Genomic DNA, 42,961 nt, shown 5'->3' on the forward strand with positions numbered 1-42,961 from the left:
TGGGTTGCAACTGACCCCGATGTGAGCCTGTACCAGCCTCTTCGCGGGCAAGCCCGCGAAGAGGCTGCTAGCGTCAGCCCATTCTGTAAGCCTTGAGCGCGCTCAGTCGCTCACCTTTGAGCGCCTCACCCAGGGCTTGGCCGGTGAGCCCGGCCCGTACCAACGGCTGCACATCCACGTTGCGCGCCGCTGCCGCAGCCCCGCGCAGGTACTCAGCCTGTGGATAACCGGGTTGGTCATGCCCCAGCGCTGCCGCCTCGCATGCGGCGATAAAGTCCTCAAAGCGCTGCGGCCGCCGATACACATCGAATTTCTGCAGCATCTCCAGTAGCTCAACAGGTGTCAGTGACAGTGCACTGTCAGCCTTCTCGGCAAACTCACCCACCAGCACCGCCAGCTCCTGGCATTCGCGCGGCGCCTTGAAGCGCTGGTTGAGCGCCTTGATCGCCGCAGGTTCCAGCTCGCGCAACAAGCACGCCCAGCGTACTGCCAGCGGCTGCTGTTGCTGGGCGGCCTGTTGTAGCGTCGCCAGTGATTCGAGGCTGTGCTCCAGTTCGGGCATGAGTTCGTGCAAGGCGCCGCAGCGCTCCAGCACCTCGAAAAAGACCTGGGGCTCGCTTTCCAGCAGTGCCCGCTCGATCTCCTTCCAACTGCGTTCGGCGGTCAGTGCCTGCAACTCGCCCGATTCACTGATCTGGCGCATGAGGGCGAGGGTGTCGTCAGCCACGTGGAAACCCAGCGGGGCGTAGCGTGCGGCGAAGCGGGCGACGCGCAGTACACGCAAGGGATCTTCGGCGAACGCCGGTGAAACGTGGCGCAGAATGCGGCTTTCCAGGTCGGCCTTGCCCTGATAGGGATCGTACAGCTGGCCGTGCTCGTCCTCGGCCATGGCATTGATGGTCAGGTCGCGGCGGATAAGGTCTTGTTCGAGGGTGACATCAGGGCTGGCATGGAACGTGAAACCGCCGTACCCGCGCCCGCTTTTGCGTTCGGTACGGGCGAGGGCGTATTCCTCGCCCGTACGCGGGTGGAGAAAAACCGGAAAATCAGCGCCCACCGGGCGAAAGCCCTTGGCCTGCATCTGCTCGACGGTGGCGCCGACCACCAGCCAGTCGATATCGCTGACCGCGCGGCCGAGCAGGCGGTCGCGCACGGCGCCGCCAACCTTGTAGATCTGCATGTTGAACCTCCATTACTGCCGACAGGATACCTTGTCGGCAGTAATGGAGAAGGCTTGCCCTAGAGGTGATGCACTACGGCCAAGTCCATGCGCCCGTAGTCGCTGGCCTCGCCATGCTCGCTGCGCGGTGGCATGTGATGGGTCTTGACCACCTGATCGCCTTGTACGGTTTCCAGGTGGATGTCGAAGCCCCACAGACGGTGCAGGTGCTTGAGCACCTCCTCGGTCGAGTCGCCCAGCGGCTTGCGGTTGTGCTGTTGGTGGCGAAGGGTAAGGGAGCGGTCGCCGCGCCGGTCGATGCTCCAGATCTGTACGTTGGGTTCACGGTTGCCCAGGTTGTACTGGGCGGCCAGTTGTTCGCGAATGGTACGGTAGCCATCTTCGTCGTGGATCGCGGGCACCAGCAGGTCGTCGCGCTGATCGTCGTCTAGGATGCTGAACAGCTTCAGGTCGCGCATCACCTTGGGCGACAGGTACTGCAGGATGAAACTCTCGTCCTTGAAGCTACTCATGGCGAACTTGATGGTAGAAAGCCAATCGCTGCCAGCAATCTCGGGGAACCAGTGGCGATCCTCATCGGTTGGGTTTTCGCACATGCGGCGGATGTCGGTATACATGGCGAACCCCAGCGCATAGGGGTTGATGCCGCTGTAGTAAGGGCTGTCGAAGCCCGGCTGGAACACCACGCTGGTGTGCGACTGGAGAAACTCCATCATGAAGCCGTCGGTGATCAGGCCTTCGTCATACAGGTCGTTCATCAGGGTGTAGTGCCAGAAGGTGGCCCAGCCTTCGTTCATGACCTGGGTCTGGCGCTGTGGATAGAAGTACTGCGCAATCTTGCGCACGATACGCACCACCTCGCGCTGCCAGGGTTCCAGCAGCGGAGCGTGCTTTTCGATGAAGTACAGGATGTTTTCCTGGGGTTCGGCCGGGAAGCGCGCGTCGTCTTTCTCGCCGGCCTTTTCCGCACCCTTGGGGATGGTGCGCCACAGGTCGTTGATCTGCCGTTGCAGGTGTTCCTCGCGTTCTTTCTGGCGCCGGCGTTCCTCCTCGGCGGAAATCGGGTAAGGACGCTTGTAGCGGTCCACGCCGTAGTTCATCAGGGCGTGGCAGGAGTCGATCAGATCCTCGACGGCGTCGATGCCGTGGCGTTCCTCGCACTGGGCGATGTACTGCTTGGCGAACACCAGGTAGTCGATGATCGAGCTGGCGTCGGTCCAGGTGCGGAACAGGTAGTTGCCCTTGAAAAAGCTGTTGTGGCCATAGCAGGCGTGGGCAATCACCAGTGCCTGCATGCACATGGTATTTTCTTCCATCAGGTAGGCGATGCACGGATCGGAGTTGATCACGATCTCGTAGGCCAGGCCCATCTGGCCGCGGCTGTAGGATTTCTCGGTGCTGAGGAACTGCTTGCCGTAGGACCAGTGGTGATAGCCCAGCGGCATGCCCACCGAGGCATATGCGTCCATCATTTGCTCGGCGGTGATCACCTCGATCTGGTTGGGATAGGTATCCAGCGCGTAGCGCGCAGCCAGCCGGCTGATTTCGCGGTCGTAGGTCTGGATCAGCTCGAACGTCCATTCCGAGCCCACGGAAATAGGTTGGCGTCTCTGTGCTCTGGCGGTCATGTGGCTAACCTGCGCTGGAAGAGTTCACGGAAGACCGGATAGATGTCACCGGCCGATACCAACTGCTGCTGGGCGAAGGTGTCGGGGAACGCTTCGCCGATGCGTTCGTACTCGTACCACAGCGCCTGGTGTTCGCGCGGGGTGATCTCGACGTAAGTGTAGTACTGCACGTGCGGCATGATCTGCTTGGAGAGGATGTCGCGGCAGATGGGCGAGTCGTCGTTCCAGTTGTCGCCGTCGGAAGCCTGGGCGGCGTAGATGTTCCAGTCGCTGGCCGGGTAGCGCTCGGCCATGATCTCCTGCATCAGCTTGAGCGCGCTGGAGACGATGGTGCCGCCGGTTTCGCGGGAGTAGAAGAACTCCTCCTCGTCCACTTCGCGGGCGCTGGTGTGGTGGCGAATGAACACCACCTCGATGCGGTCGTAGTTCCGCTTGAGGAACAGGTACAGCAGGATGAAAAAGCGCTTGGCGATGTCCTTGGTGGCCTGGGTCATCGAGCCAGACACGTCCATCAGGCAGAACATCACCGCCTTGGAACTGGGGTTGGGCTGCTTGACCAGCAGGTTGTACTTGAGGTCGAAGGTGTCGAGGAACGGCAGGCGATTGATGCGCGCCTTGAGACGTTCGATCTCGGCTTCGGTGTCCTGGATATCGGTGAAGTTGTCCGGCTCTTCGACGCGCAGGCGCTCCAGTTCCTTTTGCGCTTCGCGCAGCAGGGCGCGGCTGCTGCCGGTCAGGGCAATGCGCCGGGCATGGGCTGAGCGCAGCGTGCGCACGATGTTGATGCGCGAGGGGTTGCCCTCGTTGGCGATGCCGGCACGAACGGTCTTGAAGGTGTCGGCGCCGGTCAGGTGGCGCTTGACCAGGTTGGGCAGCTCCAGGTCCTCGAACATGAACTCGAGGAATTCTTCCTGGGTGATCTGGAACACGAAGTCGTCCATGCCTTCGCCGGAGTTGCCGGCTTTGCCGCGTCCGCCACCTCCGCCGCCGCCTTGTGGGCGGGCGATGTGTTCGCCGGCAGTGAACTCCTTGTTGCCGGGGTGCACGATGGTCTGCTTGCCGCCACGGCCATGGTGCAGCACCGGCTCGTCGATGTCGCGACCCGGAATGCTGATCTGTTCGCCGTGCTCCATGTCCATGATCGAGCGCCGGCTCACGGCTTCTTCGACAGCTTTCTTGATGTGCTCACGGTACCGCCGCAGGAAGCGCTGGCGATTGACCGTGCTCTTGTTCTTGCCGTTCAGGCGTCGGTCGATAACGTAGCTCATGGGCCCTCCGGTAGCTGGGTACAGCTGCAAGCCACAAGCTTCAAGCTGCAAGAAAGAGCAACCAGCGCCGCTGCAAGCTGTGGCGCCGGGCTCGCGCGCGGCGCTGTGCAGCTTGCAGCGTGCGGCTTGTCGCTTGCCGCTTTATTGCGATTTCCTGACTCGCAGGTACCATTCCGAGAGCAGGCGCACCTGCTTGTCGGTGTAGCCACGCTCGACCATCCGGGTGACGAAGTCGTTGTGCTTCTGTTGATCCTCCTTGCTGGCCTTGGCGTTGAAGCTGATGACCGGCAGCAGGTCCTCGGTGTTGGAGAACATTTTCTTCTCGATCACCACCCGCAGCTTCTCGTAACTCAGCCAGCTGGGGTTCTTGCCGTTGTTGTTGGCCCGGGCGCGCAGCACGAAGTTGACGATCTCGTTGCGGAAATCCTTCGGATTGCTGATGCCGGCCGGTTTCTCGATCTTCTCCAGCTCCTCGTTGAGGGCGATGCGGTTGAGGATTTCGCCGGTTTCCGGGTCGCGGTATTCCTGGTCCTGGATCCAGAAGTCGGCGTACAGCACGTAGCGGTCGAAGATGTTCTGGCCGTATTCGCTGTAGGACTCCAGGTACGCGGTCTGAATCTCCTTGCCGATGAACTCGATGTAACGCGGTGCCAGGTACTCTTTCAGGTAGCGCAGGTAACGCTCGCGCACCTCGGCGGGGAACTGCTCCTGCTCGATCTGCTGCTCCAGCACGTACAGCAGGTGCACCGGGTTGGCCGCTACTTCGTGCGGGTCGAAGTTGAACACCTTGGAGAGGATCTTGAAGGCGAAGCGAGTCGACAGGCCATTCATGCCTTCGTCGACGCCAGCCGCATCGCGGTACTCCTGGATCGACTTGGCTTTCGGGTCGGTGTCCTTGAGGTTCTCGCCGTCATACACCCGCATCTTCGAGTAGATGTTCGAGTTGTCCGGCTCTTTCAAGCGCGACAGTACGGTGAACTGGGCGAGCATCTTGAGGGTGTCAGGGGCGCAATGGGCCTTGGCCAGGGAGCTGTTGATCAGCAGCTTGTCGTAAATCTTGATCTCGTCGCTGACACGCAGGCAGTACGGTACCTTGACGATGTAGATCCGATCGATGAACGCTTCGTTGTTCTTGTTGTTGCGGAAGGTGTGCCATTCCGATTCGTTGGAGTGGGCCAGCAGAATGCCTGAATAAGGAATCGCGCCCAGGCCTTCGGTGCTGTTGTAGTTGCCTTCCTGCGTGGCGGTGAGCAGCGGGTGCAGTACCTTGATCGGTGCCTTGAACATCTCGACGAATTCCATCAGGCCCTGGTTGGCCCGGCACAGTGCGCCCGAATAGCTGTAGGCATCGGCGTCGTTCTGTGGGAATTCCTCGAGCTTGCGGATATCCACCTTGCCCACCAGGGCCGAGATGTCCTGGTTGTTCTCATCGCCCGGCTCGGTCTTGGCAATGGCGATCTGGTTGAGGATGGAGGGGTAGAGCTTGACCACCCGGAACTTGCTGATATCGCCGCCGAACTCTTGCAGGCGCTTGGTCGCCCAGGGCGACATGATGGTGTTGAGGTAGCGCCGCGAGATGCCGTATTCCTCTTCGAGGATCGCCCCGTCTTCAGTGGCGTTGAACAGCCCGAGTGGTGATTCGAAGACTGGGGAGCCCTTGATGGCGTAGAAGGGCACCCTTTCCATCAATTGCTTGAGTTTTTCGGCCAACGACGACTTGCCGCCGCCGACCGGGCCCAGCAGATAGAGGATCTGTTTCTTTTCTTCCAGGCCTTGGGCGGCATGGCGGAAGTAGGACACGATTTGGTCGATGCACTCTTCCATCCCGTGGAAGTCGGCAAAGGCCGGGTAGCGACGAATCACCTTGTTGGAGAAGATTCGCGACAGCCTGGAGTTGGTAGAGGTGTCGATCAGCTCTGGTTCGCCGATGGCCAGCAACAGCCGTTCGGCCGCCGAGGCATAGGCACTGCGATCCTCTTTGCACAGCTCGAGGTACTCCTGCAGCGAAAGTTCTTCCTGACGCGTGGACTCGAAGCGTTGTTGGAAGTGGCTAAAAATGCTCATGACGTCACCTCGCTCGATACGTGGAGACGACGCCGGATCAGTCAGCTGATGCTGGCATGCAAGCGGGATGGCCCGATTGCTGTATACCCCCCAGAACACCCTGAAGCGCTACCGATGACCCGCACGCCGGTGTACCGGCTCTCCCCTTTTTGGATGGCCTGAACTTAAGAGTAGTTGGTTCTGAGCAAGGTCAAGGGTAGGGAGGGAAAGAAGACCCTTGCGACCGTTCGTCTGGTTGGTCGCGAGCCCGCGCGGAACGCGGGCTGCAGTGAAAATGAAAAATTTATTCGGCTTGGCCTTGGGCGGTTTCGGCCGGGTAGGTGGCGCGCCACAGCTCGAAGCCGCCATCGACGCTGTAGACGTCGGAGAAGCCCTGGCCGGCCAAGTAGGCCGCTGCGCTCTGGCTGGAATTGCCGTGGTAACAGACCACCAGCGTCGGCGCATCGAGGTCCGCGCCGCGGATGAAGTCGGCTACCGAGTGGTTGTCCAGGTGAGTGGAGCCGGTGATGTGGCCGGCGGCATAGGCTTGCGGGTCGCGAATATCGACCACCACCGCGCCTTTTGCACGCAGGTCCAGGGCCTGCTCGGGGGAAATGCGCTTGAATTCGCTCATGGTGCGGTTCCTTCAGGGCTGGTCAGTGGGCCAGTCGGTTGTGCCGGGGGGCGAGGGGTGCCCTCGCGGGTGCAGTCGCAGCGGTGGTATTGGCCGCTGTCGACGTTGTACAGGGTCATCGCACCGCCCCACACGCAGCCGGTGTCGAGGGCGATCACCCCGGGCACCTGGACGCGGCCTTCGAGGGCGGCCCAGTGGCCGAAGATGATCTTCACATGCCGCGAGCGGCGCTCGGGGTGTTCGAACCAGGGCTTGTAGCCTTTCGGTGCGCTGTCCAGGCCTTCCTTACTCTTGAGGTCGAGCTTGCCGGTGGCAGTGCAGAAGCGCATGCGGGTGAAGTAGTTGGTGATCACCCGCAGGCGTTCCACGCCGGTAAGGTCTTTGCTCCACTTGTTTGGCTCGTTGCCATACATGCCGTCGAGGTAGGGCTTGAGGCGGTTGTCGTCGCGCAGCACCTGCTCGACTTCCGCCGCCAGCTCCAAGGCTTTGCCGAGGGTCCATTGCGGCGGAATGCCGGCATGCGCCATGGCGATTCCACGGGTCTCGTCGTAATGCAGCAGCTTTTGCTGGCGCAGCCAATCGAACAGCTGGTCGGCATCCGGGGCTTCGATGATCTCCCGCAGGGTGTCGCTTTTCTTAAGGCGCTCGATATTGTGCCAGGCCGCCAGCAGGTGCAGGTCGTGGTTGCCCAGTACGCACACCAGGGACTGGCGAATGGAATACAGGTAACGCAGGGTTTCGAGCGACTCGGGGCCCCGGTTGACCAAGTCGCCCACCAGCCACAGGCGATCGACTGCGGGGTCGAAGCGCACGCGTTCGAGCAGGCACTTGAGCGGCTGCAGGCAGCCTTGCAGGTCGCCGACCGCGTAGGTAGCCATCAGTGCAGCGCCCCAGGCACGGCTAGACGAAACGGTGCGATGGTCGCGTCGAAGCGCTTGCCGTCCTCGGCGAACATTTGGTAACTGCCCTGCATGGTGCCGACGCGGGTACTGATGACCGCGCCGCTGCTGTAGGTGTGGCTTTGGCCAGGCTCGATCAGCGGCTGCTGGCCGATCACGCCGGCCCCACGCACCTCTTCGACCTCACCGTCGCCATTGGTGATGCGCCAGTGGCGCGACATCAGTTTGGCTTTGAGGGTGCCATTGTTCTGCACCGTGATGGTGTAGGCGAAGGCGAAACGGTTGCTTTCGGGGTCGGACTGGTCTTTGAGATAACGGGTCACGACGCTGACGTCGATTTGGTAGCGGGGGTCGGACATGCAAGGGCCTTGGGCGAACTGACGCAATAACGCAGTCTAGGCCATTGGCGGGGGGGAGGGCCAGTCATGGCTGATCGCAGGGCAACCCACCCACGGCGGTGGGCTTGCGCTGCGCGGTGCGGGTCAGGCTTGCTGATCGGCCAGTTGGTCGGCCAGGCGCACGAAGGCGGCCAGGTCGAGCTGTTCGGGGCGCAGGCTGCCGTCGACCCCAGCTGCTTCGATAGCCTGGCTGTCGAGCAGGCCTTTGAGGGTGTTGCGCAGGGTCTTGCGACGCTGGTTGAACGCTTCGCGTACCACATGCTCGAGCAGCTTCGGGTTTTTCGCCGGGTGCGGCAGCACCTCATGCGGCACCAGACGCACGATGGCCGAGTCGACCTTCGGCGGTGGGTTGAAGGCTCCCGGGCCGACATTGAACAGGTGCTCCACGCGGCAGTGGTACTGGACCATGATCGACAGGCGACCCCAGTCGCCGCCGCCTGGGCCTGCGGCCATGCGCTCGACCACTTCCTTTTGCAGCATGAAGTGCATGTCGCGGATCAGGTTGGCGTGATCGAGCAGGTGGAAGATCAGCGGCGTGGAGATGTTGTAAGGCAGGTTGCCGACCACCTTGAGGCTGCGCTGCGGCACGCCCAACTGGTTGAAGTCGAACTTCAGGGCGTCGCCCTGGTGCAGGCGGAAGTTATCGCGCCCGGCGAACTTGTGCTGCAGGATCGGCACCAGGTCTTTGTCCAGCTCTACCACGTCCAATTGTGCGCCACTGCCCAACAGGCCTTCGGTCAGGGCGCCTTGGCCCGGACCGATTTCCAGCAGGTGTTCGCCGGCCTTGGCGTGTATGGCCCGCAGGATGCGGTCGATGATCCCGGCGTCGTGCAGGAAGTTCTGGCCGAAGCGCTTGCGCGCCCGGTGTTGGTAGTGCTCGGTCATGGTCGGTTCTCGGCCATCTGGTAGGCGGTTTCCAGGGCGACGCGCAGGCTGCCTGTATCGACCTTGCCGGTCCCGGCCAGGTCCAGGGCGGTGCCGTGGTCGACCGAGGTGCGGATGATCGGCAGGCCCAGCGTCACGTTGACCGCAGCGCCAAAGCCCTTGTACTTGAGGACGGGCAGACCTTGGTCATGGTACATCGCCAGCACCGCGTCGCAGTGCTCCAGATATTTGGGGGTAAACAAGGTATCGGCCGGCAATGGGCCGCGCAGGTCCATGCCTTCGGCGCGCAAGCGTTGCAGTGCTGGCTCGATGATGTCGATTTCTTCGCGGCCCAGGTGGCCGCCTTCTCCGGCATGCGGGTTGAGCCCGCAGACCAGGATGCGAGGGTGTGCGATGCCGAACTTGTCGCGCATGTCGGCGTGCAGGATGCGGGTGATCCGTTCCAGGCGCTCCGGCGTGATGGCGTCGGCGATATCGCGCAGTGGCAGGTGAGTGGTGACCAAGGCCACGCGCAGGCCGCGGGTGGCCAGCAGCATCACCACCTGCGCGGTGTGGGTGAGGTCGGCGAGAAATTCGGTATGCCCGGAGAAGGCGATACCGCTCTCGTTGATCACACCCTTGTGCACAGGTGCGGTGATCATCCCGGCGAAGTCGCCGTTCAGGCAGCCGTTGCCCGCGCGGGTGAGCGTCTCGAGGACGAACGCGGCGTTGGCCTTGTCCAGCTGCCCGGCCCGCACCGGTGTTGCCAGCGGGGTATCCCAGACATACAGCTGTCCGGCCTGTGCCGGCTGCGTGGGTAGGGTATCCGGGGTGACGCTGAGCAGCTCGACAGCCAGCCCCAGCTGGGTGGCCCGCTCGGCGAGCAGGTCACGGCTGGTGATGGCGATCAAGGGGTGGGGCTGGGCCTCGGCGGCGAGCAGCAGGCACAGGTCAGGGCCTATGCCGGCCGGTTCGCCGGGTGTGACGGCGAAGCGCAGGGGCTTCACTGGGCGGCCTGGGCGGCGCCAGGCAGCTTGATTTCAACGTACGCTTCGTCACGGATCTGGCGCAGCCAGGTCTGTAGCTCTTCGTCGTACTTGCGGTTGCGCAGCACGCTCATGGCTTGCTGTTCACGCGCTTGCTCGGTGCTGTCGGTGGCGCGGCGGCCTAGCACTTCGAGCACGTGCCAGCCGTACTGGGTCTGGAACGGCTTGGTCACCACGCCTTGCTGGGCGTTGGCCATCTGCTCGCGGAACTCCGGTACCAGGCTGTTCGGGTCGACCCAGTTGAGATCGCCACCGTTGAGGGCCGAGCCTGGATCTTCGGAGAAACTTTTCGCCAAGGTGGCAAAGTCTTCGCCGTCGTTGATCCGCTCGTAGATTTTCTCGGCCAGTTGCCGGGTGGCGGCTTCGCTGCGCACTTCGCTCGGTTTGATCAGGATGTGGCGCACGTGTACTTCGTCGCGCAGTACGCTCTCGCTGCCACCGCGCTTCTCCTCGAGCTTGAGGATGATGAAGCCGTTGGGGATGCGAATTGGCTGGGTGATGTCGCCGACGGCCATGCTGCTGAGCATCTTGGCGAAGTCAGGTGGCAGTTGGCCGGCTTTACGCCAGCCCATCTCGCCGCCTTCCAGGGCGTTCTCGCTGGCCGAGCGGGCAATGGCCAATTGGCCGAAGTCCGCACCCTGCTTGAGCTGCTGGTAGACGTCGCCGACCTGGCGGGCTGCCTTCTGAATGTCGTCCGAGCTGGCTGCTTCCGGGGTCGGGACGAGAATGTTGGCCAAGCGGTACTCTTCCGACATCTGCATCTTGCCCAGGTCGGAGTTGAGGAAGTTCTTCACTTCCTGTTCCGACACCTGGATGCGCTCGGCCACGCGGCGCTGGCGCACGCGGCTGATGATCATCTCGCGCTTGACCTGTTCACGGGCGTCGTTGAACGACAGGCCGTCATGGGCCAAGGCCGCGCGGAACTGCTCAAGCGACATGCCATTGCGCTGGGCGATGGTGCCGATGGCCTGGTTCAGCTCTTCGTCGGTGATGCGAATACCGGAACGTTCGCCGATCTGCAATTGCAGGTTCTCGACGATCAGGCGCTCGAGCACTTGTTGCTCGAGCGCGCTGGCCGGAGGTACGCCACCACCGCGCTTGGCGATGGTCTGCTGGACTTCGCGGATACGCTGGTCCAGTTGGCTTTGCATGACCACGTCGTTGTCGACGATGGCCGCGACGCGGTCCAGGGGTTGTACCGCAGCATGCGCCGCGCCACTCAGGAGTACAGCGCCCAGCATCAGCGGGCGCAGACGATCAATAAGCTTGGTCTTCACGTGTACGATAACCTTGAATGCCTTGGTCCAGGAACGACTCGACCTTGTTGCCCACAACGCCGCCGAGGCCTTTGAGCACGATTTGCAGGAAGATGCCGTGGTCGCCTTTTTCGTTGGCGGCGGCGGACTGGCTGAAGTCGTCGTAGTCGATCCAATAGCGGTTGATCAGGCGCAGCTTCCAGCAGCAGTTGTCGTACTCGAAGCCACCGAAGGCTTCCAGGGTACGGTTGCGGTTGTAGTCGTGCTGCCAGCGGGCGATGGCGTTCCATTGTGGGACGATCGGCCAGATGACCGAGAAGTCATGCTGCTGGATCTTGTAGTAGTCCTTGATGTAGTTGGCGCTGCCCGGCGTGCCATAGTCGCCGCCGCCTACACGCCAGGTACCGGTCAACGAGTCATAGTTGATGGTGTCGTTGCGGTAGCGATAGCCAAGGTTGACCACTTTGTTCGGGTTGTCTTCAGGCTGGTAGTGGAACATCGCGCTCGTCGAGCGCGTGCTGCGGCTGTCCGGGTCCCAGTTGAAGTCCGAGTTGAAGCGCCAGTCGCGGTTGAAGGCGTATTCGTACTCCAGCGCATACGGAGAGACATCCGATTGGCTGTCCTTTCTGGTGCGGTAGTCGATGCCTGGCAACTGCGCCTTGCGATCTTTGAAGTAGTACGCCTGGCCAATGCTGAAGCGTTGGCGCTGGAAACCGTCTTCTTCAAGCCAGCGGGTGGTGACGCCCAGCGACAGCTTGTTCTCGTCGCCAATCCGGTCGGTGCCGCTGAACCGGTTATCGCGGAACAGCGAGTTGTAGTTGAACAGCGATTCACCGGTGTCGAACACCGGGATGTCCTTCTGGTCCTCGTACGGGACATAGAGGTAGAACAGTCGCGGTTCGAGGGTCTGGCGCATGTTCTTGCCGAACAGCTGGGTATTGCGGTCGAAGTACAGGCCGCTGTCGACGCTGAAGATCGGGATGTCGCGGTTGATCGAGCCGTTATAGCTGCCAAAGGCCGAATTGGCCGATTGCGCCACTGCCTGGGCCTTGCCCTGGCTGTCCAGGTCGAGGTCGTAGTGGGTGTAGGCGTACTTCAGCTTGGGTGTAACGTAGCCATAGCTGGCCCGCATTGGCAGGCTGATGGCCGGTTCGAAGTTCAAACGGGTGCCGTTGGCGCGTGCCAGGCCAGAGACGTTGTCGTCTAGACGACGACCGCCAATTACATTCCCCAAGGAGTCTGTTACAACGCCAGCGGTCGTGTCCGCAGCGCCGTTTTCGTCGAACACCAAGTCGTTCTTCAGGTTACGCTCGAAACGCACGGCCTCAGTTTCATAGTCGAATTTGAAACCGTTCGGGTTATACGGCAGCGTACCGTTGAAGGTGATCTGCGGCAGGCGATCGTACGGCGTGATCTGCGACAGGGTCGCCATTTCATACGCGTGTACGTTCAGGCGGGCGGTGTAGCTGTCGCCACGGTAGGTGAGCGCGCCCTGCTGGTTGACCACGGCGGTCGATTCCACGCCGATCTGATCGGACTCCAGGTCCTGGAAGTAGAACGGGTCGCTGATGTCGGTGTAGTCGACCTCAGTCGTCAGGCGCTCGTCCAGGCCGCCTTTGTGCTGCCAGTTGATCATCCAGCGGTCTTTCTTGTAGTCCGTCTGGAGTTCACGATCCTTGTTTTCGTCGTTGAGGAACGCGCCGCCGAACTGACCTTCGCTGGACTTGGTCAGGTAGCGGAACTCGCCTTCCATCAACATGCCGCGCTTGGCCATGTAGCGGGGATACAACGTGGCATCGTAGTTCGGTGCCAGGTTGAAGTAGTACGGGGTGACCAGCATGAAGCCGGTGTCGCTGCTGGAGCTGAACGACGGCGGCAGGAAGCCGGACTGGCGACGATCGTCGATGGGGAAGTAGATATACGGCGTGTACAGCACCGGAATATCCTTGACCCGCAGGGTGACGTTGGTCGCCGTGCCGAACCCGGTGGCCGGGTTCAGGGTGATGTTGTTGCCCTTGAGCTGCCATGCGTTGCTGCCCGGCTCACAGGTGGTATAGGTACCGTCCTTGAGGCGGATGATGGCGTTTTCGCTACGTTTGGCGTACAGCGCGTTGCCGCGGATGTGCGACTTGTGCATCACGTATTCGGCGTTGTCGACCCGGGCTTCGCCGGTGTCGAGCTGCAGCTGTGCCTGGTCACCGACCACCAGCGTGCCGTTGTCGCGGATCTTGACGTTGCCCTTGAGCTCACCGCGGTTTTCGGTCTGGTAGAGGTTCGCCTCGTCGGCTTCGGCCTGCAGGCTGCCCTGGCGCATGACCACGTCACCGGCGAGCGTAGCGATCTGCTGCTCTTGCTGGTACTTGGACACCTTGGCGTTGATGTAGGTCGGCGACTCGTCCTTGGGGGTGGAGTCGTTCATGCCTGGGCGCGCCGGCTCGATGTAGGCACCGCCGCAGTACGGGCCCGTCTCGGCCAGCTGTGCAGGGGTGAGCTTGTCGCGCGGGACCCAGTCGAGGTGGCTGTAGTCTTCGCTGCGCGACTTCAGGCCACGGCCTTTGCTCTCGGTGACCAGCACCGGCTTGTCGGCTGTAGCCTCGGCGGCCTCGCCCTGCGCCACTGGCGCATCGGCGCTGGGCGCGGCTGCACCGGCGTGCACCGGGCGTGGCGGCAAGTTGTTGGCGGTCTTGGGCTTGCAGTCCCAGCCGCCGGCGGCGGACACTTGGCAGTCGAACTGCTCGGCTGCGACCACATACGACGAGGCCAGCGGTTGCAGCGCCAGCAGGCCGCCAGTCACCAGCAATGGAAACTTTCTACGAAACGCGGGGGAATTCAATGCCATCTTATTAGTCCGGGCTTCCTGCGTGCCATCTGCCCGCGTGTGGGGGCCGCACGCCTCTCGATGGTCTGAAAAAGATGCTGGATAATAAAGCATGACCCGCTTGACGGCTAGGGCCGTCGGAGACCCTTGTAATGCCTGACCACGATGTACGTCTGCAACAACTGACCGCCTGGCTCGCCGAGCAGCTCGCGAACCTGTTCCGCACCCACGGCTGGGGCGAAGTGCCAGAGGGCAGCCTGACCGCCGCCAGCAGCGATGCCAGTTTCCGCCGCTACTTCCGCTGGGAGGGCGCCGGCCATAGCTTCGTGATCATGGACGCGCCACCGCCGCAGGAAAACTGCCGTCCGTTCGTCGAGATCGATCATCTGCTGGCTGGGGCCGCGGTGCACGTACCCTCGATCCATGCCCAAGACCTGGAGCGCGGCTTCCTGTTGCTGAGCGACATGGGGCGCCAGACCTACCTCGATGTGATCGACGCAGGCAACGCCGATGGGCTGTTCGCCGATGCCATCGACGCCTTGATCAAGTTCCAGCGCCTGCCCATGCGCGCACCGCTGCCGAGCTACGATGACGCGTTGCTGCGCCGCGAGGTCGAGCTGTTCCCCGAGTGGTATGTGGGGCGCGAGCTGGGGCTGAGCCTGAGCGAGGCGCAGAAGGCCAGCTGGCAGCGCGTCAGCCAAGTGCTGATCGACAGCGCCCTGGCTCAGCCCAAGGTCCTGGTGCACCGCGACTACATGCCACGCAACCTGATGCAGAGCGCGCCCAACCCAGGCGTACTGGATTTCCAGGATGCGGTCTATGGTCCGGTCACCTACGACATCACCTGCCTGTTCAAGGACGCGTTCCTTAGCTGGCCGCAACCCCGGGTGGAGGGCTGGTTGCGCGACTATTGGCACAAGGCCAAGGCTGCCGGCATCCCGGTGCAGGCTGACTTCGAGGCATTCCACCGCGCTAGCGACCTGATGGGTGTGCAGCGTCACTTGAAGGTGATCGGTATCTTCGCGCGGATTTGCCATCGCGATGGCAAGCCGCGCTACCTGGCCGATGTGCCGCGTTTCTTCGCCTATATAGATGAAGTGATCGGTCGCCGCCCCGAGCTTGCCGAACTGGGCGAGCTGATCGCCCAGCTCACTGCCGAGGCGCGCCCATGAAGGCGATGATTCTGGCTGCCGGCAAGGGCGAGCGCATGCGTCCGCTGACGCTGCATACGCCTAAACCACTGGTGCCTGCTGCCGGCAAACCGTTGATCGAGTACCACCTGCAGGCCCTGGCCAAGGCCGGCTTCACCGAGGTGGTGATCAACCACGCCTGGCTCGGGCAGCAGATCGAGGCGCACCTGGGCGATGGCCAGCGCTTTGGCCTGAGCATCTGCTATTCGCCGGAAGGCGAGCCTTTGGAAACCGGCGGCGGCATCTTCAAGGCGTTGCCGTTGCTGGGCGATGCACCTTTCTTGTTGGTCAACGGCGATATCTGGACCGACTACGATTTCGCGGCCCTGCGCAAGCCGCTGCAAGGCCTGGCGCATGTGGTGCTGGTGGACAATCCTGGCCACCACGGCCGGGGTGACTTCCGCCTGCTGGGCGAGCGCGTGGTGGATGGCGATGATGCACCGGGTACCCTGACGTTCAGTGGTATCTCCGTGCTGCATCCGGCGCTGTTCGAAGGCTGCGAGGCTGGCGCCTTCAAGCTGGCGCCGCTGTTGCGCAAGGCCATGGCCGAAGGCCGGGTCAGTGGCGAGCGCTTTGCTGGCCAGTGGGTCGATGTCGGTACGCTGGAGCGTCTGGCGGATGTCGAGCGCCTGATCGGCGAGCGTGCCTGATATGTGGTGGCCGAGCACAGTGATTGGCGCCGGTGCCGGTTTCGCGGTGGCCAGCATCCCCGGCGCGTTGCTCGGGGCGTTGCTGGGCCAGGCGATGGACCGGCGCTTGCGTTTGCAGGGCTGGGATGACCTGCGCGAGCGTCTGGGTGGGCGCCCGGCGTTGCGTGACGATGAATTGCTGTTCGTGCTGCTTGGGCGTCTGGCCAAGAGCGATGGCCGGGTGCTCGAGGGGCACATTCAGCAGGCGCGTCTTGAAATGACGCGTCTGGACCTGACCGAGCCTGCGCGTCGGCGGGCGATTGCGGCGTTCAACCGTGGCAAGGCGGGCAAGGACCGCTTGGGTTCGCACCTGCGGCGTATCAGCCAACAGCCGCATGCCGCCGAGGGCACCTTGCGTGCTTGCTGGCGGATGGTCTGGGCCGATGGCAAGGCCGGGCGGCATGAGCGTGACCTGCTGTTGGGATGGGGCGAGCAGTTGGGGCTCAGTCGCAACCAGGTACAAGCCTTGTCGTTGGAGTATGAGCCGCGCAAGGCTGCGTCCGAGGGCGGCAACATGACCTACGCCGCGGCGCTACGGTTGTTGGGGCTGGAGCCGGACAGCGAAGCCGGCCAGGTCAAGCAAGCCTATCGGCGGCTTATCAGCAAGCACCATCCAGACAAGCTGGTGGGCAGCGGCGCCAGCGAGGCAAGGGTGCGCGAGGCGACCGAGCTGACCCGCGAGTTGCACCAGGCCTATGCGATGGTGCGTAAACGGCGCGGGCTTTGATCGCCATCGCGGGTTTCGCACGCCCACTGGCGTGCGCCCCGGCACACTGATCGACAAACGCGCCAGCGTTGCGGTGGCCGGGGTTTACTCTGGCTGCGGCGACAACCACCCGCGCACCCGGCGCAGCAACTGTTCCTGCTCGGCTGGCTTGTTGCCCGGCATGGCAATCAGCGCCACTTGGCGATACTGGCTGTCCTTCTGCCGCTTGCTGGCCTGCAGGCGCTGTTGGGCGGCCTGGCTGTCCTGTACACGGCTGGCGTAGTAGAAGTCGGCGGTGGGGACTTTCAGGGTCGGGGTCAGGCTTAGCAGGTCATGTTCTACCCGCGCCGGGGTCTGGGCGGCGACCATCACCAGCTTTTGTACTTGCGGTGGCCGCTTGTCGCTGAGGTAGCGAGCGGCCCAGTAGGCGCCACTGCCGTTGCCCAGCAGCACGATGCTGCGCGCTTTCTGTTGCTGGGCGTACGCCACCGCCGCATCCAGGCGGGCGAAGATGCGCTCGGCGTCGGCTTCGTCGTTGTGCGCGTCAGCCTCGACCGCGTTGGTGGCCTCGGCGGCGTCGGCGTCGGGCGCGGTGGCCTGGGCGACATTCGCGTTGGCGTCTGCTGGCGTATCCTTGGCCGGGGCCGACTCGCCCTTCGGCGCTTCAGCGGCAGCGGCGGGTGTGGCGTCGACTCGCGCCTGTGGGCGCTCGGCCAGCAGATCCGGCAGGCTCACGCTCAGGGTGTGCCAGCCAGCATCCGGGAAGCCGCGGCGCAACGGGCCGACGGTGGTCGGCCAGTCGGCATTCTCGCCGGCGCCGGGGACGATAATCACAGCGCCCTTGGGGTCGCTGTCATTGGCCGGCTTCCACAAGGCCAGGAAGGCTTCGCCAGCGGCTTCGAGCATTTGCTGTTCGGCCTTTGGCACGCGCCGCTCCAGGGCCGCAGCATCGTCCTGGCTGCGCTCGGGCAGCGGCGCACGAGCGACCGGCGCTGGTGCCTGGGTGGCGGCATCGGGGGGGGAGGCGTCGGCTGCCTGGGAGGCCAGGGGTAGGAGCGAGGCGAGGCAGATCATTGCCAGCGTCGTGCGATAAAGTGTGAACATGGATCGGTCCAGGGCCATAGAGATACCGGCAGCCTAATAGTATTTGTCCGCGACGGCCACGCCACGCGGCCATCCTTGCCAAGACGAGGTTCGAGATGAAGCGAGTGCGTTGCCTGTGGGTTATCGGCTGGTTGTGCCTGCCCTTGATCGCCTTGGCGAGTGCGCAGGTACCGGTCGGCGTGGTGCTGGAGCCGGCGCAGCAGCAGTGGCTTGATGGCCACCGCAACCTGCGTGTGGGGCTGGTTTTGCAGGCGCCGTATGCCCAGTTCGACCGCCGCCTGCAGCAGTTCTACGGCGCCAACGTGGAGTTGGTCAATGACTTGGCCCAACGCCTGCGGCTCGACCTGACCTGGCGCGGTTTTGCCGACGAGGCCGCCCTTGAGCAGGCGCTGCAAGCCGGCCAGATCGACTTTGCCCCAGGCCTTGCGCAGACCCCGGCCAGCCTGCGCCACTGGCTGTTCAGCGACCCGTACATGCGGGTTCCGCAGTTGGTGGTGGGGATGCGCAGCGGGGCGGTGGCGGTCGAGCTGGAAAAGCTCACCGCCGCTGACCGTGTAGCCGTGCGCATGCCGTCCAGATTGGCTGAATACTTGCTCGGTAACTACAGCAACCTGAATGTGCAGGGTGTACCGAACGAGCGTGAGGCACTGCAACTGGTGCTCGGTGGCCAGGCCAGCTTTGCCGTGCTGGATGAGGCGCAGCTCGGCCGCCTGTCCCGCGAAAGCGAGTTCGGCGATCTGGCGGTGGTGGGCGACATTGGCTTGCCGCAGTTGCTGCGTATCGGCTCACGCCGCGATTGGCCGCAACTGGCCGAGGTCCTCGAGCGCGGGTTGCAAGCGATGCCGGCGAAAACCCTGGAGCAATTGCACCATCGCTGGTTGCAGCCCAAGTACCCACGGTTTTCCGAGTCGCCCGGGTTCTGGCAGAACCTGGCCCTGCTGTTCGGCTTGCTGCTGCTCTGCGCCTTGGCCGCCTGGATGTGGCAGCGCCGCCAGCAGCGTGTGCTTGAGCGCGCGCTACTGGCGGCGCGCGAAAGTCTGGTCGAGCGGCAGGTGCGTGAAGAAGCGCTGCGCTTGAGCCAATTCTCCATCGACCAGAGCACTGTCGGTATTCTCTGGGTCAACTGGGACAGCCATGTGCGCTACGCCAACCATGCGGCCGAACGCATGCTTGGGTTCGCTGACCGTGCCTTGCTCGAACGGCCGCTGATCGACATCGAACCGAGCCTGAGCATGGACCGCTGGCTTGAGCTGTGGAAGCGCGCCCGCTCCGGTGAAGGGGGAGATCTACAGTTTGAAAGCCAGTGCCGCTGCGCCGATGGCAGCGTGTTGCCGGTGGACCTGTCGCTGTCGTTCCTGCGCTTTCGCGATGCCGAGTACCTGGTGGTGTTCCTCACCGATGTCACCGAACGCCGCCGCGCCTTGGCTGCGCTGCGCGAGAGCGAGGCGCGGCTCAAAGGGATTGCCGGCAACGTGCCGGGATTGGTGTTCCGCCTGGAGCGCGATCCCCGTGCGGGTGAGCTGGAATTTCCCTATATCAGCGAAGGCAGCGAAGCGCTGGTAGGGTATAGCCCGGCGGCGTTGCAACACCCGGACATGGGCCTGCGTAACGTGGTTCACCCGCAGGATCGCGCCGATTACCATCGGGTGCAGGACATCGCTCTGGCCGCTGAGCAGGACTGGGCGTGGCAAGGGCGCATCCTCACCCGCGAAGGCGAGCAGCGCTGGGCCGACATCAAGGCGACCACCCGCCGCTTGGCCGATGGCCGCGTGGTGTGGGACGGTGTGGTGTGGGACATCACCCAAGGCAAGCAGGCCGAGTTGGCTCTGGCTGCTTCCCAAGAGCAGTTGCGCGAGCTGTCGGCGCACCTTGAAAGCGTGCGCGAGGAAGAAAAGGCGCGCATTGCCCGTGAAGTGCACGATGAGTTGGGGCAGATGCTGACCGTGCTCAAGCTTGAAGTGTCGATGTGCGAGCTGGCCTATGCCGAACTCGATGTCGGGCTCAACGAACGCCTGGCCAGCATGAAGCGCCTGATTGGCCAACTGTTCCAACTGGTGCGCGATGTGGCCACGGCGTTGCGTCCGCCTATCCTCGACGCGGGTATCGCCTCGGCTATCGAGTGGCAGGCACGGCGTTTCGAGGCGCGTACGCAGATTCCGTGTCTGGTGCAGGTGCCCGAGAATCTGCCACCCTTGAGCGATGCCAAGGCCACGGGGCTGTTCCGCATTCTTCAGGAGGCACTGACCAACGTCATGCGCCACGCCCAGGCGCATACGGTGCAAATCGAGCTGGTGCATGAGGGCCGGCAATTGCGCATGACGGTTATTGACGATGGCGCAGGTTTTGCTGTCGATGCAGCGCGGCCTGCATCCTTCGGCCTGGTGGGCATGCGCGAGCGGGTATTGATGCTGGGTGGCTGCATGACGTTGGACAGCGAGCCGGGCGAGGGCACGAGTTTGAGCGTGGCGATTCCATTGACCCAGGAGAGACAAGCGTGATTCGAGTGTTGGTGGCCGAAGACCACACCATCGTCCGTGAAGGTATCAAGCAATTGATCGGCCTGGCCAAGGACATGCAGGTGGCGGGGGAGGCCGGCAATGGTGAGCAGTTGCTCGATACATTGCGCCATACCCCGTGCGAAGTGGTGCTGCTGGATATCTCCATGCCGGGGGTCAATGGCCTGGAGGCGATCCCCCGTATTCGTGCGCTGAGCAACCCGCCGGCGATCCTGATGCTGTCGATGCACGACGAGGCGCAGATGGCCGCACGGGCGCTGAAGGCCGGCGCGGCAGGCTATGCCACCAAGGACAGCGACCCTGCGCTGCTGCTCACGGCTATCCGTCGGGTGGCCGGGGGCGGGCGCTACATCGATCCGGCCCTGGCCGATCGCATGGTCTTCGAGGTGGGCCTGACCGAGACCCGCCCTCTGCACACCCTGCTGTCGGAGCGGGAGTTTTCGGTGTTCGAGCGCCTCGCTCAGGGCGCCAATGTCAACGACATCGCCCAGCAATTGGCGCTGTCGAACAAGACCATCAGCACCCACAAGGCGCGGCTGATGCAGAAGCTCAAGGTGAACTCGCTGGCCGAGCTGGTGAAGTACGCCATGGAGCACAAGCTGGTGTGAGTGTTCTGGTTGCGACCATGCACTGCGAGGCCCCTGTGGGAGCGGGCTTGCCCGCGAAAGGGCCTGACCTGCTGATCTCGGTGGCTGCACCGGCCTATTCGCGGGCAAGCCCGCTCCCACAGGAATCGGCGTCCGTTCTGAAAACGCCACTCGTATAGGGATTGCCCTACAGCGACTCTTCCAACCGGATGATGGCATTCTCTCAGTACCGCCGATTTCCGTTCCCTTGCCACTCTTCTACGCTGTTGCCTACGCAGTCATTCCAACAAGAAGGTGCAGGGCATGAGCGAGGCGAATTCGAACGAGACGCTGGTCAGCTTCCGTGGTGTGCAGAAGAGCTACGACGGCGAATCGCTGATCGTCAAAGACCTCAACCTGGACATTCGCAAGGGCGAGTTTCTCACCCTGCTCGGCCCCTCCGGCTCGGGCAAGACCACCAGCCTGATGATGCTGGCCGGCTTCGAAACCCCCACCGCCGGCGAAATCCAGCTGGCTGGGCGCTCGATCAACAACGTGCCGCCGCACAAGCGCGACATCGGCATGGTGTTCCAGAACTATGCGTTGTTCCCGCACATGACCGTTGCCGAGAACCTCGCCTTTCCCTTGACCGTGCGTAACCTGAGCAAGACCGACATCAGCGAGCGGGTCAAGCGCGTGCTCAACATGGTCCAGCTCGACAGCTTCGCCAAGCGCTACCCCGGCCAGCTCTCCGGTGGCCAGCAACAGCGCGTGGCGCTGGCGCGGGCACTGGTGTTCGAGCCGCAACTGGTGCTGATGGACGAGCCGCTCGGTGCGCTCGACAAGCAACTGCGCGAACACATGCAGATGGAGATCAAGCACATCCACCAGCGCCTCGGGGTGACCGTGGTGTACGTGACCCACGATCAGGGTGAGGCGCTGACCATGTCCGACCGGGTGGCGGTGTTCCACCAAGGCCAGATCCAGCAGATCGCCGATCCGCGCACCCTCTACGAAGAGCCCTGCAACACCTTCGTCGCCAACTTCATCGGTGAGAACAACCGCCTCAATGGCACCCTGCTGGCCAGCGACGGCAAGCGTTGCCAGGTGCAACTGGCGCGTGGCGAGCGGGTCGAGGCGCTGGCGGTGAACGTCGGTCAGGCCGGCGAGGCGGTGACCCTGTCGATTCGCCCTGAGCGGGTACGCCTGAACGGGCACAGCGAAAATTGCGTCAATCGTTTCTCGGGCCGGGTGGCCGAATTCATTTACCTGGGCGACCACGTGCGGGTGCGCCTGGAAGTCTGCGGCAAGGCTGATTTCTTCGTGAAACAGCCGATCGCCGAGCTCGACCCGGCCCTGGCCGTGGGCGATGTGGTACCGCTGGGCTGGGAGGTGGAGCACGCCCGCGCGCTCGATCCGATTGCCGAAGCCCATTGATCGATTGCTTCACCAACCCTGTACTGTGGAGAGAATAATAATGCGCAAGCAGTTGAAACTGACCGCCCTGGCCCTCGGCATCTTCGCCGCAGGCCAGACCCTGGCAGCAGACCTCACCGTGGTGTCGTTCGGTGGTGCCAACAAGGCAGCCCAGGTCAAGGCGTTCTACGAGCCATGGGAGAAGGCCGGCAAAGGCAAGATCGTGGCCGGTGAGTACAACGGTGAAATGGCCAAGGTCAAGGCCATGGTCGACACCAACAGCGTGTCCTGGAACCTGGTGGAAGTCGAATCGCCAGAGCTGGCGCGCGGCTGTGACGAGGGCATGTTCGAAGAGCTAGACCCGGCCCAGTTCGGCAACCCGGGCGACTACGTCAAGGGCGCCATCCAGCCGTGCGGCGTGGGCTTCTTCGTGTGGTCCACGGTGCTGGCCTACAACGCCGACAAGCTCAAGACCGCGCCTACCAGCTGGGCTGATTTCTGGGACACCAAGAAATTCCCAGGCAAGCGCGGCCTGCGCAAGGGCGCCAAGTACACCCTGGAATTCGCCCTGATGGCCGACGGCGTGGCGCCGAAGGATGTGTACCAGGTGCTGAGTACCAAGAAAGGTGTGGATCGCGCCTTCAAGAAGCTCGACGAACTCAAGCCGAACATCCAGTGGTGGGAAGCCGGCGCCCAGCCGCCGCAGTACCTGGCCTCGGGTGACGTGGTCATGAGCTCGGCCTACAACGGCCGCATCGCCGCAGTGCAGAAAGAGAGCAACCTCAAGGTGGTGTGGAACGGTGGCATCTACGACTTCGACGCCTGGGCCATCCCGAAAGGCGCGAAGAATGCCGATGAGGCGAAGAAGTTCATCGCCTACACCGTGCAGCCCGAGCAGCAGAAGATCTACTCCGAGAACATCGCCTACGGCCCGGCCAACTCCAAGGCTATCTCGCTGCTGTCCGATGCTGTGAAGAAGGACATGCCGACCACGCCTGAAAACATCGCCAACCAGGTGCAGATCGACGTGGCCTTCTGGTCCGATAACAGCGAACAGCTGGAGCAACGCTTCAACGCCTGGGCGGCGAAGAAGTAAGCGGTTTGCGGCGGACCATGCGCTGGCACGCCAGCGCGGGTTGGTCGCGTGTCATGTAGGAGCGGCCTTGTGCCGCGTTCGGGGCGCGCAGCGGCCCCAGGATTTCGGCTTCATGCAAGATCCCCGGGGCCGCCATGCGGCCCTATCGCGGCACAAGGCCGCTCCTACACGTCCGAGTTGTATCTAAGCGTTGTGATCTGTTCCACGAAAGCCGGCTTGCCGGCGACCGCCCCACCCCTGTTTTCCCGGAGTACGCCATGGCTATCGCAGTGCCCCTCAACGACGGCGCAGGTAAAAGCCTCAAGCAGCGCCTCAAGCATGCCGAGCGGGTCAACCGCTGGAAGGCCCAGGCGTTGATCGCGCCGTTGGCGCTGTTCCTGTTGCTGGTGTTCCTGGTGCCGATCGCGGCGCTGCTGTACAAGAGCGTCGGCAACCCCGAGGTGGTCGCCGGCCTGCCGCGCACTGTCGAGGCGGTGACACAGTGGGATGGCAAGAGCCTGCCTGGCGAGGAGGTCTACAAGGCCTTGAGCGAGGACCTGGCCGAATCGCGCAAGAACCAGACCCTGGGCGACCTGTCCAAGCGCCTGAACATGGAGCTGGCCGGCTATCGCAGCCTGCTGGCCAAGACCGCGCGGGCACTGCCATTCAAAGAGCAGCCCGCTTCTTATAAAGATGCCTTGCAGACCCTCGATGAGCGTTGGGGCGATCCGGCCTACTGGCAGGCGATTCGCCGCAACACCAGCAGCGTCACGCCGTTCTACCTGTTGGCGGCCGTCGATCACCGCATCGACGATCTCGGTGAGCTGGCCAAGACCACGCCCGACCAGGCCATCTACCTTGACATCTTCGCCCGTACCTTGTGGATGGGGGTGGTGATTACCGTGATCTGCCTGGTGCTGGCCTACCCCCTGGCGTACCTGCTCGCCAACCTGCCGACCCGGCAGAGCAACCTGCTGATGATCCTGGTGCTGTTGCCGTTCTGGACCTCGATCCTGGTGCGGGTGGCGGCGTGGATCGTGCTGTTGCAGTCTGGCGGGCTGATCAACAGCGCACTGCTGGCGATGGGCATCATCGATCAGCCTCTGGAGTTGGTGTTCAACCGCACCGGGGTGTACATCTCGATGGTGCACATCCTGCTGCCATTCATGATCCTGCCGCTGTACAGCGTGATGAAGGGGATCTCGCCCAGCTACATGCGTGCGGCGATCTCCCTGGGCTGCCACCCGTTCGCGAGCTTCTGGCGGGTGTACTTCCCGCAGACATACGCAGGCGTGGGCGCCGGCTGCCTGCTGGTGTTCATCCTGGCCATCGGCTACTACATCACCCCAGCACTGCTGGGCAGCCCGAACGACCAGATGGTCAGCTACTTCGTTGCCTTCTACACCAATACCAGCATCAACTGGGGCATGGCCACCGCACTGGGCGGGCTGTTGCTGCTGGCGACCGTGCTGTTGTACCTGATCTATAGCTGGCTGGTCGGCGCCAGCCGCCTGCGCCTGAGCTGAGGAGCCTTGTCATGCTGAGCCCCTACATGTCGCCCGTAGAACGGGTGTGGTTCTACACCCTGCGCATCCTCTGCGGCCTGATCCTGCTGTTCCTGGTGCTGCCGGTGCTGGTGATCGTGCCGCTCTCCTTCAACAGCGGGAGTTTCCTGGTATACCCGCTGCAAGGCTTCTCGTTGCAGTGGTACCACGATTTCTTCGCCTCGGCCGAGTGGATGCGAGCGCTGAAGAACAGCATCATCGTCGCCCCGGCGGCCACGGTGCTGGCCATGGTGTTTGGCACCTTGGCCTCGATTGGCCTGACCCGGGGCGATTTCCCCGGCAAGTCGCTGGTGATGGCGCTGGTGATTTCGCCCATGGTGGTGCCGGTGGTGATCATTGGCGTGGCCAGCTACCTGTTCTTCGCTCCGCTGGGGCTGGGCAATAGCTTCCTGTCGCTGATCCTGGTGCATGCGGTGCTTGGTGTGCCATTTGTCATCATCACGGTGTCGGCCACCTTGCAGGGTTTCAACCACAATCTGGTGCGCGCTGCCGCCAGCCTGGGCGCGTCGCCGTTGCTGACCTTCCGTCGGGTGACCCTGCCGTTGATTGCGCCTGGGGTGATCTCCGGGGCGCTGTTCGCCTTCGCCACGTCGTTCGATGAAGTGGTCGTGACCCTGTTCCTCGCCGGCCCCGAGCAAGCCACGCTGCCACGCCAGATGTTCAGTGGTATCCGCGAGAACCTGAGCCCGACCATCGCGGCGGCGGCTACCTTGCTGATCGCATTCTCGGTGGTGCTGCTGCTGACCCTGGAGTGGCTGCGTGGGCGCAGCGAGAAACTGCGCACCCAGCAGCCCGCCTGATCTTCGGTTGTCTACGCTGGCCTCTTCGCGGGCAAGCCCGCTCCCACAGGATCTGCGAGCGCTGTACCTGTGGGAGCGGGCTTGCCCGCGAAGAGGCAAACACCGGTCGAACATAAAGATTCTGGGCGCTGCCGCACAGCCTTGATACCAATCAGCCCCGATCCGCTTCCCTGAGTTACAATGCGCGCCACCGTGATTCTGCCAACAGGTGCGCCATGCAGCCCTACGCTATTGCCCCCTCCATTCTCTCCGCCGATTTCGCTCGCCTGGGCGAGGACGTCGACAAGGTTCTGGCCGCCGGGGCCGACATCGTCCACTTCGATGTCATGGACAACCATTACGTGCCCAACCTGACCATCGGCCCGATGGTTTGCAGCGCGCTGCGCAAGTACGGCGTGACCGCCGCGATCGACGTGCACCTGATGGTCAGCCCGGTCGACCGCATCATCGGCGACTTCATCGAAGCCGGCGCCACCTACATCACCTTCCACCCGGAAGCGTCGCAGCACATCGACCGCTCGCTGCAACTGATCAAGGACGGCGGCTGCAAGGCCGGCCTAGTGTTCAACCCGGCCACCAGCCTGGACGCACTGAAGTATGTGATGGACAAGATCGACATGGTGCTGTTGATGAGCGTCAACCCAGGCTTTGGCGGCCAGAAATTCATCCCTGGCACCCTCGACAAGCTGCGCGAAGCCCGCGCGCTGATCGATGCCAGCGGCCGTGACATCCGTCTGGAAATCGACGGCGGGGTCAACGTCAACAACATCCGCGAGATCGCTGCCGCCGGTGCCGATACCTTCGTGGCCGGCTCGGCGATCTTCAACGCCCCGGACTACAAGCAGGTGATCGACAAGATGCGTGCCGAATTGGCCCTGGCACGCCCATGAGCGGCTTCGAGCAGCTGTTCCCGGGGACGCTGCCCAAGTTGGTGATGTTCGATCTGGATGGCACGTTGATCGACTCTGTTCCCGACCTGGCTGCTGCTGTCGACCGCATGCTGCTCGAACTCGGGCGCCCGCCTGCCGGGCTCGAAGCCGTGCGCCAATGGGTCGGTAATGGCGCCCAGGTGCTTGTGCGCCGGGCGCTGGCTGGCGGCATCGAGCACGAAGCGGTGGATGACGCGCTGGCGGAACACGCGCTGGCGCTGTTCATGGAGGCCTACGCCGAAAGCCATGAGCTGACGGTGGTCTACCCAGGTGTACGCGACACCCTGCGCTGGCTGAGCAAGCAGGGCGTGGAGATGGCGTTGATCACCAACAAGCCCGAGCGCTTCGTGGCGCCATTGCTCGACCAGATGAAAATCGGCCGTTACTTCCGCTGGATCATCGGCGGCGACACCCTTCCACAGAAAAAGCCCGACCCAGCCGCGCTGCTGTTCGTGATGAAGATGGCAGGCGTTTTGCCCTCGCAGGCGCTGTTTGTTGGCGACTCGCGCAGCGATGTGCTGGCGGCCAAGGCTGCCGGGGTGCAGTGCGTTGGCCTGAGCTATGGCTATAACCATGGCCGTCCGATCGATGAAGAAGATCCTAACCTCGTGCTCAGTGACCTGCGCCTGCTGCTGCCTGGTTGCTTAGTCACCGACACTGGGATAACGTTGGCGGACCTTCAAGCCCCGCACAGCAGAGACAACGACGTGGTGGTTACCGGCAAATTCTGGATGAAAGTCATCAAGGCTCTGGCCCGTTGGCGCTGGCGCGCCTGACTTTTGCTCGCCGGCGCCTGCCGGACCGTCCGCTTGCCCGACCCCATTGCTGCTTGCCACGAGGCTACCCATGACCCGCGAAGAATTCCTGCGCCTGGCCGCTGCCGGCTATAACCGCATTCCCCTGGCCTGTGAAACCCTGGCCGACTTCGACACGCCGTTGTCGATCTACCTCAAGCTTGCCGACCAGCCCAACTCGTACCTGCTTGAATCCGTGCAGGGCGGCGAGAAGTGGGGCCGTTATTCGATGATCGGCCTACCGTCGCGCACCGTGCTGCGGGTGCACGGTTACCACGTCAGCATTCTGCAAGACGGCGTCGAGGTGGAAAGCCTCGAGGTCGAGGATCCGCTGGCTTTCGTCGAGGCGTTCAAGGATCGCTACAAGGTCGCCGATATTCCGGGGCTGCCGCGTTTCAACGGTGGCCTGGTCGGCTACTTCGGCTATGACTGCGTGCGGTATGTGGAAAAGCGCCTGGGCGCGAGCCCCAACCCGGATCCGCTGGGGGTGCCTGACATCCTGCTGATGGTGTCTGATGCGGTGGTGGTGTTCGACAACCTGGCCGGCAAGATGCACGCCATCGTGCTGGTCGACCCGAGCGACGCGCAGGCCTTCGAGCAGGGGCAGGCGCAGTTGCAGGGGCTGCTGGAGAAACTGCGCCAGCCGATCACCCCACGTCGCGGCCTGGACCTCGGCGGCCCGCCAGCGGCTGAGCCTGCGTTCCGCTCCAGCTACACCCGCGAGGATTACGAAAACGCCGTCGGGCGCATCAAGGAATACATCCTGGCCGGCGACTGCATGCAGGTCGTGCCGTCGCAGCGTATGTCCATCGACTTCTCGGCGGCGCCCATCGACCTGTACCGCGCCTTGCGCTGCTTCAATCCGACGCCTTACATGTACTTCTTCAACTTCGGTGACTTCCACGTGGTCGGCAGCTCGCCGGAAGTGCTGGTGCGGGTCGAGGACAATCTGGTCACCGTGCGCCCCATTGCCGGTACCCGTCCACGCGGAGCCAGCGAAGAGGCCGACCGCGCCTTGGAAGACGACCTGCTGTCCGATGACAAGGAAATCGCCGAGCACCTGATGCTGATCGACCTGGGCCGCAACGACGTTGGCCGGGTCTCGGCTACCGGCAGCGTACGCCTGACTGAGAAGATGGTGATCGAACGCTATTCCAACGTGATGCACATCGTCTCCAACGTTACCGGCCAGCTACGCGAAGGGCTGACCGCGATGGACGCTTTGCGGGCGATCCTGCCGGCCGGGACCCTGTCGGGGGCGCCGAAGATCCGCGCGATGGAAATCATCGATGAACTGGAACCGGTAAAGCGTGGTGTCTACGGCGGGGCCGTTGGGTACTTCGCCTGGAACGGCAACATGGATACGGCCATTGCCATTCGCACCGCCGTGATCAAGGACGGCGAGCTGCATGTGCAGGCGGGCGGTGGCATCGTTGCCGACTCGGTGCCGGCACTGGAGTGGGAAGAAACCATCAACAAGCGCCGTGCGATGTTCCGCGCGGTGGCCCTTGCCGAGCAGACGTCCAAGGGCTGATCAGGCTGTGGTCAATGAGCCCGGGAGCCAAGACGCCCCCGGAGTCCCCCGTATTCAAGAGGTTCGTTCCACATGCTACTGATGATCGACAACTACGATTCCTTCACCTACAACGTCGTGCAGTACCTCGGCGAGCTGGGTGCAGAGGTCAAGGTCATCCGCAACGACGAGATGACCATCGCCCAGATCGAAGCTCTCAACCCCGAGCGCATCGTGGTCTCCCCTGGCCCTTGCACACCCAGCGAAGCCGGTGTGTCCATCGAGGCGATTCTGCACTTTGCCGGCAAGCTGCCGATTCTTGGCGTGTGCCTGGGGCATCAGTCCATCGGCCAGGCTTTCGGCGGTGATGTGGTGCGAGCCCGCCAGGTGATGCACGGCAAGACCAGTCCGGTCGTGCATCGCGACCTGGGCGTGTTCGAAGGCCTGAACAATCCGCTGACCGTGACCCGCTACCACTCGCTGGTGGTCAAGCGCGACACCCTTCCAGACTGCCTGGAAGTGACCGCCTGGACCGCGCATGCCGATGGCTCGGTCGACGAGATCATGGGCCTGCGTCACAAGACCCTGAACATCGAAGGGGTGCAGTTCCACCCCGAGTCCATCCTTACCGAGCAGGGCCACGAGCTGTTCGCCAATTTCCTCAAGCAGACCGGCGGCCGCCGTTAAGGAATGATCATGGATATCAAAACTGCGTTAAGCCGTATCGTCGGCCACTTGGACCTGACCACCGAGGAAATGCGCGATGTGATGCGCCAGATCATGACCGGCCAATGCAGCGAAGCGCAGATCGGCGCTTTCCTCATGGGCATGCGCATGAAGAGCGAGAGCATCGATGAGATTGTCGGTGCGGTGTCGGTGATGCGTGAGCTGGCTGACAAGGTCGAACTCAAGAGCCTGGATGGTGTGGTCGACATCGTCGGCACTGGTGGTGATGGCGCCAACATCTTCAACGTCTCCACCGCCTCGTCCTTCGTGCTGGCCGCTGCGGGCTGCACCGTGGCCAAGCATGGCAACCGCGCGGTGTCGGGCAAGAGTGGCAGCGCCGATCTGTTGGAAGCGGCCGGTATCTACCTGAACCTGACTCCGGTGCAAGTGGCTCGCTGCATCGACAGCCTGGGAATCGGTTTCATGTTCGCCCAGACCCACCACAGTGCCATGAAGCATGCCGCAGGCCCCCGTCGCGACCTGAGCTTGCGTACCTTGTTCAACATGCTCGGCCCGCTTACGAATCCGGCAGGCGTGAAACACCAGGTCGTCGGCGTTTTCACCCAGGCTCTGTGCCGTCCGTTGGCCGAGGTGCTGCAACGCCTGGGCAGCAAGCATGTGCTGGTGGTGCATTCCAAGGATGGCCTGGACGAATTCAGCCTGGCGGCGCCGACCTTCGTCGCCGAGCTGAAGAATGACCAGATCACTGAATACTGGGTCGAGCCCGAAGACCTCGGTATGAAGAGCCAGAGCCTGCATGGCCTGGCGGTGGAAGGTCCACAGGCTTCGCTGGAGTTGATCCGCGATGCCTTGGGCCGGCGCAAGACCGAGAATGGTCAGAAGGCCGCCGAAATGATCGTGCTCAATGCCGGCGCGGCGCTTTATGCTGCTGACCATGCCATGACCCTGGCCCAGGGTGTAGAACTGGCCCATGATGTGCTGCACACCGGGCTCGCCTGGGAAAAACTGCAGGAGCTTGGCGCCTTTACTGCGGTATTCAAGGTGGAGAACGAAGCATGAGTGTCCCGACGGTGCTGGAAAGGATCATTGCCCGCAAGTTCCAGGAAGTGGCCGAGCGAAGCGCGCGTGTCAGCCTCGCCGAACTCGAGGGTCTGGCCAAGGCCGCCGACGCCCCGCGTGGTTTTGCCAACGCGCTGATCGAGCAGGCCAAGCGCAAGAAACCGGCGGTGATCGCTGAAATCAAGAAGGCCTCGCCGAGCAAGGGCGTGATCCGTGAGAACTTCGTGCCGGCCGAGATCGCGGTCAGCTACGAGAAAGGCGGTGCCACGTGCCTGTCGGTGCTCACCGATGTCGACTACTTCCAGGGTGCCGACGAGTACTTGCAGCAGGCTCGCAGTGCGGTCTCGTTGCCGGTGATCCGCAAGGACTTTATGGTCGACCCCTACCAAATCGTCGAGGCCCGTGCCTTGGGCGCCGACTGTGTGTTGCTGATCGTCTCGGCGCTGGATGACGTGAAAATGGCCGAACTGGCCGCTACTGCCAAGGACGTCGGCCTCGACGTGCTGGTGGAAGTACACGACGGCGACGAGCTGGAGCGTGCGCTCAAGACCCTCGATACGCCGTTGGTCGGTGTCAACAACCGCAACCTGCACACGTTCGACGTCAGTTTGGAAACCACCCTCGACCTGCTGCCGCGCATCCCTCGCGATCGGTTGGCGATTACGGAGAGTGGCATCCTCAACCGTGCCGACGTCGAGCTGATGGAAATCAACGAGGTCTACTCGTTCCTGGTCGGCGAGGCGTTCATGCGTGCCGAGCAACCGGGCCTGGAGTTGCAGCGGTTGTTCTTTCCTGAACAGGTGAAGAAGACTGTTCAGGCACTGGACTGATCGAACCGAAGCCGGCGTTGCCGGCTTTTTCATGTCTGCGCGGCCTCTGTGGGAGCGGGCTTGCCCGCGAACGGGCCGTCAAGCATTACATCAAAGGTGGATCAATGACCGATCAACCCCTGTCCCTGACCGTCGAACAGGGCCTGCATGCCGAACAGGAACTGCTGGCTGCCGTGTGTCGCGGCGAGCGCGAAGCCGGCGTGTTGTTCTGGCGGCCCACCGACCATGCGCTGGTCATGCCCCGGCGCATGAGCCGGTTGGAGAACTTCGAGGCCGCTTGCGCGGAACTGGCCATCGCCGGTTGGCCGGTGCTGTTGCGCGAAACTGGCGGTGAGCCGGTGCCACAATCGCATTCGACGGTGAACGTGGCGCTGGTGTATGTCGCACCGCGCAGCGAGGGCGATCACGGGCGTATCGAGAATGCCTACGAGCGGCTGTGCCTACCTTTGTGCGACGTGCTGCGCGAGTGGGGCGGGGTGGCGTCGGTGGGGGAAATCGACGGCGCCTTCTGCGATGGTCGCTACAACGTCAACCTCAATGGCCGCAAGCTGGTCGGCACGGCCCAGCGCTGGCGCCAAGGTCTGGGGGGCAAGCGTCCGGTCGTGTTGGTGCATGGCGCGCTGCTGTTGGACAACGAACGCGAGTCAATGGTGGCAGCGGTTAATCATTTCAACGTGTGCTGTGGGCTGGAGCAACGCTGCCGGGCCGACAGCCATATCGCGCTGCATGAAGTGGCCCCTGAGGTACCTTGGTTCGAGCGCCTGTCGCAGGCGTATGCACAGGTGATCGCGGCTCTGCCGAGCGATTAACGGGTACCGTAGACCACCATGGTCTTGCCCTTGACGTGCACCAGGCTGCGTTCTTCGAGGTCCTTGAGGACGCGGCCGACCATCTCGCGTGAACAACCGACGATGCGCCCGATCTCTTGGCGGGTGATCTTGATCTGCATGCCGTCAGGGTGGGTCATGGCATCCGGCTGCTTGCACAGGTCGAGCAGGCAGCGAGCGACACGCCCGGTCACATCGAAAAAGGCCAGGTCGCCTACCTTGCGGGTAGTATTGCGCAGGCGCTGGGCCATCTGGCTGCCCAGGGCGTATAGGATGTCTGGGTCCTGGCGGCTGAGTTCGCGGAACTTGTCGTAGCTGATCTCGGCCACTTCGCATTCGGTTTTGGCACGCACCCAGGCGCTGCGCTGATTGTCCTGGCCTGCCGGCTCGAACAGGGCCAGTTCGCCGAAGAAGTCGCCGCTGTTGAGGTAGGCGATGATCATTTCATGGCCTTCGTCGTCTTCGATCAGGATGGTTACCGAGCCCTTGAGGATGAACGACAACGTCTGCGCCCGGTCGCCGGCGCAGATGATGTTGTGTTTGGCGGCATAGCGACGGCGTTGGCAGTGGGCCAAGAGCTTGTCGATGTTCTTGATCTTGGCGGGGAGAAGGACTGGGGACACCATCACGAAATCCTGTTCGATGCCACGCATGGGCTTGATTGAGGCTGTCTGGCGACATGTGCCAGTCGTTTGGCGCCAGCTTATCAGACAGTTCCCACGGTATCGGCATAAAAGCGCATCCTCTTGAGCTTTTCCGACGGCCTCGCAAGGTCTAAGCTGACACCCTTTTACGAAATTTGGAGTCCAGATAGATGAAGGCACGCATCCAGTGGGCCGGTGAAGCGATGTTCCTCGGCGAGTCGGGGAGCGGCCACGTGGTGGTCATGGATGGGCCGCCCGAAGCCGGGGGCCGCAACCTTGGCGTGCGTCCGATGGAAATGCTCCTGCTCGGCCTGGGTGGCTGCAGCAGCTTCGACGTGGTCAGCATCCTGAAGAAGTCCCGCCAAGCGGTGGAAAGCTGCGAAGCGTTCCTGGAGGCTGAGCGCGCCAGTGAAGACCCCAAGGTGTTCACCAAGATCCACATGAATTTCGTGGTCAAAGGCCGCGCCTTGAAAGAGGCTCAGGTGAAGCGGGCGGTGGAGCTATCGGCCGAGAAGTACTGCTCGGCGTCGATCATGCTCGAGCGCGCCGGGGTTGAAATCACCCACGGTTACGAGATCGTCGAGCTGAGTTGAGACAGCATCCGTCAGCGCGGGCCCGCCCCGCGCTGACGTGAGGGCGGCCTTAATGGCGCAATGCCGGCAAGGCTTGCTGCAACCATTGCGGCAACTTCCTACGCATTGACTGGCTGAACTGCTCACGTCGTTTCTGGTACAGCAACCCCAGCCCGATCACTCCCAGCCCGCTCAGCGTCACTAGCAGTGGGAACAGTAGGGAGTCGGCGAATACCTCGTAGGACAGATACCCTAGGTAGGCGGCTACCCCCATGGCGCCGAACACCATGAACAGCGGTCGGCGCAAGAGCACGGCCAAGGCCATCAGGCCCAGGTTGATCAGGCAGTAGAACAACTTGTCCCATTGGCTGGCGCTGTCTATCAGGGTCAGCCCGCCCCAAAAGGCGGCCAGTCCGGCGACGTAGCCCCAGAATGCATAGTCGCGTTCGGTTCGGCCATCCACGGCTATGAACACCAGCAGCAGGCCCAGGCCGAACCACAGCGATACCGTGCGTCGCTGCGTCCAACTGAGCAGGTCCCCGTAGATCCATTCGCTGAGGTCCATGGACATGAACCACAGGGCCACGGCAATGGGCATCACGATGAACGGGAAGGGGATCAGGCGCAGCATCAGCAAGCCGGCCACCACGGTGGCAGCTTCCATGAGCAGCCAGCTGCCCTGCACATAGGTGTAGTACCGGTGATAATCGTTTTGAGCATCTTCCTGCGGCCACCAGCCGACCAGGCGTTGCACGGCGAACACTGCCAGCGGAACGATGCTTACCGCCACAGCGGCCAGTACACCGGCGGCAACCGGCTGCTGGCGCCGGTGCAGGGACTTGGCGTAGAGGGTTATGCCTACGATGTAGAGCAGGGCAACGGCCAGCAAGGCGATATCGCCGATGCTCATCCAGGCCAGGGTCAGCAGCCAGCCCATGGCGCCCATGATCAGCAGAGCACCGAAGTAAAAGGCCACATGGGCAAGCTGGAAGCTGCCGCCTGCTTGCGGTTGCTGGCCCAGGAACTCCAGTAGTGCGCGGTCTTGGCCCGGTTGCAGTACACCGGCGCTTACCGCGCGTGCCAGGTCCTTGGCATCGAAGCGTTGCATGCCGGGCGCCTCAGATACGGTAGGTGCTCTTGGTCATGACCTTGGCCAGCAGGCTCATGCCGAAGCGTACTGGGGCGGGGAAGCGGTAGCCGCCAGCTTCGAGGGCGGATTCGGCGTGGTGTTCTTCGTCCACGCGCATCTGTTCGAGAATTGCCCGCGACTTGCTGTCGTTCTCGGGGATCTGCTCCAGGTGTTCGTCCAGGTGCTTGCACACCTGATGCTCAGTGGCGGCGACGAAGCCCAGGCTGACCTTGTCGCTGACCAGGCCGGCGAGCGCGCCAATGCCGAACGACATGCCGTAGAACAGCGGGTTGAGTACGCTGGGGTGGCTGTTGAGTTGGCGAATGCGCTGCTCGCACCAGGCGAGGTGGTCGATTTCTTCTTCGGCCGCGTGTTCCATGGCCTTGCGCACCTGGGGCAACTTGGCGGTCAGGGCTTGACCTTGGTACAGCGCCTGAGCACAGACTTCACCGGTATGGTTGATGCGCATCAGGCCGGCAATATGGCGGGTCTGCTGTTCGTCGAGCGCGGCTTCGGGCTGGATGATCGCCGGCGACGGGCGAGACGGTTGGCCGCTGAAAGGCAGCAAGGTGCGCATGGCGGTATCGGCCTGCAGCAACAAGCGGTCGAGCGGCGAGTAGTGACGTTCGGTAGCCATCGGGCACCTCCGCTGAAGTGATGCCCGACAGTCTACCTCAAAGCCCAGGGGAGGGCTTGCCTTGGGTCAGCCCGGTGGCCAGTTCATCTGGCGTTGGCCAAGCACGTGCATATGGATGTGGTAGACGGTCTGGCCGCCCTTGGGGTTGCAGTTCATGACCACGCGGAAGCCTTCTTCGCAGCCCTGTTCCACGGCCAGGCGCTGTGCGGTGAACAAGATGTGGCCGGCCAGGGCCTTGTCGGCTTCGGTCAAGTCGTTGAGGGTCGGGATGTGCTTCTTGGGGATGACCAGGAAATGAACCGGCGCCGCTGGGGCGATATCCTTGAAGGCCAGGATCTGGTCGTCTTCGTAGAGGATATCCGCCGGGATTTCCCGGTTGATGATTTTCAGGAATAGATCGTCCACAGCACGTGCTCCAGGGTGAGTGTGGCCCCGAGTGTACTGAGCTGGGTGCCGCTCGCCCAGTGCTATTGCACGTCAACCGGGCAGTAGCGGCGGTGGATTACACCCGCCAGTTTGCGCGCGAGCCAGCGCGGCAACAGGCGCGGCGCGAAGGCCAGCCAGCGGTTGCGGCGACCGGGCAGGATCAGTGTCTGGTTCTTGTCCAGCGCGCGCACGGTATACAGCGCGATCTCTTCGGGGCTTGGGCTGCTGTTGTCCAGGCGTGGGATGCGACGGCGCGAGGAGCGTACCGGTCCTGGGCACAGTACCGAGACCTTGATCCCAGTGCGTCGCAGCTCTTCGCGCAGGGCCTCGCTGAAGCTGAGCACGTATGCCTTGCTGGCGGCGTAGGCTGCCATCCACGGACCTGGCGCGACCCCCGCGAGGCCTGCGACATTGAGGATTTGCCCACCGCCTTGCACGGCCATCAGGTTGCCGATGGCGTGGCACAGCCGGCTCATTGCCAGGACGTTGACCTCAAGCAGGTCCTGCTCGTCGGCCCACTCGTGGGCCAGGAAAGGGCCGTAGGTGCGTTGACCGGCGCAGTTGACCAGCAGGTCGATGCGCCGCTCGCCCTCTTCGAGTTCGAGTACGAAGCCTGACAGACGTAGCGGCTGGCTGAGGTCGCAGGCACGCAACAGCACCTCAACGCCAAAGCGCTGGGTGAGTTCGATGGCCACTGGCTCCAGCGTCTCCCGCTGGCGTGCCACCAGGATCAGGTTGCGCCCGCGCCGTGCCAGGGCTTCCGCCAGGGCCAGGCCCAGGCCGCTGGAAGCTCCAGTGATCATGGCGTAACGGGTCATGCAGGGCTCCAGGCTGCGAGAGGGGCGCTTAGTGTACAGGCTGGCGGTTTTGCTACAAGGCGTTACAGCGAAGCGGGCTGGCGTCATTCAGCGCGTTTCGTACGCCAGGCCATGGCGTTCGAACAGCCCAGCCTGCGACGTTGCTTGAACGCGGCAGGCAAGGGCATGGCGTAACGCCTCTGAGTGGCCGGGCGACGTCAGAATGGTTTGACCACCACCAGAATCGCAATGCCCAGCAACAGCAGTACCGGTACTTCGTTGAACCAGCGGTAGTAGACGTGGCTGCGGGTATTGGTGCCAGCGGCGAAGCGCTTGCGCTGGGCGCCGCAGATGTGATGGTAACCGGTCAGCAGCAGCACCAGGGTGAGCTTGGCGTGCAGCCAGCCTTGGCTCAACCAGCCGGGATTGAGGTAGAGCATCCAGCCGCCGAACACGTAGGTGGCGATCATCGCCGGGTTCATGATGCCGCGGTAGAGCTTGCGCTCCATGGTGATGAAGCGCTCCTGGCTGATGCTGTCCTGGCTCTGGGCGTGATAAACGAACAGGCGAGGCAAGTAGAAGAGGCCGGCGAACCAGCACACCACGCTGACGATGTGCAGCGCCTTGATCCATAGATAAAGCATGAACGGTTCCTTCAGGTTTTCACGGTCGTCCGAATAGTAGTGGCCAGGCGCCGAAGGGTCATGCGAAGAGTTGTTACAGGCGTCTCGCGCCCCTATTATCGTGCGCTTTCCAGTCGGCTCGTTGATAAGGGGCAAGCGTTATGATCAAGGTCGGTATCGTCGGCGGCACGGGTTACACCGGTGTCGAACTGTTGCGTCTGTTGGCGCAGCACCCACAGGCCGAAGTGGCGGTCATCACCTCGCGTTCTGAAGCGGGCGTGGCGGTTGCCGACATGTACCCGAACCTGCGCGGCCACTATGACGGCCTGTGCTTCAGCGTGCCGGACAGCAAGACCCTGGGCGCCTGTGACGTGGTGTTCTTTGCCACTCCGCACGGTGTCGCCCATGCCTTGGCCGGAGAGCTGCTGGCCGCCGGTACCAAGGTTATCGACTTGTCTGCCGACTTCCGCTTGCAGGACGCGGTGGAGTGGGGCAAGTGGTACGGTCAGCCGCATGGTGCGCCGGAGCTGCTGGCCGATGCAGTCTATGGCTTGCCCGAAGTGAACCGCGAGAAAATTCGCCAGGCGCGTCTGATCGCCGTGCCGGGTTGCTATCCGACCGCGACTCAACTGGGCTTCCTGCCTCTGCTGGAGGCTGGGCTGGCCGACCCCGCGCGCCTGATCGCCGACTGCAAGTCAGGTGTGAGCGGCGCAGGCCGTGGCGCTGCGGTGGGGTCGCTGTTCTGTGAAGCGGGAGAAAGCATGAAGGCCTATGCGGTCAAAGGCCACCGCCATCTGCCGGAGATCAGCCAAGGCCTGCGCCAGGCTGCCGGCAAGGATGTTGGCCTGACTTTCGTGCCGCACCTCACGCCGATGATCCGTGGCATCCACGCCACGCTGTACGCCACCGTCGCCGATACCTCGGTCGACCTACAGGCGCTGTTCGAGAAGCGCTACGCCAATGAACCGTTCGTCGACGTGATGCCAGCTGGTAGTCACCCGGAAACCCGTAGCGTGCGTGGCGCCAACGTTTGCCGTATCGCCGTTCACCGGCCACAGGGCGGTGACTTGGTGGTGGTGCTGTCGGTTATCGACAACCTGGTCAAGGGCGCGTCGGGCCAGGCAGTACAGAACCTGAACATCCTGTTTGGTCTGGACGAACGCATGGGGCTGAGCCACGCCGGCCTTCTTCCCTGAAGCAGCGACTCGCTGCACGCTACAAGCGGCAAGCAAGCATGACGCGTTTGGCTTGCAGCTTGTAGCTGGTCACTTGCCGCTTTCATATTGTTGACCGATTTTCTCGGACAAGCGGATAATACGCCCCATCGAGTTTTATGGCGGCAGTGCGCCGGGAGAGTCAACATGAGCGTCGAAACCTTCACCCCCACGGCTTTGGAGTTCACACCTGGCGCTGCAAACAAGGTGAAGACCCTGGTCAGCGAAGAGGGTAACGATCGTCTGAAGCTGCGTGTATTCGTGACAGGCGGCGGTTGCTCGGGCTTTCAGTACGGCTTCACTTTCGATGAAGACGTCGCTGAAGACGACACCATCGTCGAGCGCGAAGGCGTGGCGCTGGTGGTCGATCCGATGAGCTTCCAGTACTTGGCCGGTGCCGAAGTGGACTACCAGGAAGGCTTGGAAGGCTCGCGCTTCGTGATCAAGAACCCGAACGCCACCACCACCTGCGGGTGCGGCTCTTCGTTCTCGATCTGATCGCTGTCGGGCAATGCAAAACGCCGCGCTATTGCGCGGCGTTTTGCATTCTGTGGATTGACTACGCCGGGTAGATGGCGCCCAGCACGCGCAGGCCTTTGGCGGCAGTCACGCTCGGACGGTTGGCGGGTACCCCCTCAAGGCAGCAGTGCGCCAGCCACGCGAAGGCCATGGCTTCCACCCAGTCTGGATCAATGCCGTGGGCGGCAGTGCTGGCGACCTTGGCAGTTGGTAGCAGCTGCCCAAGGCGATTCATCAGCGCACCGTTGCGCGCGCCGCCACCGCATACCAGTAGTGCTTCGGTGTCACGCTGGGCCTGACACAACGACTCGACGATGCTGCGTGCGGTCAGTTCCAGCAGGGTGGCTTGCACATCTTCGTCGCGGTAGCACGGCAGGCGGGTGAGGTGAGCGTCCAGCCAGGTCAGGTTGAACACTTCACGGCCTGTGCTTTTGGGGCCTGAGCCTGCGAAGAATGGGTCGCTCAGCAGTGCGCTGAGCAGCGGTGCTTGCACCGAGCCGCTGGCCGCCCAGGCGCCGTCGGCATCGTATACCTGGCCGCGCTTGCGCTCGATCCAGGCGTCGAGCAGCACGTTGCCTGGCCCACAGTCGAAGCCGTGTACCGGGCGATGGCGTTCGATCAGGCTGAGGTTGCTGAAACCGCCCACGTTCAAGATCGCCAGGCGTTGCCCTAGATGCCCGAACAACGCTTCGTGGAAGGCCGGGACCAAAGGGGCGCCCTGGCCGCCGGCAGCCACGTCGCGGCGGCGAAAATCAGCCACCACGCTAATCCCGGTCAGCTCTGCCAGCAGGGCCGGGTTGCCGATCTGTACCGTGAAGCCGCGAGCCGGTTCGTGGCGAATGGTCTGGCCATGGCTGCCGATGGCACGCACCGCGTCTGCCGCGAGGCCGTGGTTTGTCAACAGGTGATGGATACCTTGCGCCGCAAGGCTGGCCCAGCGGTTCTCGGCCAAGGCTGCGCGGGCGATCTCGTCAGGGCCACTGGCGCACAGGGCGAGCAGGTCCTGGCGCAGGTCGGCGGGCATGGGGATGTAGTGGGTGGCGAGCAGGTGGGGCTGCTCGCGTTGTTCGATCAGGGCGATGTCCAGGCCGTCGAGGCTGGTACCGGACATCACCCCCAGGTAGTACGCCATGGGGTCAGCGCTTGTTCGCGGCGAGCAGGCTGGCTTTTTCCTGATCCATGCGTGCGATCAGTGGTTGGCTCTGCTGGTTGAAGCGTACGCGCTCGGCCTTGGCGATTGGATCTGCCATCGGCACCTTCTGGCTCAGGGGGTCGACATGCACGCCATTGACCTGGAACTCGTAGTGCAGGTGTGGCCCGGTAGACAGGCCGGTGGTGCCGATATAGCCGATCACCTGGCCCTGCTTGACCATGCTGCCGGTCTTGATGCCCTTGGCGAAGCCCTGCATGTGGCCGTAGAGGGTCTTGTATGAGTTGCCGTGGGCAATGATCACGGTATTACCGTAGCCACCGCGACGGCCGGCCAGTTCGATTCGGCCATCGCCTGCTGCCTTGATGGGCGTGCCGCGTGGGGCGGCGTAGTCGACGCCTTTATGGGCGCGGATCTTGTTGAGGATCGGGTGCTTGCGGCCAGCCGAGAAGCGCGAGCTGATGCGGGCAAAGTCCACCGGGGTGCGGATGAAGGCCTTGCGCAGGCTGTTGCCGTCTGCGGTGTAGTAATTGGTGTTGCCTTGCTTGTTGGTGTAACGCACGGCGGTGTAAGTCTTGCCGCGATTGGTAAAGCGTGCGGAGAGAATGCTGCCGGTGCCGACCACCTTGCCGTCCATGATCTTCTGCTCGTACACCACATCGAATTCATCGCCTGGGCGGATGTCCTGGGCGAAGTCGATGTCGTAGCCCAGGATGCGTGCCATCTCCATGGTCATGCTATGGGACAGGCCAGCGCGCTGGGCGGAGGCCGACAGCGAGCTCTTGATGACGCCGTGTGCGTATGCAGTACGCACCACCGGCTTACTGACTTCGCGGTCGAAGTTGTAGCCTTTGTCGGTGCGGGTCAGGCGGATGGTTTCGAGGTTGCTGACTTTACTGTGCAGGCTGGCCAGTTGGCCGTCCTTGTCCAGCTCGAACTGAAGGACCTGGCCATGCTTGAGCTGGCTGAACTGCTTGGCTTGCTTGTTACTAGCCAGGACGTCGTGAACGACGTTGGCCGGCAGCCCGACCTTATTGAACAGGGTCGAGAGCGTATCACCCCGGGCCACGACGACCTCGCGGTGGCCGGGGGCTTTGTCGTCCTGCTTGGCGACGGCGGTAGGCTGGTTGTCGGATCCGGCTGCCTCGGATGGATCGCCTTCGATCTGGGCGAAGGGGGAATCGTTGTCCTGGCCGGATTGCACCAAGGGTGCCGTGCGAGATTCGTCCTTGAGCTGGTCGGCCGGGCTTTCCAGTTCGAGGCTCAGGGTGGTTTTCTTGGCTTCCACTTCGCTGGAAGGGAACACCAGCAAGGCCAGGCTGAGAAGCGCGGCGATTCCGCTGGCGGCCAACAGATGGCTTTTCGGATAAAGCGGCGGCGCTTTAGGCGTTTCGTTGGTCATAGGTGAGGTGACTTTGAAAAAGGTGAAATGGAAAAGATGAATGACATGATGAAGATGAAATAACTGTATAAAATATAACCAAATCCAATCTCACGCAAGGGCGCGTAGACGTTGCGTCACGCCGTTCGGGTCACATTCCGTTGCGAAACTTGTATTTGATGGCCGATCTTGTATGGTTGGCTCCCCTTGAATCTGAGCCTTGCGGGTCTGTCTATGAAGTCGGTTGAAGAGCAGCTGGCGCTTATCAAGCGCGGTGCGGAAGAGGTATTGGTCGAGTCTGAACTGGTGGAGAAGCTCAAGCGCGGCCAACCACTGCGCATCAAGGCGGGCTTCGACCCTACCGCGCCTGACCTGCACCTGGGGCATACGGTGCTGATCAACAAGCTGCGCCAGTTCCAGGAGCTGGGTCACCAGGTTATCTTCTTGATCGGTGACTTCACCGGCATGATCGGTGATCCGAGCGGCAAAAGCGCCACGCGTCCGCCGCTGACCCGCGAGCAGGTGTTGGAGAACGCCGAGACTTATAAACAGCAGGTGTTCAAGATTCTCGACCCGGCCAAGACCGAGGTCGCGTTCAACTCCACCTGGATGGACTCGCTATCTCCGGCCGACTTCATTCGCCTGGCTTCGCAGTATACGGTTGCGCGCATGCTCGAGCGCGACGACTTCGATAAGCGCTACACCACCAATCAGCCAATCGCCATCCATGAGTTCCTGTACCCGCTGGTGCAGGGGTATGACTCCGTGGCGCTGAAAGCGGATGTCGAGCTCGGCGGTACCGATCAGAAGTTCAACCTGCTGATGGGGCGCGAGCTGCAGCGTGCTTACGGCCAAGAAGCGCAGAACATCGTCACCATGCCGTTGCTCGAAGGGCTCGATGGCGTGAAGAAGATGTCGAAGTCGCTGGGCAATTATGTCGGTATCCAGGAAGCTCCTGGTGTGATGTACAGCAAGTTGGTGTCGATTCCGGACACGCTGATGTGGCGCTACTTCGAGCTGCTGAGCTTCCGTTCGATGGAGGAGATCGAGCAGTTCCGTGCTGATGTAGCCAATGGCGCGAATCCGCGTGACATCAAGATCAAGCTAGCCGAAGAGATCGTGGCGCGCTTCCATGGTCAGGAGGCGGCAGCCAATGCCCATCGTGCTGCGGGTAACCGCATGAAGGATGGCGAGCTGCCTGAGGATTTGCCGGAGGTTGAGGTTGTTGCGGCTGAAGACTTGCCGATTGCTGCCGTGTTGAACCGGGCAGGCCTGGTAAAAAACTCGGCGCAGGCGCGTGATTTGCTCGCCGGTGGTGCGGTCAAGGTTGATGGTGCTGTGGTCGAGCGTGACTTCATGTTTGTCGTGGGGGCCACTCATGTGTGCCAGGCGGGCAAAAAGTCCTTCGCGCGGGTTACCCTTAAAGCAGAGTGACGGTTTAGCGTTCTCTATATAAGGAAGCGGGGAGGCCGACAGGCCTCCCCGCTTTGTTTTTCGGCGATATTAAGGTTTTTTGAAAATAAGGGTTGACGGGGTTTCAGATCCCCTTATAATGCGCCCCACTTCCAG

The 42,961-nt window shown here is 62.8% G+C and carries 41 protein-coding genes (1 of these 41 cut by a window edge); 21 read left to right on the plus strand and 20 right to left on the minus strand.

The window, feature by feature from the left end:
* On the plus strand, positions 1 to 25 hold the final stretch of the coding sequence (folK, locus tag ACNFIC_RS10590) for a 2-amino-4-hydroxy-6-hydroxymethyldihydropteridine diphosphokinase (protein ID WP_138220362.1). The gene continues 485 nt to the left of window position 1, outside the view; the window shows 25 of its 510 coding nt (coding positions 486–510); its start codon lies beyond the left edge, outside the window; the stop codon is at positions 23 to 25.
* Positions 26 to 73: 48 nt separating this feature from the next.
* Here folK and ACNFIC_RS10595 read toward each other — a convergent pair whose 3' ends face one another.
* The 11 genes from ACNFIC_RS10595 to ACNFIC_RS10645 form a co-directional block, all read right to left on the minus strand.
* Positions 74 to 1,180 (minus strand): multifunctional CCA addition/repair protein, encoded by a 1,107-nt coding sequence (locus tag ACNFIC_RS10595; protein ID WP_416780965.1) that lies wholly within the window; start codon positions 1,178 to 1,180, stop codon positions 74 to 76.
* A 59-nt stretch (positions 1,181 to 1,239) separates the two neighbouring features.
* Positions 1,240 to 2,808 (minus strand): SpoVR family protein, encoded by a 1,569-nt coding sequence (locus tag ACNFIC_RS10600; RefSeq protein ID WP_416780966.1) that lies wholly within the window; start codon positions 2,806 to 2,808, stop codon positions 1,240 to 1,242.
* A complete protein-coding gene (locus ACNFIC_RS10605; RefSeq protein WP_416780967.1) occupies positions 2,805 to 4,076 on the minus strand; it encodes a YeaH/YhbH family protein in 1,272 nt (423 codons plus the stop codon). The genes ACNFIC_RS10600 and ACNFIC_RS10605 overlap by 4 nt, the downstream gene beginning before the upstream one ends.
* Positions 4,077 to 4,217: 141 nt before the next feature.
* Complete coding sequence (locus ACNFIC_RS10610) at positions 4,218 to 6,140, minus strand: PrkA family serine protein kinase (protein ID WP_138220358.1); 1,923 nt, start codon at positions 6,138 to 6,140, stop codon at positions 4,218 to 4,220.
* 283 nt (positions 6,141 to 6,423) lie between these two features.
* Complete coding sequence (glpE, locus tag ACNFIC_RS10615; protein ID WP_138220357.1) at positions 6,424 to 6,753, minus strand: thiosulfate sulfurtransferase GlpE; 330 nt, start codon at positions 6,751 to 6,753, stop codon at positions 6,424 to 6,426.
* Complete coding sequence (locus ACNFIC_RS10620) at positions 6,750 to 7,631, minus strand: symmetrical bis(5'-nucleosyl)-tetraphosphatase (RefSeq protein ID WP_138220356.1); 882 nt, start codon at positions 7,629 to 7,631, stop codon at positions 6,750 to 6,752. The genes glpE and ACNFIC_RS10620 overlap by 4 nt, the downstream gene beginning before the upstream one ends.
* Complete coding sequence (gene apaG, locus ACNFIC_RS10625) at positions 7,631 to 8,011, minus strand: Co2+/Mg2+ efflux protein ApaG (RefSeq protein ID WP_138220355.1); 381 nt, start codon at positions 8,009 to 8,011, stop codon at positions 7,631 to 7,633. The genes ACNFIC_RS10620 and apaG overlap by 1 nt, the downstream gene beginning before the upstream one ends.
* A gap of 123 nt (positions 8,012 to 8,134) precedes the next feature.
* Positions 8,135 to 8,935 carry a 16S rRNA (adenine(1518)-N(6)/adenine(1519)-N(6))-dimethyltransferase RsmA gene (rsmA, locus tag ACNFIC_RS10630; protein WP_416780968.1) on the minus strand — a complete coding sequence of 267 codons (801 nt, stop codon included), beginning with the start codon at positions 8,933 to 8,935 and terminating at the stop codon, positions 8,135 to 8,137.
* On the minus strand, positions 8,932 to 9,921 hold the full coding sequence (gene pdxA, locus ACNFIC_RS10635) for a 4-hydroxythreonine-4-phosphate dehydrogenase PdxA (protein WP_416780969.1): 990 nt from the start codon (positions 9,919 to 9,921) through the stop codon (positions 8,932 to 8,934). Before pdxA ends, rsmA begins: the two co-directional genes overlap by 4 nt.
* Positions 9,918 to 11,237 carry a peptidylprolyl isomerase SurA gene (gene surA / locus ACNFIC_RS10640; protein WP_416780970.1) on the minus strand — a complete coding sequence of 440 codons (1,320 nt, stop codon included), beginning with the start codon at positions 11,235 to 11,237 and terminating at the stop codon, positions 9,918 to 9,920. Before surA ends, pdxA begins: the two co-directional genes overlap by 4 nt.
* The gene (locus ACNFIC_RS10645; RefSeq protein WP_416780971.1) at positions 11,218 to 14,055 is read right to left on the minus strand and encodes an LPS-assembly protein LptD; all 2,838 of its coding nucleotides are present in this window, start codon (positions 14,053 to 14,055) and stop codon (positions 11,218 to 11,220) included. The genes surA and ACNFIC_RS10645 overlap by 20 nt, the downstream gene beginning before the upstream one ends.
* A 131-nt stretch (positions 14,056 to 14,186) precedes the next feature.
* On the opposite strand from ACNFIC_RS10645, the gene ACNFIC_RS10650 reads away from it, so the two are divergent.
* From ACNFIC_RS10650 to ACNFIC_RS10660, 3 genes are read left to right on the plus strand one after another with little or no spacing between them, the layout of a single operon-like run.
* On the plus strand, positions 14,187 to 15,206 hold the full coding sequence (locus ACNFIC_RS10650; RefSeq protein WP_416780972.1) for an aminoglycoside phosphotransferase family protein: 1,020 nt from the start codon (positions 14,187 to 14,189) through the stop codon (positions 15,204 to 15,206).
* Positions 15,203 to 15,874: an N-acetylmuramate alpha-1-phosphate uridylyltransferase MurU gene (gene murU, locus ACNFIC_RS10655; RefSeq protein WP_138220350.1), complete on the plus strand. Its 672-nt coding sequence runs from the start codon at positions 15,203 to 15,205 to the stop codon at positions 15,872 to 15,874. Before ACNFIC_RS10650 ends, murU begins: the two co-directional genes overlap by 4 nt.
* A gap of 1 nt (position 15,875) precedes the next feature.
* Positions 15,876 to 16,640 carry a TerB family tellurite resistance protein gene (locus tag ACNFIC_RS10660; RefSeq protein WP_138220576.1) on the plus strand — a complete coding sequence of 255 codons (765 nt, stop codon included), beginning with the start codon at positions 15,876 to 15,878 and terminating at the stop codon, positions 16,638 to 16,640.
* Between the two features lie 84 nt (positions 16,641 to 16,724).
* Here the strand turns inward: ACNFIC_RS10660 and ACNFIC_RS10665 are convergent, their stop codons facing one another.
* Complete coding sequence (locus ACNFIC_RS10665; RefSeq protein WP_416780973.1) at positions 16,725 to 17,723, minus strand: alpha/beta hydrolase family protein; 999 nt, start codon at positions 17,721 to 17,723, stop codon at positions 16,725 to 16,727.
* 95 nt (positions 17,724 to 17,818) lie between these two features.
* On the opposite strand from ACNFIC_RS10665, the gene ACNFIC_RS10670 reads away from it, so the two are divergent.
* The 13 genes from ACNFIC_RS10670 to ACNFIC_RS10730 all read left to right on the plus strand — a co-directional run bounded on the left by ACNFIC_RS10670 (position 17,819) and on the right by ACNFIC_RS10730 (position 32,282).
* Positions 17,819 to 20,221 carry a PAS domain S-box protein gene (locus tag ACNFIC_RS10670; protein WP_416780974.1) on the plus strand — a complete coding sequence of 801 codons (2,403 nt, stop codon included), beginning with the start codon at positions 17,819 to 17,821 and terminating at the stop codon, positions 20,219 to 20,221.
* Positions 20,218 to 20,847, plus strand: coding sequence for a response regulator transcription factor (locus ACNFIC_RS10675; RefSeq protein ID WP_138220347.1), 630 nt, complete (start codon positions 20,218 to 20,220; stop codon positions 20,845 to 20,847). The genes ACNFIC_RS10670 and ACNFIC_RS10675 overlap by 4 nt, the downstream gene beginning before the upstream one ends.
* A gap of 282 nt (positions 20,848 to 21,129) precedes the next feature.
* The gene (locus ACNFIC_RS10680; protein WP_138220346.1) at positions 21,130 to 22,242 is read left to right on the plus strand and encodes an ABC transporter ATP-binding protein; all 1,113 of its coding nucleotides are present in this window, start codon (positions 21,130 to 21,132) and stop codon (positions 22,240 to 22,242) included.
* Between the two features lie 40 nt (positions 22,243 to 22,282).
* The gene (locus ACNFIC_RS10685; protein WP_138220345.1) at positions 22,283 to 23,317 is read left to right on the plus strand and encodes an ABC transporter substrate-binding protein; all 1,035 of its coding nucleotides are present in this window, start codon (positions 22,283 to 22,285) and stop codon (positions 23,315 to 23,317) included.
* A 257-nt stretch (positions 23,318 to 23,574) separates the two neighbouring features.
* Positions 23,575 to 24,822, plus strand: a complete 1,248-nt coding sequence (locus ACNFIC_RS10690) for an ABC transporter permease (protein ID WP_138220344.1) — start codon at positions 23,575 to 23,577, stop codon at positions 24,820 to 24,822.
* Between the two features lie 11 nt (positions 24,823 to 24,833).
* On the plus strand, positions 24,834 to 25,661 hold the full coding sequence (locus tag ACNFIC_RS10695) for an ABC transporter permease (RefSeq protein WP_138220343.1): 828 nt from the start codon (positions 24,834 to 24,836) through the stop codon (positions 25,659 to 25,661).
* Positions 25,662 to 25,876: 215 nt separating this feature from the next.
* On the plus strand, positions 25,877 to 26,551 hold the full coding sequence (rpe, locus tag ACNFIC_RS10700; RefSeq protein WP_138220342.1) for a ribulose-phosphate 3-epimerase: 675 nt from the start codon (positions 25,877 to 25,879) through the stop codon (positions 26,549 to 26,551).
* The gene (locus tag ACNFIC_RS10705) at positions 26,548 to 27,366 is read left to right on the plus strand and encodes a phosphoglycolate phosphatase (RefSeq protein WP_138220341.1); all 819 of its coding nucleotides are present in this window, start codon (positions 26,548 to 26,550) and stop codon (positions 27,364 to 27,366) included. Before rpe ends, ACNFIC_RS10705 begins: the two co-directional genes overlap by 4 nt.
* Before the next feature lie 70 nt (positions 27,367 to 27,436).
* A complete protein-coding gene (trpE, locus tag ACNFIC_RS10710) occupies positions 27,437 to 28,918 on the plus strand; it encodes an anthranilate synthase component I (RefSeq protein WP_138220340.1) in 1,482 nt (493 codons plus the stop codon).
* A gap of 72 nt (positions 28,919 to 28,990) precedes the next feature.
* Positions 28,991 to 29,584: an aminodeoxychorismate/anthranilate synthase component II gene (locus tag ACNFIC_RS10715; RefSeq protein ID WP_138220339.1), complete on the plus strand. Its 594-nt coding sequence runs from the start codon at positions 28,991 to 28,993 to the stop codon at positions 29,582 to 29,584.
* Between the two features lie 9 nt (positions 29,585 to 29,593).
* The gene (gene trpD / locus ACNFIC_RS10720; RefSeq protein ID WP_138220338.1) at positions 29,594 to 30,643 is read left to right on the plus strand and encodes an anthranilate phosphoribosyltransferase; all 1,050 of its coding nucleotides are present in this window, start codon (positions 29,594 to 29,596) and stop codon (positions 30,641 to 30,643) included.
* Positions 30,640 to 31,473, plus strand: a complete 834-nt coding sequence (gene trpC / locus ACNFIC_RS10725; protein ID WP_138220337.1) for an indole-3-glycerol phosphate synthase TrpC — start codon at positions 30,640 to 30,642, stop codon at positions 31,471 to 31,473. The genes trpD and trpC overlap by 4 nt, the downstream gene beginning before the upstream one ends.
* A gap of 104 nt (positions 31,474 to 31,577) precedes the next feature.
* Positions 31,578 to 32,282, plus strand: coding sequence for a lipoate--protein ligase family protein (locus tag ACNFIC_RS10730; RefSeq protein ID WP_138220336.1), 705 nt, complete (start codon positions 31,578 to 31,580; stop codon positions 32,280 to 32,282).
* Here the strand turns inward: ACNFIC_RS10730 and crp are convergent.
* The gene (crp, locus tag ACNFIC_RS10735; RefSeq protein WP_416780975.1) at positions 32,279 to 32,926 is read right to left on the minus strand and encodes a cAMP-activated global transcriptional regulator CRP; all 648 of its coding nucleotides are present in this window, start codon (positions 32,924 to 32,926) and stop codon (positions 32,279 to 32,281) included. The genes ACNFIC_RS10730 and crp overlap by 4 nt on opposite strands.
* A 188-nt stretch (positions 32,927 to 33,114) precedes the next feature.
* Between crp and ACNFIC_RS10740 the strand changes: the two genes are divergently transcribed.
* The gene (locus ACNFIC_RS10740) at positions 33,115 to 33,537 is read left to right on the plus strand and encodes an OsmC family protein (RefSeq protein WP_138220334.1); all 423 of its coding nucleotides are present in this window, start codon (positions 33,115 to 33,117) and stop codon (positions 33,535 to 33,537) included.
* Positions 33,538 to 33,586: 49 nt separating this feature from the next.
* Here the strand turns inward: ACNFIC_RS10740 and ACNFIC_RS10745 are convergent, their stop codons facing one another.
* The 5 genes from ACNFIC_RS10745 to hemJ form a co-directional block, all read right to left on the minus strand.
* On the minus strand, positions 33,587 to 34,624 hold the full coding sequence (locus ACNFIC_RS10745) for a DUF2157 domain-containing protein (protein WP_416780976.1): 1,038 nt from the start codon (positions 34,622 to 34,624) through the stop codon (positions 33,587 to 33,589).
* A gap of 10 nt (positions 34,625 to 34,634) precedes the next feature.
* On the minus strand, positions 34,635 to 35,282 hold the full coding sequence (gene coq7, locus ACNFIC_RS10750; RefSeq protein ID WP_138220332.1) for a 2-polyprenyl-3-methyl-6-methoxy-1,4-benzoquinone monooxygenase: 648 nt from the start codon (positions 35,280 to 35,282) through the stop codon (positions 34,635 to 34,637).
* Between the two features lie 66 nt (positions 35,283 to 35,348).
* Positions 35,349 to 35,687 (minus strand): histidine triad nucleotide-binding protein, encoded by a 339-nt coding sequence (locus ACNFIC_RS10755; RefSeq protein WP_138220331.1) that lies wholly within the window; start codon positions 35,685 to 35,687, stop codon positions 35,349 to 35,351.
* Between the two features lie 62 nt (positions 35,688 to 35,749).
* Positions 35,750 to 36,526, minus strand: coding sequence for an SDR family NAD(P)-dependent oxidoreductase (locus tag ACNFIC_RS10760; RefSeq protein WP_416780977.1), 777 nt, complete (start codon positions 36,524 to 36,526; stop codon positions 35,750 to 35,752).
* A 197-nt stretch (positions 36,527 to 36,723) separates the two neighbouring features.
* Entirely contained in the window at positions 36,724 to 37,149 is a 426-nt protein-coding gene (gene hemJ / locus ACNFIC_RS10765) for a protoporphyrinogen oxidase HemJ (RefSeq protein WP_416780978.1), read from the minus strand.
* Positions 37,150 to 37,289: 140 nt separating this feature from the next.
* Here hemJ and argC point away from each other — a divergent pair, with 140 nt between their 5' ends.
* Entirely contained in the window at positions 37,290 to 38,324 is a 1,035-nt protein-coding gene (argC, locus tag ACNFIC_RS10770; RefSeq protein WP_138220328.1) for an N-acetyl-gamma-glutamyl-phosphate reductase, read from the plus strand.
* A gap of 165 nt (positions 38,325 to 38,489) precedes the next feature.
* On the plus strand, positions 38,490 to 38,840 hold the full coding sequence (gene erpA / locus ACNFIC_RS10775) for an iron-sulfur cluster insertion protein ErpA (RefSeq protein WP_138220327.1): 351 nt from the start codon (positions 38,490 to 38,492) through the stop codon (positions 38,838 to 38,840).
* Positions 38,841 to 38,901: 61 nt separating this feature from the next.
* Here erpA and ACNFIC_RS10780 read toward each other — a convergent pair whose 3' ends face one another.
* Positions 38,902 to 39,993 carry an anhydro-N-acetylmuramic acid kinase gene (locus tag ACNFIC_RS10780; RefSeq protein WP_138220326.1) on the minus strand — a complete coding sequence of 364 codons (1,092 nt, stop codon included), beginning with the start codon at positions 39,991 to 39,993 and terminating at the stop codon, positions 38,902 to 38,904.
* 4 nt (positions 39,994 to 39,997) lie between these two features.
* Positions 39,998 to 41,413, minus strand: coding sequence for a peptidoglycan DD-metalloendopeptidase family protein (locus ACNFIC_RS10785; RefSeq protein WP_138220325.1), 1,416 nt, complete (start codon positions 41,411 to 41,413; stop codon positions 39,998 to 40,000).
* 213 nt (positions 41,414 to 41,626) lie between these two features.
* On the opposite strand from ACNFIC_RS10785, the gene tyrS reads away from it, so the two are divergent.
* Positions 41,627 to 42,826: a tyrosine--tRNA ligase gene (tyrS, locus tag ACNFIC_RS10790; RefSeq protein ID WP_138220323.1), complete on the plus strand. Its 1,200-nt coding sequence runs from the start codon at positions 41,627 to 41,629 to the stop codon at positions 42,824 to 42,826.
* The last annotated feature ends 135 nt before the right edge of the window (positions 42,827 to 42,961 follow it).

The organism is Pseudomonas sp. NY15463 (assembly GCF_048068415.1).
In the GTDB taxonomy this organism is placed as follows: Bacteria; Pseudomonadota; Gammaproteobacteria; order Pseudomonadales; family Pseudomonadaceae; genus Aquipseudomonas; species Aquipseudomonas mosselii_C.

Bases quoted from the DNA above. Each gene is read 5' to 3' on its own strand.
- ACNFIC_RS10595 (WP_416780965.1), bottom strand. From the start codon at position 1,180: ATGCAGATCTACAAGGTTGGCGGCGCCGTGCGCGACCGCCTGCTCGGC.
- ACNFIC_RS10600 (WP_416780966.1), bottom strand. From the start codon at position 2,808: ATGACCGCCAGAGCACAGAGACGCCAACCTATTTCCGTGGGCTCGGAA.
- ACNFIC_RS10605 (WP_416780967.1), bottom strand. From the start codon at position 4,076: ATGAGCTACGTTATCGACCGACGCCTGAACGGCAAGAACAAGAGCACG.
- ACNFIC_RS10610 (WP_138220358.1), bottom strand. From the start codon at position 6,140: ATGAGCATTTTTAGCCACTTCCAACAACGCTTCGAGTCCACGCGTCAG.
- glpE (WP_138220357.1), bottom strand. From the start codon at position 6,753: ATGAGCGAATTCAAGCGCATTTCCCCCGAGCAGGCCCTGGACCTGCGT.
- ACNFIC_RS10620 (WP_138220356.1), bottom strand. From the start codon at position 7,631: ATGGCTACCTACGCGGTCGGCGACCTGCAAGGCTGCCTGCAGCCGCTC.
- apaG (WP_138220355.1), bottom strand. From the start codon at position 8,011: ATGTCCGACCCCCGCTACCAAATCGACGTCAGCGTCGTGACCCGTTAT.
- rsmA (WP_416780968.1), bottom strand. From the start codon at position 8,935: ATGACCGAGCACTACCAACACCGGGCGCGCAAGCGCTTCGGCCAGAAC.
- ACNFIC_RS10645 (WP_416780971.1), bottom strand. From the start codon at position 14,055: ATGGCATTGAATTCCCCCGCGTTTCGTAGAAAGTTTCCATTGCTGGTG.
- ACNFIC_RS10650 (WP_416780972.1), top strand. From the start codon at position 14,187: ATGCCTGACCACGATGTACGTCTGCAACAACTGACCGCCTGGCTCGCC.
- murU (WP_138220350.1), top strand. From the start codon at position 15,203: ATGAAGGCGATGATTCTGGCTGCCGGCAAGGGCGAGCGCATGCGTCCG.
- ACNFIC_RS10660 (WP_138220576.1), top strand. From the start codon at position 15,876: ATGTGGTGGCCGAGCACAGTGATTGGCGCCGGTGCCGGTTTCGCGGTG.
- ACNFIC_RS10665 (WP_416780973.1), bottom strand. From the start codon at position 17,723: ATGTTCACACTTTATCGCACGACGCTGGCAATGATCTGCCTCGCCTCG.
- ACNFIC_RS10670 (WP_416780974.1), top strand. From the start codon at position 17,819: ATGAAGCGAGTGCGTTGCCTGTGGGTTATCGGCTGGTTGTGCCTGCCC.
- ACNFIC_RS10680 (WP_138220346.1), top strand. From the start codon at position 21,130: ATGAGCGAGGCGAATTCGAACGAGACGCTGGTCAGCTTCCGTGGTGTG.
- ACNFIC_RS10685 (WP_138220345.1), top strand. From the start codon at position 22,283: ATGCGCAAGCAGTTGAAACTGACCGCCCTGGCCCTCGGCATCTTCGCC.
- ACNFIC_RS10690 (WP_138220344.1), top strand. From the start codon at position 23,575: ATGGCTATCGCAGTGCCCCTCAACGACGGCGCAGGTAAAAGCCTCAAG.
- ACNFIC_RS10695 (WP_138220343.1), top strand. From the start codon at position 24,834: ATGCTGAGCCCCTACATGTCGCCCGTAGAACGGGTGTGGTTCTACACC.
- rpe (WP_138220342.1), top strand. From the start codon at position 25,877: ATGCAGCCCTACGCTATTGCCCCCTCCATTCTCTCCGCCGATTTCGCT.
- ACNFIC_RS10705 (WP_138220341.1), top strand. From the start codon at position 26,548: ATGAGCGGCTTCGAGCAGCTGTTCCCGGGGACGCTGCCCAAGTTGGTG.
- trpE (WP_138220340.1), top strand. From the start codon at position 27,437: ATGACCCGCGAAGAATTCCTGCGCCTGGCCGCTGCCGGCTATAACCGC.
- ACNFIC_RS10715 (WP_138220339.1), top strand. From the start codon at position 28,991: ATGCTACTGATGATCGACAACTACGATTCCTTCACCTACAACGTCGTG.
- trpD (WP_138220338.1), top strand. From the start codon at position 29,594: ATGGATATCAAAACTGCGTTAAGCCGTATCGTCGGCCACTTGGACCTG.
- trpC (WP_138220337.1), top strand. From the start codon at position 30,640: ATGAGTGTCCCGACGGTGCTGGAAAGGATCATTGCCCGCAAGTTCCAG.
- ACNFIC_RS10730 (WP_138220336.1), top strand. From the start codon at position 31,578: ATGACCGATCAACCCCTGTCCCTGACCGTCGAACAGGGCCTGCATGCC.
- crp (WP_416780975.1), bottom strand. From the start codon at position 32,926: ATGGTGTCCCCAGTCCTTCTCCCCGCCAAGATCAAGAACATCGACAAG.
- ACNFIC_RS10740 (WP_138220334.1), top strand. From the start codon at position 33,115: ATGAAGGCACGCATCCAGTGGGCCGGTGAAGCGATGTTCCTCGGCGAG.
- ACNFIC_RS10745 (WP_416780976.1), bottom strand. From the start codon at position 34,624: ATGCAACGCTTCGATGCCAAGGACCTGGCACGCGCGGTAAGCGCCGGT.
- coq7 (WP_138220332.1), bottom strand. From the start codon at position 35,282: ATGGCTACCGAACGTCACTACTCGCCGCTCGACCGCTTGTTGCTGCAG.
- ACNFIC_RS10760 (WP_416780977.1), bottom strand. From the start codon at position 36,526: ATGACCCGTTACGCCATGATCACTGGAGCTTCCAGCGGCCTGGGCCTG.
- hemJ (WP_416780978.1), bottom strand. From the start codon at position 37,149: ATGCTTTATCTATGGATCAAGGCGCTGCACATCGTCAGCGTGGTGTGC.
- argC (WP_138220328.1), top strand. From the start codon at position 37,290: ATGATCAAGGTCGGTATCGTCGGCGGCACGGGTTACACCGGTGTCGAA.
- erpA (WP_138220327.1), top strand. From the start codon at position 38,490: ATGAGCGTCGAAACCTTCACCCCCACGGCTTTGGAGTTCACACCTGGC.
- ACNFIC_RS10780 (WP_138220326.1), bottom strand. From the start codon at position 39,993: ATGGCGTACTACCTGGGGGTGATGTCCGGTACCAGCCTCGACGGCCTG.
- ACNFIC_RS10785 (WP_138220325.1), bottom strand. From the start codon at position 41,413: ATGACCAACGAAACGCCTAAAGCGCCGCCGCTTTATCCGAAAAGCCAT.
- tyrS (WP_138220323.1), top strand. From the start codon at position 41,627: ATGAAGTCGGTTGAAGAGCAGCTGGCGCTTATCAAGCGCGGTGCGGAA.